This window comes from Salipiger bermudensis (assembly GCF_017309175.1).
Taxonomy (GTDB): Bacteria; Pseudomonadota; Alphaproteobacteria; order Rhodobacterales; family Rhodobacteraceae; genus Salipiger; species Salipiger bermudensis.
Window position 1 is genome coordinate 55,041 of record NZ_JAEKJV010000010.1, and the last position, 54,635, is coordinate 109,675.

Genomic DNA, 54,635 nt, shown 5'->3' on the forward strand with positions numbered 1-54,635 from the left:
ACGAGAAGCGCATCGAGAAAGTCACCACGCGCAGCCGGGAGGACGCATAATGCCCTGGGATCGTAATCAGATGGCCGCACGCGCGGCAGAGGAACTCGAAGACGGCATGTATGTGAACCTCGGGATCGGCATCCCGACCCTCGTGGCCAACTACGTGGGCGACAAGGAGATCACGCTGCAGTCCGAGAACGGCATGCTCGGCATGGGCCCCTTCCCCTATGAGGGCGAAGAGGATCCCGACCTGATCAACGCCGGCAAGCAGACCATCACCGAGCTGCCCAAGACCGCCTATTTCGACAGCGCCATGAGCTTCGGCATGATCCGCGGCGGCAAGATCGCCGCGGCGATCCTCGGCGCAATGGAAGTGGCCGAGAACGGCGATCTGGCGAACTGGATGATCCCGGGCAAGCTGGTCAAGGGCATGGGCGGCGCGATGGACCTCGTGGCCGGTGTCGGCCGCGTCATCGTCGTGATGGACCACACCAACAAGCATGGCGACAGCAAGCTGCTGAAGGCCTGCAGCCTGCCGCTCACCGGCACCGGCGTGGTCGATCGCATCATCACCAATTTCGGTGTGCTCGACGTGGTCGAGGGCGGCCTGAAGATCGTCGAACTGGCCGAGGGCGTGACCGAGGACGAGCTTCGCGCCGCCACCGAGGCGACCATCGTCAACTGAGCGCCGCTGCGCTCGTGACCGGATCTGCGCGGCCCTTCGGGGCCGCGCTTTTCGTTTGGGGGGCTTCAAAGGGCAGGGCAAAAAAAACGCGACCGGGTCGGTCGCGTTTTCAGGTCTAGCGATCCGGAGACGGATCAGCTCTTGGTCTCGTCCGAAGCCGGCGATGCCTTGGGCGCCTCGGATGCCGCGGGCTTGGCGGCCGGTGCGGCGGCCGGGGTCTCCTCGGCAGCCTTCTTCGCCGGAGCGGGCGTCGGGGCGGGCGCGGCGGCAGTGGTCGCGGCTTTCGTCGCGGTGGTTGCCGTCTTCTTGGCTGCCGTCGTCGTGCGCTTCGCGGCGGTCGTGCTGCGCTTCGCGGTGGTGGTGGCGGCGGAGGCGGTCTTGGTCGCGGCCTTCTCGGTGGCCTTGGCGGTGGTGGCCGTGGTGGCGGTCACGTCGTCCGCCACATCCTTGCCCACCGACATCATCAGGGCCAGTGCGTCGCTCTGAGCCGACTTGGCGACATCGCCGTAAGCGGTCATGTGCTGGTTGAGGCTTTGCATCTGTGCCGAAGCGAACTCGGACATCGCCTGGGCGTAATCGGCCGGAGCCGGCTTGGCCTTGGCGAGGTCACCGATGCGGGTGAGGGTCTCCATCGTCCAGCCGACCGAAATGTCGGTGGTCTTGCCGGCGGCGTCGAGCGCGATCGCCGAGGCCTTCTCACTGATCCCGGCAGAGTTCTTCCAGGCGTCTTCGAAGGCGGCCATATCCATCGGGAAGGCGCCCATCATGTCTTTCATTGCGGCAGTGAAATCTTGCGTCGCGGCCATTGTGTCTCTCCTCCTTGGCAGGGTGATCTGGCGGAGAATCCGCCTTGGCTTACGCTTAGACAACATCGTTGCTGCGCTGCAGCATTGCAAGGGTTCTGAGGCCGTTTAGGGAGAAAATTCGCGTCTTGGGCGAGGCCTTGCCGACCGCGAAATCAGTCAATTTCCTGAAGAAAAACGTAAAAAAGGGCGGGTTCCGAAAGGAACCCGCCCCACGTCATTGCGCCGGTTTGGGAGGAGAGGGGCGCAATTCCGGCCCGGCCCCCGAAAGGGCCGGATGTTCGATTACTTCGAGGTTGCCTTCTGGGCAGCCGCGGTCATGTCGTCGGTGGCCTTCTTCATGGCGGCGGTGGCGTCTTCAGAGAAGTCCTTGCCGGCGGCCATCATCAGTTCCACGGTGTCCATCTGGACCTTCTTCGCGATCTCGGCGTAGGCGGCCATGTTCTCGGCAGCAACCTCGGCCTGAGCGGACGCGAAATCGGTCATCGCCTTGGCGTAGTCCGCCGGCTCTTTCTTCACCTTGGACATGTCGGCCAGCTTGGTCAGCGTGTCCTTGGTCCACTTGGCGGAGATCTCGGTCGACTTCTCGGCGGCTTCCAGAGCCACGGCCGAGAGCTTCTCGTTCAGCGTCGCGGTGGTCTTGAACGCTTCGTCCATGGCTTTGGTGTCCACGGGGAAGGCGCCCATCATGTCTTTCATCATGGCGGTGTAGTCTTGCGTCTTGGCGGCCATTTCAAAAATTCCTGTCTGTCTGCCTCGGGGGCCCACCCCCCGCATTCATCGGCTGACTCCAATATGCATGCTGCGGTGCAGCATTTCAAGGGTAATTTCTGCAATGCAGCATAACCCAGCAGTTGTGCGCACTTACTGGTTGGCTTTGACCTGTACATATGCGCCGGGCGCGTCGCAGAGCGGCGGATGCTCCGAATCGCCGACCGCGCGCGCGGGGACCATCTTGCCCGAGCGCTTGCGCAGCCATGCGTCCCAGACCGGCCACCAGCTGCCCTCGTGATAATCGGCGCTCTCGCGCCATTCGGGGGCCGAGAGCTTGAGGTCGGGGTTCAGGTAGTGGCCGTATTTCTTCTTGCTGGGCGGGTTCACGATGCCGGCGATATGGCCCGACTCCGAGAGCACGAAGGTCTTCGAGCGCGAGCCCATCTTCTGCACGCCCCGGTAACAGTCCTTCCAGGCGGCGATATGATCGGTCTCTGCGGTGACCGACATCAACGGCACGTCGACGTCCCGAACGTCGAGCGTCTCGCCCATCAGCTCGAACCGGCCTTCGGCGAATTCGTTGCGCTGGCAAAGCCCGCGCAGGTACTGCATCGTCATCCGCCCCGGCAGGTTCGCGCCGTCGCCGTTCCAGTAGAGCAGGTCGAAGGCCGGTGGCGTCTCGCCCATCATGTAGGAACGGATCGCGGGCGTGTAGATCAGGTCGGTCGAGCGCAGGAACGAGAAGGTGCGCGACATGATGAAGCTCTTGAGGATGCCGCTGGCCTCGATCTCCTTCTCGATGCCGTCGACGAAATCGTTCTGCAGGAACGGCACGAACTCGCCCTGATCGCTGAAATCGGTGAGGGCAGTGAAGAAGGTGGCGGACTTGATCTGCTTGTCGCCGCGCTTCTTCAGCAGCGACAGCGTGAGCGCCAGAGTGGTGCCGGCGATGCAGTAGCCCACCACGTTGAGCCGGTCGACGCCGCAGATCTCGCGCACCACGCGCATCGCGGTGAGGTAGCCGTCCTCGATGTAATCCTCGAGCCCGACATCGCGGTAGCTTTCGTCGGCATTGACCCAGCTCACCACGAACAGCGTGTAGCCCTGGTCGACGATGTAGCGGATCAGGCTGTTCTGCGGCTTGAGGTCGAGGATGTAGAACTTGTTGATCCACGGCGGGAAGATCACCAGCGGGGTCTCACGCACCTGATCGGTGGTGGGGGAATACTGGATCAGCTCCATCATCCGGTTGCGCCAGACCACCTTGCCCTCGGCAGTGGCGATGTTGCCGCCGACCTCGAAGGCCTCCTCGTCGACCAGCCGCACCACCAGCTCGCCATTGTTGGCCTCGAGATCCGCGACCAGGTTCTCGAGCCCCTTGACGAGGCTGTCGCCCTCGGTTTCCACCGCCTTCTGGAGCGCGTCGGGGTTGGTGGCGAAGAAATTGGTCGGCGCCATCATGTCGGTGATCTGCTGGGCGAAATAGCGCAGCCGGCGCTTTTCCTGCGGATCCATCTCCTCGATCTCGTCGACCGCGTTGCGGATCGCGTCGGCGTTGATCAGGTACTGCTGCTTGATGAAGTTGAAATAGGGGTGGCTGTCCCAGAGCGGGTTCTTGAAGCGCTTGTCGGAGGGGCCGGTATCCTCGGGCGGGGCGAGGCGGCCCTCGCTCAGCGCCTTCTGGGCTTCGAGAAAGTGGCTCAGGGACTTGCCCCAGTAGCCGACCTGTTGTTCGAACACCTTGGCCGGGTTGTTCATCCAGTCCTGCCAGTAGGCCTGCATCGCCTGCGCGTAGAGCAGCGGCTCGGGGCCGTGCAGGGCCGGGTTGATCGGCTTGCGCTGTGCCAGCGCCTCGATCAGGCGCTGCGACAGTTCCTCGATCTTCACGAGATTGGTGTCGAGTTTCTCGCGTTCAGGGCTGATCACCGTGGCTTTTGTTGTCATGTGCTCGAATCCCCCCTATCTTCCTTATCCAGAACGATAACGGCGCTGCAGCCGATGGCAAAGCGGCGAATTCATTTGACGTCGAAGCGGTCCGGGCTGCAAAGGAGGGGGCAGCCGGGGCTCTGAACGCTTGGGCGTGTCACGAGACAGGAGACTTCGTTCATGCGATTCATGGCGACCTACGACCTGATGGAATCCCTTCGCAACACCAATCAATGGCTCGGTGCCACCGCCAAGGCGATGGCATCCTACCCGGCCTTCGCGGCGATGCCGAACCCGGCGCTGACCTGGATGGCGGCCTGGGGCGAAGTGGCCGAGCGCAGCTACGAGCGCATGGTGGTCAAGCCAAGCTGGGGTATCCGCACCATCACCTGCAACGACGGCAAGGATCACCTCGTGCAGAAGGAGACGGTGCTCGAGAAGCCCTTCGGCAACCTCATTCATTTCAACGTGCTGGGCCGCGAGGAGAAGGCGCGCAAGATCCTGCTGGTGGCGCCGATGTCGGGCCACTACGCGACGCTGCTGCGCTCGACAGTGATCTCGCTGATCCCGGACGCCGAAGTCTATGTCACCGACTGGAAGAACGCCCGCGATATCCCGGTGAGCTGCGGCAAATTCGATATCGAGGACTACACGCTCTACCTGATGGAGTTCATGCGCCACATGGGCCCCGAAACCAACGTCATCGCGGTCTGCCAGCCGGCCCCGCTGACGCTGGCCGCAACCGCCTACCTGGCCGAGCTCGATCCCAAGGCGCAGCCGCGCACGCTGACCCTGATCGGCGGCCCGATCGATCCCAACGCGACCCCCACCGAGGTGACCGATTTCGGCCACCGCGTGACCATGGGCCAGCTCGAGGAATCGATGATTCAGCGCGTGGGCTTCAAGTACAAGGGCGTGGGCCGTCTGGTCTATCCCGGCCTGCTTCAGCTGACCTCGTTCATGGCGATGAACGCCGAGCGTCACTCCAAGGCGTTCAACGACCAGATCCTGCGGGTGACCCGCGGCGAGGCGTCCGATCACGACGCCCACAACCGCTTCTACGACGAGTATCTCGCGGTGATGGACATGCCGGCGGAGTTCTACCTCTCGACGGTGGAGCGGATCTTCAAGAACGGAGAGATCGCCGAGAACCGGTTCATGGTCGACGGCAAGCAGGTCGATATCGGCAAGATCACCGACGTGGCGGTGAAGACCGTCGAGGGCGCCAATGACGACATCTCGGCCCCGGGCCAATGCGTCGCGGCGCTGGATCTCTGCACCGGGCTGTCGGATGCGAAGAAGGCGGCGCATCTCGAGCCGGGCGCGGGCCATTACGGCATCTTCGCCGGCAAGAGCTGGCGCAACAACATCCGCCCGCTGGTGCTCGAGTTCATCGACGCCAATGCCGGCAAGCCGCGCAGCGCCGCCAACGCAGCCTGATCTGGTGGTGCGCCTGCGGCGCACAGTGTATCTCGGCCCCCGCTGGTGCGGGGGCCTCGGTGCGTCTGGGGCCATGACGTCTCCGACGGACGCTGGTGCCTGTGGAGAGGGACAGGCCGGTGAGGGGCCAGCCCCTCACGCTCCCCGGAGTATTTTCGACGAAGAGAAGGGCAGGGCGCCGCGCCTGATCTTCTCTACGTCCCAAATACTCACAAATGCTGCGGCCTTGGCCAAGGCCCGGGCGCCCGGTGGTCAGAGCCCTTCGAAGGCACAGAGCGCGTGCACATCCATGCCCATGGCGTCGAGCCGGGCGCGGCCGCCGAGATCGGGCAGGTCGATGATGAAGGCGCAGCCGATGATCTCGCCGCCCAACCGCTCCACCAGCTTGATGCCGGCCTCGGCGGTGCCACCGGTGGCGAGCAGGTCGTCAACCAGCAGGATGCGCTCGCCGGGCAGGATGGCGTCGTCGTGGATCTCGACCACCGCCTCACCGTATTCCAGCGTATAGGCCTCGGAGATCACGGCCCCGGGCAGCTTGCCCTTCTTGCGGATCGGCACGAAGCCGGCGGAGAGCTGGTGGGCCACCGCGCCGCCGAGGATGAAGCCGCGGGCCTCGAGCCCGACCACCTTGTCGAAGCGCATGCCGGCATAGGGGTGCAGCAGCTGGTCGACCGCCATGCGAAAGCCCCGCGGGTCGGCGAAGAGCGTGGTCACGTCGCGGAAGATGATGCCTTCATGCGGGAAGTCGACGATGGCGCGGATGTAGTCCTGGACCTGTTTTTGCTGGATCATGTCTCTCTCAGGCGCTGCGGCGGAGGGTGGCGGTGAAAAGCCCCATGCCGATCAGCGCGGCGCCGCCGGCGCGGGTCAGCCAGGCGATGACGGAGGGGCGGGCGATGGCGGCGCGCAGCCGGTCGGCGGCAAACGCGTAGGCCAGCGCGTTGACTGCGGCGAGGCTGACGAAGGTGGTCACGAGGATCGCGAATTGCGGCAGCAGGGGCGCCGAGGGCGTCAGGAATTGCGGGACGAAGGCGATGAAGAAGGCGATGCTCTTGGGGTTGAGCGCCGTCACCGCGGCGGCGTGTGTGAACACGCCCCGCGCGGTGACCTCGGTGCCGGGCAGGGCAAGCCCGTCCTTCGGGGCAGAGCGCAGCAGCTTGATGCCGAGCCAGACGAGATAGGCGGCGCCGATCCATTTCAGCGCGGTGAAAAGCGTTGCCGAGGCCATCACCAGCGCGCCGAGCCCGGCAAGCGACAGCGACATGGCTGTCAGGTCTCCGAGGGCCACGCCGGTGGCCGAGGCCACGGCGACGGAGCGGCCCTTGGAGAGTGCGTAGGACAGAACCAGCAGTACTGTCGGGCCGGGGATCAGCAACAGCGCGGTCGAGGCGGCAACGAAGGTCAGCCAGAGATCGAGGGGCATCGCAATGGAAATCCTTGGTTGCGCGCAGAGTGTCGCCTTGCGCACGGCCTGACAACAGGGATGCTGGATGGCGCCTGCGACTGTCCCGCAGATGCCGCACAGCAGGTCGGGATCTGCCACCCGACGCGCGCTGACTGGCGCTTCGGAACGGCGAGATAACCCCTGAGTTGAGCGAATCTGCAAAACGCGCTATTTTATGGGGTATTCACAACGCCAATTGCATTTTTTGACCCGGAGTATTGACGATGACAGCCTTCATCCGTGCCGGCCTGGCTGCCGCCGCTTTCGTCGGCAGCACCAGCGCAGCCCTGCAGGCCCAGCCCACACCGACGATCCCTGCGCCGCCGCCTGCGCCGACCGTGTGCCCGGCGAGCCACTACGAATGCGGTCCGGGCGTGTGCTGCCCGAAGATCGGGGGCTGAGCCGATGGTCAAGCCGGTGATGACCGCCATTGGCCTCACAGCCTTTCTCGTGGTCTGTTTCGCCCTGCTGACCGGGGTGAGCAAGATGGATGTTTCGATCAAGAACGAGATGCAGCGCCATCTTGGCAACGAGCCTCTCGAGGCCGGCGACATCGTGGCGCTGTCGCCGGACGGGACGCGCATCGAGGCGTTGCTCTGCTCGGTGGAGCTCAGCCCGGATCAGTCGCCCAACAGCGAGATACGGTCGCGCTATTACAATGTGCTCGACGCTGCCGAGGAAAAGGTCTTTGCCTTCGCGCGCCGCTCGAAGGAGATCTTCGGGCTCGGCTCGGGCGAGGCGCCCGTGACCGCGGCCTCGCTCACCGGGCTGTCCTTCACCGGCGAGGTGAGCCGGATCGAAGGCAGCCCGCAGAGCCGGATCCGCTCTGATTGCTTCTGCGACGTGGTGACTGCGGTGGTCGAGCGTAAGAAAACCGCCTGCATCGTCATCAAGTCGCTGGTCGAAACCCGGCTGCGCGAGGATTCGAGCCTGAGCCGCAACACGGTCGGCGTGAGCTTCCAGTCCGATCCTCTTCTGTTCAGCGAGCCCGAGCGCTTCGCCGCTGCCTGCCCGGATCTGAACCGGGGCGCCATTGCGCCGACCGGGGGCAGCTGCGCAGGGGCGAGCGGCTTCACCCTCGACGTGGTGGCGCGGGCCAAGGTCGGCCTGATCCGAGAGGTGCCGCTGCCCTGAGGCGAAGACAGGGGCTCAGCCCAGCACCCGCCCGGCCACCGCGTCGAGCCGTTTCAGGAGCGCGGGGTCCCTGTGCCCGGGCGCGGTGAGCAGCGCGTGGTCGAGTGCCCGGTCGCAGCCATGCGGGCAGGGCGCGCGTGAGGGGCCGAGATGGGCAGGCAAGCGCCCGACAAGGCGCCGCGCCTTCTCGGCGTTGCCGGTGAGGACGCGCACGATGTCCGAGACCTCGACGGCGCCGTGCTCGGGGTGCCAGCTGTCGTAATCGGTGACCATGGCGACCGAGGCGTAGCAGAGCTCGGCCTCGCGGGCGAGCTTGGCCTCGGGCATGTTGGTCATGCCGATCACGTCGGCGCCCCAGCTGTCGCGATACATGCGCGATTCCGCCAGGGTGGAGAATTGCGGGCCTTCCATGGCGAGGTAGGTGCCGCCGTCATGCACGGTGATGCCGGCCTCGCGCGCGGCGCCCAGGCAGGCCGCGCCGAGCCGCGGGCAGGTCGGGTGGGCGAGCGAGACATGCGCGACGCAGCCCTGCCCGAAAAAGCTCTTCTCGCGTGCGAATGTCCGGTCGATGAATTGATCGACGACGACGAAATCTCCCGGCGCCATCTCCTCGCGGAACGAGCCGCAGGCGGAGACAGAGATCACGTCGGTGACGCCGAGCCGTTTCAGCGCGTCGATATTGGCGCGGTATGGCACCGAGGAGGGGCTATGGACATGGCCCCGGCCGTGACGCGGCAGGAAGGCCATGGGAACGCCGTCGAGCGTTCCGGTCAGGATCTCGTCCGAGGGCGCGCCCCAGGGCGTCTCGACCGCCTGCCAGCGCTTGTCCTCGAGCGTGTCGAGATCGTAGACCCCGGATCCGCCGATCACGCCGATCATGGTGTTGCTCATGGGGCCTCCGTGCCATTGCCGCGTCCTTTGCGACAGAGTGCACCCGGCTGGCGCAGATGGAAAGGGCGGGGCGGAGTGGCGGGGGCCTGCGTCTCGCAGGCAAGGCGCGCAGGCTCGCGTGATCGACTGCGCCGCTGCGAAATCGGCCGCAGACCGGTACAGACGCGGCTCTGCGGGTCGAAACGCTGGCAATTTTCGCCGCGCTGCAGTATCCGCGCAGACGCGCAGCAGCAAAGCAACAGGACAGACTCATGGCAAAGGCCCTCCTGGCACGGTACGCCAGACGCATCTCGATGCCCGATCTCAGCATCGCCCCCACCACCCGGCTGACGCCGGGCCAGATCAAGACCGACGTGCTGTCGGGGCTCACGGTGGCGCTTGCCCTGGTGCCCGAGGCGGTGGCCTTCGCCTTCGTCGCCGGCGTGCACCCGCTGGTCGGGCTCTACGCCGCCTTCATGGTCGGGCTGATCACCGCCGTGATCGGCGGCCGGCCGGGGATGATCTCGGGCGCGACGGGCGCGCTTGCGGTGGTCATGGTGGCGCTGGTGGCCGATCACGGGGTGGAATACCTCTTTGCCACCGTGGTGCTGATGGGCATCCTGCAGATCTTTGCCGGGGTCATGCACTGGGGCAAGTTCATCCGGCTGGTGCCGCACCCGGTGATGCTGGGCTTCGTCAACGGGCTGGCCATCGTGATCTTCATGGCCCAGCTCACGCAGTTCAAGGTGCCGGGCAGCGCCGAGGTCTCGGGGCATGGCACGTCGGGTGGCGAGTGGCTCAGCGGCATGCCGCTCTACCTGATGCTGGCGCTGGTGGCGCTGACCATGGCGGTGATCTGGCTGCTGCCGAAGCTCACAAAGATCATCCCCGCGCCGCTGGCGGGCATCGCCGTCACCGCGGTGCTGGTGATCGCGCTGGGGCTCGACACGCCGCGGGTCGGCGACCTGGCCTCGATCCAGGGGGGGCTGCCGGCCTTCCATATCCCGGCGGTGCCGCTGACCTGGGAAACGCTCGAGATCATTCTGCCTTACGCGGTGATCCTCGCCGCCATCGGCCTGATCGAGAGCCTGCTGACGCTCAACCTCGTGGGCGAGATGACCGGCCAGCGCGGTGGCGCGAGCCAGGAATGCATCGCCCAGGGCGCGGCCAACACCGTCACCGGGTTCTTCGGCGGCATGGGCGGCTGTGCGATGATCGGCCAGTCGATGATCAACGTGAATTCCGGCGGCCGCACCCGCATCGCCGGTATCGCCGCGGCGCTGTTCCTGCTGAGCTTCATCCTCTTCGCCTCGCCACTGATCGAGCTGATCCCACTGGCGGCGCTGGTCGGCGTGATGTTCATGGTGGTGATCGGCACCTTCGCGTGGAACTCGCTCCGGATCCTGTTCCGCGTGCCGCTGATCGACGCCTTCGTCATCGTGCTGGTGACCGTGGTGACGGTCTACGAGGACCTCGCCGTGGCGGTGGTCGTGGGGGTCATCGTCTCGGCGCTGGCCTATGCCTGGAACAACGCCCGCCGCATCCACGCGCGCAGCTACACCACGCCCGAGGGGGCCAAGGTCTACCAGGTGCAGGGGCCGCTGTTCTTCGGCTCCGCCGAGGGCTTTGCCGAGATCTTCAACGTGGCCGAGGATCCGCAGACGGTGATCGTCGATTTCGCCGACAGCCGGGTGGTCGACCAGTCGGCGCTGCAGGCGATCGAGGCGATGGCGGCGAAATACGAGGCCGCCGGCAAGCGTCTGCAGCTGCGCCACCTGTCGCGCGACTGTCATCGGCTGCTGAGCAAGGCCGGGCACCTGATGGTCGACAGCGACGACGACCCCGATTACGCGCTGGCGGTGGATTACCACGTGCGCACGGGGATCCTTGGCGGGCACTGAGCGCCGCTGCTGTTGCGAGGGATTGCGCCGCGGGCTACGCCCGCGTCGCCAGGGGGGCGCGCACCTTGCGGTGCGCGCCCCGTTTGGTTGCGGTCTATGGTCTGCCGGCAGTGGGGGCTTGTGGCGAGGGCCGTTTCGGGGGCGCTGCCCCCGTCCGCGCGAGGCGCGGACTCCCCCGGAGTATTTGTCGACGTAGAGAAGGGGCGGGGCCGGGCCTGTGGCGGGCGGGCGCGCGCTCAGGCCGGAGGTGTCATTCGCCGGGACGTTTGAGCTCGAAGACCTCGCGGATCACCGAGTAGTCGCGGTAGCCAAGCCGGGTCAGCGGCTGGAAGGTGGTCACGTCGAAGCGCCCGTCGACGAGGCAATCGTCGCGGAGATGCACGCCGGTGACCTCTCCGAAGGTGACGAAATTGGCCGCGCCCGGCAGCTTGACGATCTCCACGACCCTGCATTCCAGTGCCGCCGGTGCCGCGGCCACGCGCGGGCAGTCGATGGTCTCGCATTCGGCCTTCTCGAGCCCGGCCAGTTCGAACTCGTCCTTGCCCGCCTCCCAGGGACCGGAGGTCAGGTTCATCGCGTCGCGCATGGCGAACTCGACGATGTTGACGCAGAACGTGCCGGTCTCGCGCAGCTGGGCGACGCTGTCCTTGGTGTCGCCGCGATCGTCCTTGGTGGAGGTCGAGGAGAACATCACCTGCGGCGGCACATAGGCCACTGCATTGAAGAAGCTGTAGGGCGCGAGATTGTCGCCCATCGCGCCACGGGTCGAGATCCAGCCGATCGGGCGTGGCGTGACGATGGCGTTGAACGGGTTGTGGGGCAGGCCGTGGCCATCCTCTGGGCGGTAGAACATTGCTGTCCTCTCAACTGTTTGCAGCTATATGCTGAAACAGATAGGCCGGATCGCGGATGAATGCACGGGAGAAGCGGCGCTGTTCACGCTGTCACAGGAAAAGCCGGGGGACTGGTGGGAGGTCGAGGCGCTCTACGACCTGAGCTTTGCCCCCGGGCGGACGCTGCTCTCGTCCTACCGCCTGCGCGACGACGTGCCGCCGGTGGCCGAGCTGTGCCGGGTGGCGCGCGATGAGAGCGGCATCCTCGGCGGTGCGATCCGTTACTGGCCGGTGCGCATCGGGCACTGGCACGCGCTGCTGCTGGGGCCGGTGGCGGTGCACCCCACGGCGCAGGGCGAAGGGCTGGGCGCGGCGCTGATCCGTGACACCGTCGAACGCGCCCGGGCGCTGGAATGGTCGCGGGTGCTTCTGGTGGGCGACGAGCCCTATTACAGGCGCTTCGGGTTCGGGCATCTGAGCGGAGTCGAGATGCCGCCGCCCACCAATCCCGAGCGGATCCTCGGGCTCGAGCTGGTGCCCGGCGCCTTGCAGGGCGTGGCCGGTGAGGTCACCCGTTACGCTTGATTTCCGGCGCCGAGCACCGATCTTCTCTTGGAAGAGAAGGAAGGGCCGCCATGACCGGAACGGAGCTTGTCGCCGTGGACACCAGCAAGGAGATCGCCGCGCTCGCGCGCCGCTACCGCTCGGCGGGGGGCGTGGGGTTACAGGTGCTCAACATCATCGGCGGGCAGGCCGAGAACCTGCTCGAGCGGTTGCCCGACAAGGTCAAGGACCGGCTCGAGACCGCCACCGAACGGGCGCTCGAGACGGCGATGCGCGCCGCCGCCGGGTCGCGCGGGGTGGTGCCGGACCAGAAGAGCTGGCTCAACACCGCGCTGACCACCGCCATGGGCGCGGCTGGCGGGGCCGGGGGGCTGCCGACGGCGCTGGCCGAGCTGCCGGTGACCACGACGGTGCTGCTGCGCGCCATCCAGGGCATCGCCGCAGAGCACGGCTTTGATCCGAACGATCCCGAGATCCGGCGCGAGTGCCTGGTGGTGTTCGGCGCGGCGGGCCCGCTCGAGCATGACGATGGCGCCGACATGGGGTTCCTGTCGGCACGGGTCACGCTGACCGGCACCACGGTGCACGGGCTGATCCGGAGCGTCTCGCCGAAGCTGGCGGCGGTGATGGGCCAGAAGCTCGCGGCGCAGACCGTGCCGGTGCTCGGGGCGGCGGCAGGGGCGGCGACGAACTTCGCCTATACCAGCTACTACCAGCAGATGGCCTTCGTGCATTTCGGCCTGCTGAAGCTGGCGCGCGACAGCGGTCAGGAACGCGCCGCGCTGGTCGACGCGCTGCGCGCCGAGATGCGCCGGGGTTAACCACTTTTTCGGGTTTCGGCGCTAGTCAGGGCAGGCGGGGCGGCAAAGCCGGTCCGCTCGGCGCTCTGGCGAAGGTGCGGGCTGCGGGATGTTCAGCTGGTGCCGGCGGTCTTGTGGACCCTGCTCGCCTTGGGGCCGGTCCCGCGCAGAATGTGCGGGAAGTGTCTGTGGCCAGAACGGCGCACGGCGCGTCCATGATCGAGGGGGCGTCCGACCAGAGCGATCATCTGGTTGGGCGCTTTTCCAAAGCCCGGCGGCGACGGGGATGAACGGGGCACGGCCTGCGCACGGGGTGATGGGCCCGGGCAAACGGCGCGGGGAGGGCGCGACCGGGGCTGGCGGCCCGGCTCAGCCGTTCCAGCGCAGGTATTCGAGAACCGACTCGCGGACCGATTGCTCACCGCGCTCGCGCGCGTCACAGATCACGTCATAGAGCGCATCGAGATCGGTGCGCATGATCAGGCTCTTCACCGGCCCGATGGAGGCCGGGCGCATCGACAGGCGGTGCAGGCCGATGGCGGCGAGGCAGACCGCCTCGATGGGCCGGCCGGCATCTTCGCCGCAGAAGCTCAGCGGCGTACCGGTCTCGGAACAGCGCTGCACGATCTGCTCGAGGAAGGTCAGGAAGCTGACATTGAGCGTGTCGTAGCGCCGCCGCACACGCTCGTTCTCGCGGTCGGCGGCGAAGAAGAACTGCTTGAGGTCGTTGCCACCGATCGAGATGAACTCGACATCCTCGAAGAATTTCTTCGAGGCATAGGCGAGGCTCGGGGTCTCGAGCATGGTGCCGATGGTGACCTTCTCGGGGACCGCGTGGCCGAGCTTGCGTTCGATGGCGAGGGCCTTCTCGACCTCGGCACGCGCGGCTCGGAATTCCTCGTATTGCGCGACGAAGGGGAACATCACCGACAGCGGCCGCCCGCCGGAGGCGCGCAGCAGGGCCTGGATCTGCATCCGCATGACGCCGGGCTTGTCGAGCCCGACGCGGATCGCCCGCCAACCGAGCGCCGGGTTGGGCTCGTCGGTGGGCTTCATGTAGGGCAGCACCTTGTCCGAGCCGATGTCGAGCGTGCGGAACACCACCGGCTTGTCACCGGCGGAATCCATCACCCGCTTGTAGACCTCGACGAGCTCGGTGCGGCGCGGCATCTGGTTGCGGATCAGGAACTGCAGCTCGGTTCGGAACAGCCCCACGCCTTCTGCGCCGGAGGTCGGCAGCGAGGGCAGGTCGGCCAGCAGCCCGGCATTCATCAGCAGGTGCACACGCCTGCCGCAGAGCGAGATCGCCGGCTTCTTGCGGATCGAGGCGTAGCGTTCCTGCGCCTGCGCCTGCATCGCGATCTTGTCGCGGAACGCGGTGACCACGCTGTCATCGGGGCGCAGGTGGACCAGCCCCTGATCGCCATCGACCATGATGTGATCCCCGTTCAGCGCCTCGTTGGTGACGCGACCGGCATGGATCACCAGAGGGATCGCCAGTGCCCGCGCCACGATTGCCGCATGGCTGCCGACGGAGCCCTCCTCGAGCACCAGGCCCTTCAGGCTGCGACCGTAGTCCAGCAGCTCGCCGGGGCCGATGTTGCGGGCCACCAGGATCGGATCGGCGGGCATCTCGGCGCCGGTTTCGCGGCCCTGACCTGTGAGGATTCGCAGCAGCCGGTTCGACAAGTCGTCGAGATCGTGCAGCCGCTCGCGCAGGTAGGGATCGGCGACCTGGCTCATGCGGGCGCGGGCCACGGATTGCTCCTTCTCGACCGCCGCCTCGGCGGAGAGACCGCGATCGATGTCCTCCTCCATGCGGGCGCGCCAGCCCTTGGAGTTGGCGAACATGCGATACGCTTCGAGCACCTCGAGCTGCTCGCCGCTGGCGCCCTCGAGCATCTCGTCGACGCTGACGCGCAACTCCTCGACGGCGGCTTCGAGCCGGTCGCGCTCGCGCTGGGGATCGTCGGTGACGAGGTTGGTGACCACGACGCGCGGCTCGTGCAGCCAGACATGGCCCTCGGCGGTGCCTTCCTGTCCGGTGATGCCGCGGATCATCGCCGGCTGGGTGTGGCGCGCCTTGAGCGCCGCGCCCTCGCCGATGAAGGCACCAAGCTCGGCCATCTCGGCCAGCACCATCGCCACCACTTCCAGCGCATAGATCTCGTCGGAGGTGAACTCGCGCTTGTCCTTGGTCTGCACCACCAGCACGCCGAGCTTCTCTCCGAGCCGCTGGATCGGCAGGCCGAGGAAGCTCGAATAGATCTCCTCGCCGGTCTCGGGCATGTAACGGAAGCCACGCTCCGAGGGCGCGTCAGCGGTGTTGACCATCTGCCCGGTGCGCGCGACGCGGCCCACAAGGCCCTCGCCGAGCTTCATCCGGGTGTGGTGCACCGCTTCCTGCTTCAGGCCCTCGGTGGCGCAGAGCTCGAGCGTCTGCTCGTCACGGAACAGATAGATGGAGCACACTTCGGTGCCCATCGAATCCGCCGTCAGATGCGTGATCTTGTCCAGCCGCTCCTGCCCGGCCGCTTCTTCGGCCATGGTGTCGCGGAGCCGGCCAAGCAGCTTGCGGCTTTCGCTTTCCGTGCCGTCCGGCATGGTGATCAGACCTGTCCCCGTCGCAATATCAGGACGACCCGGGATACTCTCAGGCCGCCTTCTCCAGTTCGAAGGCATCATGCAGTGCCTGAACAGCGAGTTCCATGTATTTCCGGTCGATTAGGACAGAAATCTTGATCTCGGAAGTTGTAATGACGCGGATGTTGATGCCCTCGTCGGACAGCACCTTGAACATCTTCGCGGCCACGCCGGTATGCGAGCGCATCCCGATGCCAACCACCGAGATCTTGCAGACGTCGGTGTCGGCCACGAGGTCGTGGAAATTGATGTCGCCGGCGTCCTTGGACTTCTTCAGCGCCTCTTCCGCGCGCGCCACCTGGTTGGTGGGGCAGGAGAAGGTCATGTCGGTGCGGCCATCTTCCGAAATGTTCTGCACGATCATGTCGACATTCACGCCGGCCTCGGAGAGCGGGGTGAAGATGGCGGCGGCGATGCCCGGACGGTCGGCGACCGAGATCAGGGTCATCTTGGCTTCGTCGCGGGAATGGGCGACCCCGGAGACAACGTTCAGTTCCATGATTTCCTCCTCGTCGCAGACCAGCGTGCCGGCCTCGTCGGATTGTTCCTCGAAGCTCGAGAGCACCCGCAGCTTCACATTGTAGCGCATCGCCAGCTCGACCGAGCGGGTCTGCAGAACCTTGGCCCCGAGAGAGGCCAGCTCGAGCATCTCCTCGAACGCGATGCGGTCGAGCTTGCGGGCCTTGTCGCAGATTCGCGGATCGGTGGTGTAGACCCCGTCGACATCGGTGTAGATGTCGCAGCGCTCGGCCTCGAAGGCGGCGGCGAAGGCGACGGCGGTGGTGTCCGAGCCGCCACGGCCCAGCGTGGTGATGCGGCCCTCGGGCGAGATGCCCTGGAAACCCGCGACCACGGCCACCCGCATGCCCTCGCCGAACTTGCGGGTGATGTTGTCGGTGGGGATGTCGACGATGCGGGCCGCGCTGTGGGCGCTGGTGGTGTTGAGCGGCACCTGCCAGCCCTGCCAGCTGCGCGCGGGGACGTCCATTTCCTGAAGAGTCATGGCCATCAGGCCGGCGGTGACATTCTCGCCCGAGCTTACCACGGCGTCATATTCGCGCGCGTCGAACAGCGGCGATGTCTCTTCGACATAGCCCACGAGCTTGTTGGTCTCGCCGGACATGGCCGAGACGATCACGATCACGTCGTAGCCCTTGGCCACCTCGACGCCGACGCGTTTGGCAGCGCGGCGGATACGATCGAGCGTTGCCACGGACGTGCCGCCGAATTTCATCACGAGAACGGGCATGGGAGTTTCCCCGGATGGCCTTGAATCAGGCGCGGTTTACGCGCAGGCAGCGTTTCGCGCAAGAGGCTCAAGCGCTTGGGGCTGGGGTGCCGGGGCACCGCGCACGTCGCTCACCGGCGGCGATAGTCCACCGCCTGCAGCCTGCCGTCGTTGACATGGGTCTCCTTGCCCGGGACGACGTCGGTGTTCTGCGCCGTCACCGCACGCCAGCCCTCGGCCCCACGTTGCAGCACGAAGACGAGGATGGTCTGGCGCGGCCCGGCAGTGCCGCCATCGGGCCCGCGCTGGCCGCTGAGGGTGAAGCGGCAGCGCACCACCGCGTGGTCGGGGCCGAGCCGCCGAGTCTTGATGCGGCCCGGGCGCAGCTCTGTCTCGGCGAAGAAGCTCTTGAGCGCGTAATCGTGGGGCTTGGCAATGGCGTCGCGCCCGGTCCACCAGAGCCCGGTGACGTTGACGAAATCGGCATCCTCGGTGAACAGCGCAGCGATCTGTGCGCCCTCGCGGCTGGCCCAGGCGCGGGCGAACGCGGCGGGGAAGTGCTGCGGCTCAGTAGGGATGGGCGCGGCCATCCCAGGTCTCGAAGCAGCCGGTGGTCTCGAGGCTCAGCGCCTGCAGCCGGTCGGCGAGGCCGGTGGCGGCTTCCGCGGGGGTGATCTCGGCGGCGGTGCCGCCCATGTCGGTCTGCACCCAGCCGGGATGGTAGATGCCCACCGCGATGCCCTCGGGCTTGAGGTCGACGGCGAGGTTGCGGCCGAGATTCAGTGCCGCGGCCTTTGAGGCGCGGTAGATGTAGCTGCCGCCCGGCGCGCGGGTGTGCGAGGCCATCTGCGACGAGATGATCATGATGCGCGGCGTGGCGCCCCGGCGCAGATGCGGCAGCAGCGCCTGAACGGTCAGGAACACGCCGGTGACGTTGGCGGCGAAACTCTCGGCCCACATCGCGGCGGGGTAGCCGCCCTCGAGCGGCTGGCCCTTGTCGAGATAGACGCCCGCGTTGCAGACCAGCGCCTCGAGCGCGACACCGTCGAGGCGCTCGGCCAGGGCGGCGACCGAGGCCGGATCGGTCACGTCGAGGGTCTCGAGCCCATCGCCGCTGCGGGCAGTGCCGATGACATCGCAGCCCCGCGAGGCCAGCTCGAAGGAGAGCGCCGCGCCGATGCCGCGGTTGGCGCCGGTGATCAGGGCGCGCATCAGTTCGATTTCCGCGTCGGCAGGAAGGGCAGGGGGGCGACGGGGACGCCTTCTTCGATCAGCTTCTTGGCTTCGTCTCCACGGGTCTCGCCCCAGATCGAGCGCGCCGGGGCGTCGCCGGAATGCATGGCGCGGGCCTCGCGGGCAAAGTCGCGACCGACGTAGTCGGAGCTCTTCTCGATCTCCTTGCGCAGCTCCTTCAGGGCCTGCTCGGCCGGATTGGCCGGGGCAGAGAGCGGCGCCTCTGGCGCGGTCCTCGCCTTCTCGCTGCCCACGTTGACGCGCGGCGCCATGAGCTCCTTCTCGACCTCTGTGGAGCCGCAGACGGCACAGCTCACCATGCCGGCGGCGTGCAGCTTGTCGAAGGCGCTCGCGGACTGGAACCAGCTGTCGAAGCGATGGTCCTGCGCGCATCTGAGAGAATACTGGATCATCTTATTTTTCCGGGATTACACTGTAATACCTAGTCGTTCGGGCAGGAATATCAAGCCGAACTACCGTCCAAGCGCGGCGGGGTCGAAGCGCTCCAGAAGCTTTGCGAGCTCCTTTTCCTTGACCATCGAGGCGGCTTTTCTGCGGCTCACCCAGCGGCGCTTGCGCTCGCCGCGCTCGGGAAAGCGCTTTTCGAGCTTGCGCACCTTGACCGGAAAGACCAGCGCGAAATGCGGCTGCGGGTTCGAGCGTTTGCGATAGGCAAAGCCGCCGATGCAGTTGTCGGTGGCCTTGCCCTTGACGCCGGCCTCTTCCCAAGCCTCGCGGGCGGCGGTCTCCTCTGGCTTGCGGCCGCTCATCGGCCAGCCCTTTGGGATCGTCCAGCGATGCCCGCTATGGCTGGTGATCATCAGGATCTGCACCTTGCCGCCGTTCAGCCGGTAGCACAGCGCCGCATATTGCAGGCGGCGGATCTTCTTGATGCGGGGGGTCTTCAGGACCTTGCGGACCGAGGCGTTGGGCATGATGTCGCTTCTTCTGAGTCTCAGCGACCATGCATCCGCTACTCGGGCGGGTCCAGCCGTTGCGTGATCGCAGCGACGAGTTGCGCCATGTCGGTGGCCGGCTGGAGGGTTTCCTGAGCAGCCCGCCCAAGTGCGTCCTGCCGCTCGGACGCGGCGAGCCGGGTGAGGGCATCGGCCAGCGCCGTCGCATCGGTCACCTCGATGGCGGCGTGGGCGGCGGCGAGCCGGGCAAACGGCGCGGCGTGGTTGGCCACGTCGGGCCCGTGCAGCAGGGCGGTGGCATAGGCTGCGGGTTCGAACGGCGTGTGCCCGCCGCGATCCGTCAGCGTGCCGCCGATGAACAACCGTCCCGCAAGCGGGTAGAGCAGCCCCATCTCGCCCAGCGTGTCGGCAAGGTAGACCTCGCAACCCTCCGGCGCCTCTCCCTTGCTGCGGCGCGCGCAGCTCAGCCCGGCCTCGCGGATCAGCCGCTCGACCGCATCGCCGCGCTTGGGGTGACGCGGCGCGAGGATCAACCGCAGCTCGGGTTCACGCGCCTGCGCCAGCTTGTGCGCCGCCAGCACGATCTCTTCCTCGCCCTCGTGGGTCGAGGCGGCAAGCCACGTGTGTGTCCGATCGAAACCGGCGGTCAGCGCGGCATCTCGGCGTGGATCAGGGGCATAGAACTCCTTGAGGTTCAGCACCGGCCCGGCGGCCGCCAGCGGCAGTCCGGCAGCGAGGTAACGCTCCAGCGAGCCGGCATCCTGCGCCGAGACATAGCTCAGCCGGCCCAGCACCCCCGGCAGCAGCCTTCCGAACAGGCGCCAGCCCTTGGCGGTGCCCTCGCTCAGTCGGCCGCCGATCACGAAGACCGGGCCGGGGCAGGTGTGGATGCGATTGGGCCAGAGCTCGGATTCCAGCGTGACATGCGCCCGCACGTCCCAGTCGCGATGCATCCGCCGGGCCACCCATCCAAGATCCAGCGGCGCCAGCCGCGCGGGCAGGCCCCAGCTTTCGGCCAGCGCCACGCCGCCCTCGGAATTGCAGGTCACGAGCAGCGGCAGGTCGGGCCGGGCCTCCTGCAGCGCGGCGATCAGCGGCTTGGCCGAAGCCAGCTCACCGTTCGAGGCGGCGTGCAGCCAGAGATGCGGTCCGGGCCGGGCGGGGCTTCGGGCCAGCCGCTGGCGCAGGGCGGTCCAGTCGCGGCGCAGCACGAGACGCGCCAGCACGAACGTGGCAAAGATCGAGACGATCAGGCGATAGAGCAGCATGGCACCCCTTTCCGACGCCCGGCGGCGCCCGCGCGGGGCTTAGGACGGGCCGCGCCGCGAGGCAAGCGGCAGAGGTTTGCGGGGCGCTCAGGCCTCGAGCTCGGCGTCCCAGTAGAGAAAGTCGATCCAGCTGTCATGCAGGTGATTGGGCGGGAACTTGCGGCCGACATTCATCAGCTCGGAGGCGCCGGGCTGGCGCGGGATCTTGCGCAGCGACATGTTGGCCTTGCGCAGCGATTTCGAGCCCTTGCGGAGGTTGCAGGGCGCGCAGGCGGCGACCACGTTCTCCCAGCTGGTGACGCCCCCGGCGGCGCGTGGCACCACGTGGTCGAAGGTCAGTTCGCCCTTCGAGCCGCAATACTGGCAGCAGAATTCGTCCCTCAGAAAAAGATTAAAGCGCGTGAAGGCCACGCGCTTTCTCGGTTTTACGTAATCTTTCAGCACCACGACGCTCGGGATCCTGAGCGTCATCGAGGGGCTTCGGACCTCCTCGTCGTATTCGGCGATGATGTCGACCCTGTCGAGGAAGGCCGCCTTCACCGCTTCCTGCCAGGGCCAGAGCGATAGCGGGTAATAGGAAAGAGGCCTGTAATCCGCGTTGAGCACCAGCGCCGGATGCTGCTTCAGCGCCGATGGTTCCCTGACGAAATGCGTTCTGAAATTGCCGTCCATGGAGTGACTCGTTCCCTGCCCTGACTGCCCGTTCGAAGCACCAGAGCGGGACAGCCCGCCCCAGTCTTCAACCACTATATCTCGCGTTTGCCCTCTGGCAAGCCTCGCAATATGCGGTGTCGGGCTCTTGGCTACCCTGTTTTCGTAAAGCTCATATGACAGGCAGTTGCGGGCGGTAAGCGCCGCCGGTGCGGGGGCATCCTTGGACTGGAGCAGAGGGCTGGCTCGCGCGCATGGACCTTGGGGGCCGTCTCTCGGGGCTGCGGCGTCATCCGAAGCTGCCGTTTGGGCTGCGCGCGGTGATCGGCTGTCTCGAGCCCTCTACGGACACCGGGTGGACAGGCCGATCACGGCGCATCATCGACTGCACCGCTTGTCCGTCAGGTCGCGCCGCGTTCCGATGAGGATCAGCCCTCGCCGCCCAATGACTTGCGAAACGCTGCAATGGTCATCTCGATCAGCTGTCGATGGATTGCCGCCCGAGAGGCGCCCTCGCCATCGGTGCAGATCGGATCCTCGATGCCTTCCTCCAGCGCAATCTCGGCAGCGTTCGGTTTGCATTCCGCAAACATCGACGCATGGCTGGCGTCTTCGACCACTTGGTAGTCCGCGCGAGGCATTGCCTTCGCGATACCCGATGCCCGAAGGGTCTCCGGGATCTCGGAAGGGGGGCCGAGGTTCACGATGGACACAGGGACCGAGATGTCGGCAAGCGATGACGGGGCGAAGATATCAGCCGGCGCGGGGTCGATGGCCATGGCGAAACGCACCCGGGGGTCGCTGTTGTCGCGTCCGACGAGCGACTTGTCCATCGCGTGGAGATCGACCCCGCTCTGCTGCACCCAGCTGCACAGGGAGGGATTGCTTTCGCCGGTGTCGCAATAGCCGGCAAAAAGCTCGGGATCGAGCCTAGCCCCGACCGTGGACAGGGCGCTGTTGCCACCCATCGACAGGCCCAGAACCCCGATCCGATCGCTTGCAACATGCGGATGGAAGGTTGGGTCCTTCCCGATCGCGTCGAGCGCTTGCGAAAGGTCGGATGGCCGGAGCCAGAGCTTCATGGTCTCTTCTGCCGACCGATCCCTGCCGGTGTTTCCGGGATGCGTCGGGGCGACGACGATAAAGCCGTCCTCGGCCAGTGGCGCCGCGATCCAGCTCATCGCCTCGGCCCGGCCCGCTAGGCCCGCTCCGTGGGACAACAGGACGATAGGGAATGTGCCGTCGCGTATCGGCGCCCCCTGTCGGGCCTCGGTTCCCTCGAAGAAAATGTTCTCACCCAGCGTCACGGTCTCGCCGCCCTCGGCGGCAGGATACCAGATCGTCACATCCAGATCGGGCTCGCGTTCATCAGACACGACCGAACGTTTCTCCATGCCAGCGAGGCCGTCGGCCGCGAGCAACTGGCCGCACGATGCGATGACAATCATAGCGCCGAGGCCAATCAATCGTGTCATCGAGGTCATGCTGAGGCTCCAAGGGACTGGCGAGTAATCTGTTCTTGGACAACCGGTAGTGTATGTGACGGCATCCGCCAAGTCCGACAGCGGCGTTCTCTGCAAAACAGCCACTCGCGCGAGCCCCGATGGATGGCTGCGTCGCGTTGGCCAGCCCGATCACGGACACCGCCCCTGATACGCAGGGCAGGGCGATGTGGGGGGCTCCACATGCGGGTTTGGTGGCGCCTGGAGGGCCGGCCCTGACACCATCGGCGCGAACGACGCACGCTCGCGGTTGAGCCTGGGCCCCTAGCTCCCCGGTGGAGCGCCGAGGTCAGCCCGGTGGGGTGGCCTCTTCGGGATAGGTGGCCTGACATTGTGCCACGTCGGTTTCGGCGGCCTTGCGCAGGGCGGGGATGGCTTTGGCAAGTTCGGCATCGCGCGCCTGCAGCGCCTCGGCATCGACCGGGATGCGGCGTGTCACCGGCTGTGTGTCGGTGGTCCAGCAGGGATAGATCCCGCCGCCGCTGCGGCACCATCTCTGTCGTTCGACCTGCCGAAACTCGGTCTTGTAGGTGTAGCCGCGGGCAAGATCCTGCGCGATCCTGCTGCGTTCGGACACGGCAGAGCGCCACGGCGCGGCGGCGTCGCGGATGCAGGCTTCGCGCGGGGTGGCGCAGGCGGAGAGGGCAAGCAGCCCGATCAGGGGAATGGCAGCAGTGAGTCTCATGGCACCACCATATACCGGAAGGCGAGCGCGTCGATTGTCTCATATCAAACAGGTGACTATCAAACTGGCCACGATCGCCGTCCGCCACGCCGAAAGCTGTCGCGCGCCGGCATCGGGTCATTGGCCCCCGCCATGCCGCGTCATGGCATGCGCGCCATTGGGCAGGGCCGCGACGGAAGCGCCAACTGTCTGCGTTTCATCCTCGACGCGGCGACGCGCGCCGGGATAGTCATGAGCCGAGGGCCGAACCGCTCGTTCATCGGTCAGAGCGGGCCCGGCGGTCCGAGATCAACCGGAGCCCGTGCGCCAGGCCGCGTACTCGGCAGCCCGGAGGCAGGATGCTCAATAGGGGGCGCGGCCCTCGCAGAAGGAGAAATGACGATGAAATACATCGCCCTCATGGCGCTGGCAGCGCTGCCGCTTTCGGCCTGCATGGCAGAAGAGACCCCGGCCACAGGCGATCCTGCGGACACCTGCGGCATGTCCGGGTACAGCAGCCTGGTCGGCACGAACGTGGCCGCCGTGACCCTGCCCGCGGACAAGGTCGTGAGGGTGCTCAAGGAGGGCCAGCCGGCGACGATGGATTTCCTCGAGGATCGCCTCAACATCGAGACCGACGACGACGGCATCATCCTGCGCCTCTACTGCGGCTGAGCGGCTTCATGTCGCGCGCGTGACCCGGCGCCAATCCGCCGGTTCGTGCCGCCAGGCGGCGGAACCAAACGCTGTCACGGTGGGTTGTCTGGTCAATAACGGGGACGTGAGCGCCCCGCGGAACAGAGACCAGACAGAAGGATATCCGATATGAAAACCGGACCCGTTATCGCCGTTGCCGCCGTTGCCGTCGCCGTGATCGCCATCGGCTCCTACATGATCGATTTCGACGTGACCGACGAGGGCGCGCTGCCCGATGTGGACGTCTCGGTCGAGGGCGGTGAGTTGCCCGAGGTCGACGCCGAGGTCGGCTCGATCGAGACCGGCACCACCACCGAGACCGTGGAAGTTCCGGATGTCGACGTCGATGTCGACACCGAGGAAGCCCAGATCGAACTGCCGACCGTCGAGGTGAACCCGCCGTCGGACGACAGCTGATCCCGCGTCCCCCGGACGTAAGGCACATCAAAGCCCCCTTCGCCCACAGGTGGAGGGGGCTTTTTTCTGTCCGTCCCGGCCCGGTATGGGGCGCGCTTTAATGGCCCGTTTACCAATCCCGGTCCATTCTGCGGTCAGGAGGGCGAGACGATGCACCCGGTCGACGAATTACACCACCTGCGCCGCGAGATGTCGAAGCTGAAGACACGGGCCGACGCATTGCGGCATGACCTGCTCGAACGCGGTGCGCCGCGCCGGAGCAACGCCTTCGAGGTCAGGATCACGACGACCCGGCGACGGACGTTCCTGAAAGACCGGCTCCCGCCGGAGATCCTCGAAGATCCGCGCTACTGGTCTGTGAACTCCACGCAAACCCTGCAGGTGGTCGCCCTTGCGGACGAACCCGACCTTTTCGAGAAAGATGCCGACGACTTCGAAGTCATCGAGAGATGGAGTGCCGCCCCCTAGCGCTTGCGTCGCTTCACGTTGCCGCCGCGCTGGCCCGGGCGGCCCGCGGTCGAGCGGCCGGCCGCCTTGGTTGCCTCTTCCGAGGCGCGGTCCACCGCCTGCTGGCGCGCCAGCGGATCGTCTGCCACCGCGAGGTCGACCGCCTCGAGCCGCTTGATCTCGTCCCGCAGACGGGCCGCCTCCTCGAACTCAAGGTTCTCGGCCGCCTTGCGCATGTCGGTCCGCAGCCCGTTGAGCACGGTCTCGAGATTGGCGCCCTGACGCTTGGGATCGACGGTCGCGGTGACGCGGTTCATGTCGACATCGCCCTGGTAGAGCCCGGCGAGAATGTCGTCGACATTCTTCTTCACGGTCTCGGGCGTGATGCCGTGCTCCTCGTTATAGGCGATCTGCTTCTGGCGGCGTCGGTCGGTCTCGGCCAGCGCCCGCTCCATCGAGCCGGTGATGCGGTCGGCATACATGATCACCCGGCCCTCGGCATTCCGCGCCGCGCGGCCGATGGTCTGGATCAGCGAGGTCTCGGAGCGCAGGAAGCCCTCCTTGTCGGCATCGAGGATGGCCACCAGTCCGCATTCGGGGATGTCGAGCCCCTCGCGCAGCAGGTTGATGCCGATCAGCACGTCGAACGCCCCGAGGCGCAGGTCGCGCAGGATCTCGATGCGCTCGATCGTGTCGATGTCCGAGTGCATGTAGCGCACCTTGATGCCCTGCTCGTGCAGGTACTCGGTCAGATCCTCGGCCATGCGCTTGGTCAGCACGGTACAGAGCGTGCGGTAGCCGTCCTGTGTCACCTTGCGGATCTCGTCGAGCAGATCGTCGACCTGCATCTCCACCGGGCGGATCTCGACCTGTGGGTCGAGCAGGCCGGTGGGGCGGATCACCTGTTCGGTGAAGACGCCGCCGGATTCCTCAAGCTCCCACGCCGCGGGGGTTGCCGAGACGAAGATCGACTGCGGGCGCATGGCGTCCCATTCCTCGAACTTGAGGGGGCGGTTGTCCATGCAGGACGGCAGGCGGAAGCCATGCTCGGCGAGGGTGAACTTGCGCCGGTAGTCGCCGCGATACATGCCGCCGATCTGCGGCACCGAGACGTGGCTCTCGTCGGCGAAGACGATGGCGTTGTCGGGGATGAACTCGAACAGGGTGGGGGGCGGCTCGCCCGGCGCACGGCCGGTGAGATAGCGCGAGTAGTTCTCGATGCCGTTGCACACGCCGGTGGCCTCGAGCATCTCGATATCAAAATTGGTCCGCTGCTCAAGGCGCTGGGCCTCCAGCAGCTTGCCCTCCGAGACCAGCTGGTCGAGTCGCTGCCGCAGCTCCTTCTTGATCTGGATGACGGCCTGATTCATCGTGGGCTTCGGCGTCACGTAGTGCGAGTTGGCGTAGACGCGAATGCGCTCGAAGCTGCCGGTCTTCTGCCCGGTGAGCGGGTCGAACTCGGTGATCGCCTCGAGCTCCTCGCCGAAGAACGACAGCCGCCACGCCCGGTCCTCGAGGTGGGCGGGCCAGATCTCGAGACTGTCGCCGCGGACCCGGAACGAGCCGCGCTGGAAGGCCTGATCGTTGCGGCGGTACTGCTGCGTGACCAGATCCGCCATCACCTTGCGCATTTCGTATTCGCTGCCGGCGTGCAGATCCTGCGTCATGGCGCCGTAGGTCTCGACCGAGCCGATGCCGTAGATGCAAGACACCGAGGCCACGATGATCACGTCGTCACGCTCGAGCAGGGAGCGGGTGGCCGAGTGGCGCATCCGGTCGATCTGCTCGTTGATCTGGCTTTCCTTCTCGATATAGGTGTCCGAGCGCGCCACGTAGGCCTCGGGCTGGTAGTAATCGTAATACGACACGAAATACTCGACCGAGTTGTCTGGGAAGAAGCCCTTGAACTCTCCGTAAAGTTGTGCGGCCAGCGTCTTGTTGGGGGCGAGGATGATCGCCGGGCGCTGCGTCTCTTCGATCACCTTGGCCATTGTGAAGGTCTTGCCGGTGCCGGTGGCACCGAGCAGCACCTGGTTGCGCTCGCCCTCGTCGATCCCCGAGGACAGCTCGGCGATCGCGGTCGGCTGGTCGCCGGCGGCGTTGAACTCCGTATGCATGACGAAGCGCTTGCCGCCTTCGAGCTTTTCGCGCTCGCGCACGTCCGGGGCAGGGGCGTGCAGGACGGGCTGGGACTTGTCGGAATGGGCATAGGGCATCGGGCGCGGCTCCTCGGGCGGACGGAGAGGAGAATTGATGCCGCGGGGGCGAGATTCAAGGGGGTGGGGCAAGGTGCCGTCAAAACGGGCAGACAGCCGGGGTCGGACGGCGCGTGCCCTAACGGGTTGAGCCGTCGGGATTTTGCTTCCATGCGCGCCGAAAAGCCCGCATTTGCGCGCGGCGCGACACACTTTTTCGTTGTATAATCCGGGTTTCAAAATCTACCTTTTGAAGGCAAGCAGCCGGCCTGGGCCGCCAGAGGTCACGATACCCACCCCTCGCTCCCCCTGTGCCCTTCCGGTCGGACCGGCCGCTGTTTGCACCAGATTCGCCGCCATATGCCGATGATTTGACGACAAGGCGCCGCTGATCCCTTGCCCTGATCGGCCAAATTCCGGATAACGCTGGTGATCTTCAGGAGGGATTCCATGCGTGCACGGATCTACCAGCCGGCCCGGACCGCGATGTCGTCGGGTCAGGGCAAGACGAAACACTGGGTGCTCGAATTCGCCGCCAGCGCGCCGCGCGAGGTCGATCCGCTGATGGGCTGGACGTCGTCCTCTGACACCCAGAGCCAGGTGCGGCTGCGCTTCGACAGCAAGGAAGCGGCGCTCGACTATGCCAAGGAGAACGGCATCGAGGCCACAGTCTCGGAGCCGAACAAGCGCAAGCCCAACGTGCGCGCCCGCGGCTACGCCGAGAACTTCGCGGTGGATCGCCGGGGCGCCTGGACGCACTGAGCGCCCGGAACGGTGCGATCGGGCCCGCGCTTGTGCAGGCAGACAAGGGCGCCCACCGGGCGCCTTTTCCATATCCGGGAGGGGGCATGGAGTTTCTTTTCGACGGCGATCCGGCCGCACGCGCGACCATCCTTCTGGCGCATGGCGCCGGGGCGGCGATGGACACGCCGTGGATGGCTGCGGTGGCGGGAAAGCTTGCGGAGCGTGGTCTCCGGGTCGCAAGGTTCGAGTTCGCCTACATGGCCGGGCGCCGCAGCGGCGGCTCGAAGCGCCCGCCGCCAAAGATCACGCTGCTGGCCGAGGAATACCGCGCCGCGATTGCGGCGCTGCCGGGAGATGGCCGGCTGATCATCGGCGGCAAGAGCATGGGCGGCCGCGTCGCCAGTCTGATCGCCGATGAGCTGTTCGCGGAGGGTCGGATCGCGGGGCTGCTCTGCCTCGGCTACCCGTTCCATCCCACCGGCAAGCCCGAGACGCTGCGGACCGAGCATCTCGCTGCGCTGCGCCCGCCCACGCTGATCTGCCAGGGCACGCGCGACCCGTTTGGAACACGGGAGGAGGTGGCGGGCTACGACCTTTCGCGGGCCATTGTCCTGCACTGGCTGGACGACGGCGATCACGATCTCAAACCGCGCAAGCGCGAGACCGGGCTGACGCTCGACGATCACCTTTCCAGCACAGCCGATGCCATCGCGCGCTGGACCCTGGACCTGGCCTGAGCTCAGGGCGCGGAACACGCGCGCCCGGACATCCCGGATACGCAGAATCTTTTACGGGACCGCGGCGAGAGGCCGCCGGACCGAGGGCGCAGAGCTTGCTCTTCGCACCTGAACGGGGTCAGTGTGCCGCAGGGGACGAGGCTGAGCCTCGGGACGGAGGAAATCCTTTGAGCACAGAAAGAGATATGAGCGTGCCGCGCCAGATCGGCACCGAAACCCGTGGCGCGCTGGGGGTCATCTACCTTCGCAATGCGCCGGTGAACGCACTGGGGCATGCGCTGCGCACGGCGATCAGCGATGCGCATACGGCCTTTTGCGCCGATCCGGACATCAAGGCCATCGCCTTGGTGGGGCTGCCGAAATTCTTCTCGGCCGGGGCCGATATCCGCGAGTTCGCGACCGGTCGCAAACCGCCTCTGCTGACCGAGGTGATCGCGCAGATCGAGGCGGCGCCGAAGCCGACGCTGGCGTTGATCGGCGGGGTCTGCTTCGGCGGCGGCTTCGAGCTGGCGCTGGCTTGCGACATCCGGCTCGCGGCGCCGAACGCGCGCTTCAGCTTCCCCGAGATCCGGCTCGGCAACATTCCAGGCGCTGGCGGCACGCAAAAGCTGCCGCGTCTGGTGGGCGGGCCAGCTGCGCTCGACATCATCGTGACGGCCCGCGAGGTGCGCGCCGAGGAGGCCGCGGCGCTCGGGCTCTGCGCCGAGGTGCTCCCGGATCTCGAGGCCGCCCTGCTGCGGGCCGAGGCGATGGCCGCTGCGGGGATCGAACGCCAGCCCATCGGGGCGCGCGCGGTGCCGGGCGATATTTCCGAGATGGACGCCGCCGCAGAGACTGCCCTGGGGGCGGCGCGTGGCGCACTGGCGGTGACGCGGGCGGTCGAAGGCGTGCGCATGGCCTATGACACGCCGCTGGAGCAGGGGCAGGCGTGGGAGCGCGAGACCTTCATCGAGCTCAATGCCTCGGACCAGTCGCGGGCGCAGCGGCACGTCTTCTTTGCCGAGCGCGAGGCGCGCAAGGTGCCGGATCTGCCACGCGACACCGCGCCGCGCGAGATCACCCGCGCGGCGGTCGTGGGCGCGGACAGCGCGGGCGCCGGCATCGCCATGTGCTTCGCAAGGGCCGGGCTGCCGGTGGTGCTGATCGACACGGACGCGGCTCAGATCGAGCGGGCGCGGGCGCGCATCGCGGAGCTCTGGGATCAGGCGCGTGATGGCGGCGGGATCGACGGTCCCACGCTTGCGGCGCAGCGGGCGCGGCTGGAGCTGTCGACCGAACTGCACGCCGCGGCCTCGGCCGATGTGGTCGTGGCGGCTGGCTCGGAGGACATGACGCAGACGCAAGAGATCTTCTCGGCGCTCGACCGCATCTGCAAGCCGGGGGCGATCCTCGTCAACAATGGCGCGACCCTCGATCTGGACAGCATCGCGCAGGCGACCACTCGGCCCGGCGATGTCATCGGGATGCATTTCTTGCACTCCGATGACGCGGTGCCCCTGCTCGAGGTCGTGCGCGCGGCAAGGACCGCGCCAGAGGTCGTCGCCACGGTGATGGCGCTGGCGCCACGGCTGGACAAACAACCGGTGCTCGTCGGGGTCTGCGACGGGCTTGTGGGCAACCGCATGGTCCGCGCGTTCGGTCGCGAGGTGCAGATGCTCGTCGAGGAGGGCGCCACGCCCGATCAGGTCGATGCGGCGCTCGCCGGTTTCGGCGTCGACATCGGCCAGCAGCTCCGCGACGCTTGTGCCGGGGCGCAGGGCCAGCCGCCGCGCGCGCCGCTGACGGAGGACGAGATCCGCCGCCGCTGCCTGTGGCAGCTGGTCAACACGGGCTGCCGGCTCCTTGAGGAGGGCATCGCCCTGCGCGCCAGCGACATCGACGTGATCTTCGTGCACGGCTACGGCTTCCCGCGCTTCAGGGGCGGGCCGATGCACCATGCCGAAGCCGTCGGGCTTTCGAAGGTGCTGGCAGACATCCGTCACTATCAGGAGATGCTTGGACCGCGTTGGGCTCCCGCGCCACTGCTCGAACGGGCGGTCCGCGAAGGCCTGTCGCTCGATGCCGCGATGACGTCGGAGGCGGTGGCCTGAGCGGACATCCGGCCCGTGCCGGGCTCAGAGTGCCGGGGTCTCCTCCTGCGGCGGGCGGTTCTAGCTCCCTGCCGCGAGCGCCTGACGCATGTCGAAGACGGTGGCGCGCATCGGCATTTCGTCGACGCGCACCAGGCCCTCTTTCGCGCGTTGGGTGTCGACGATGGTGAACATCACGATGAACAGGAAGCCCGAGAACACGAACATCCGCCATGTCAGCCGGCGTCCCAGCAGCCCGGCGCGGTTGCCGAGCAGGAACAGCCCCATCATCGCCGAGGCCAGCAGCACGAGGTGGGTGACCTCTGACATCGGACTGGTCGTCATCTGCAACCGGTAGAGATGCGCGTCGATGGCTTCGTTCACGGCACCGGCGACGAAGGCCTGTATCGGGGGCGGCACCGGGTCTGCGGTCGCTTCGAGAGTCAAAGGCCAGAGCCGGGCCTGCGCGGCGAGCGAGCGGTCTAGGAAGGCCTGTGCCTCCTCCTGCGAGGCCAGCGCGCCATTGCCCGGCAGAAGCCGGGTCTCGGTATAGTCGAGCAAGGCCTGCTGCAGCGGCAGGCGTCCGGTTTCGGGCAGGTAATCGGCGCGGAGGAAGGCGGTGCCGAGCGCAGCCGCCTCGTTCACAGTGGCGGCCTTTCGCGCCTGCGCAAGGCTCAGCGCGTCGCCGAAGCTGAAGGCCAGCAGCAGGCCGAGCAGGGCAAGGATCGCGGCAAGGGTCGTCTCGCCAACGACCAGGTCGATCTCCTCACCGGCCCGAAGCAACATCCTGCGGCGCGCGCGCCCGCCCCAGAAGCCGATCACGGCCATCGCTGGCAGGCAGATCAGCAGGATGACGGCGGTGCTGGTGAGTGACAGGAGCGGCAGCTCTATCTGCGTGTAGAGCGACGCGGCGGTGGTGGCGTCCATGGTTCCATCCGGCTGAACAAGAAGTCCCGGAGAACGATGCTACACCGAACCTCCCGGAAAGCCACAAGCTTTGCGACATCGGCACCAGTATTCGGTCGCGGCTGCGCCGCGCCCGCGCGCGTGCGCTACTGCGCCGGTTGCAGGCGCCAGAGGTTCGGGCCGTCCTGCACGAGGTTCCGCCTCTCGGCGGCGTGCAGGCCATCCTTGAAAAGCTGCGCGAGATCGTCGCCCACCTCGGGGTTGTAGATATGGTAGAGATGCCCCGACGAGCTGCGCACCTGCAGGTCGCTGAGATCGATGACCTCGACGCCGTCCAGCGCCTCGACCGGGTTGCCGGCCTCGCCGAGGCGGGGATAGCCGTGCAGCTGCGCCGAGAGCGCCAGCGGCCAGTCGCGCTCGGTGACGTAGACCGTGATGCTGGTCGCCAGTGGCCGGATCCGCGGCAGCAGGCGCTCGAAGATGCCGAAATCCATGTCCGGGGCCAGCAGCACGACCTCTCCAAGCTGCTCGCCGCTGTTCCGGCTCGCCAGTTCCGCCAGCGCCAGCGCCAGCGCCACGCCCCGCGCGCCGAGGCTGTGGCCCGCCACGTTGACCCGGCCCGGCCCGAAGCGGCCCTCGAGGTCGCTGATCGTGTCCGCGAGGTTGGGCACGCTCCAGTAGAGATCTGCCTCGTCATGGGTGTAGTTCAGCGCGTCGCCGTTCGAGGGCCAGCTGAACCACAGGAACTGGCCCATGAGTCCGGCATTCTCCTGCAGCGCGGTGGCGCGGCGGCAGCCCTTTTCGAAATCGATGTAGAAGCCATGGGTGAAGAGCACTGGCGCGGCATCCTCAACGCCGGTCTCGAAGGCGTCGAGCAGGGCCGCGGGTGCGCTTTCGCGGATGCCGTCGACGCGCAGGATCTCTTCGGGGATGAAGAAGGGCGCGGCCTCTGCCACCGATGACAGCATCGGCAGACGGCGTTCGCCGATGTCGCACCACCCCGCCTTCAGGTCGCTGCGCTCGTCGCCGTAGAACTTGCGCGGATCGCCGAGCCCGGTGCGGTTGCGGATCGTGAGGTAGGGCACGCCGCGCGGGGCCGCTGCCTCTGCCGCTGCCTCTGCCGCGACCGTCTCGGCCCGAACCGCGGGCGATGGCCAGAGAGCTGCGGATAGCGCGGCGGCAAGCACGAGGAACCGCAGGCCGCTGGGACAGGTCGTCATCGCGGATCTCCCTTCTCCGTGTGGGCTCGGCCGTGGATGCTGCACGGGGCAGGGCGCCCGTGCAGCCGCGTCGGTCCGGGCCGGGTCAGAGCATCCATTCCACGGGCAACCAGCTGATGAAGCGCACCACCAGCATTTTGAACCAGCCGGTCTCGGGCTCTTGGGTCAGCACCGTGCGGTCACCGTCCTCGGCGGTTTCGATCCAGACCAGATCGCCGCTCTCGCCGCGCTCCACGTGGTAATATCGCGCCGGGTCGTCCAGCGCCTCGGCCAGTCCGGCGGCCATCTCCGGGCTCGGGATCAGCAGGCCCATCTCGGTGTTGAGGCGGGCCGAGCGCGGATCGAAGTTGAACGAGCCCACGAAGATCCGTTCGCCGTCGACGGTGAAGGTCTTGGCGTGCAGGCTCGAGGCCGAACCCGCGATCATCTGCGACAGGTGGATCTCCCGCTTGCGCTCGGCGGCGGGGCGCAATTCGAGAATGGTGACGCCACCGTCGAGCAGCTCATCGCGATAGGTCATGTAGGCGCTGTGCACCGGCGCCACGTCGGTGGCGGCAAGCGCGTTGGTCAGCACCCGGGTCTCGACCCCGGCCTCGGCAAAGCCGGTGAGCACCTCGGTGCCGCTGTCGCCGGGGATGAAATAGGCCGAGACAAGGTCGAAGGAGCTTTGCGGGTCGGCGATCTCGAGGATGCGGGTCAGCAGCAACTGATCCTCGGTCGCCTCGCCGAGCCCTTTTGCCGGATCGTCGCTGAAGAAGTCGACCTCGCCCCATTCCAGAGCGAGCGTGCCGGCCTCGATTTCCTGCACCAGTGGCGTGTCGGTGATGGCGTCGTCGTATTGCGCGGCTTCGGCGCCACTGCGGGCGCTCTCGGCGTGGGCCATGAGGCTGTCGAGCCCATCGGGCGCATCGGGCAGGATCAACTCGGCGGGATAGGCCGACCTGCTGGCCCAGTAGGCATCGAAATTCTCCGAGACCTCTCCGACGACCGGGCCGGCGGCCAGCACGTCGGCGTCGAAGTAGTGCACGCCGGTGCCGTAGTCGAAATAGATGTCGCCGATGTTGCGGCCGCCGAGCACCGTGGCGGCCCCGTCGACGATCATCGCCTTGTTGTGCATCCGCCGGTTCAGACGCGGAAAGTCGAACACATAGGACAACAGCTTCGGGTCGCGCAGGGTGAACGGGTTGAACAGCCGCACCTCGACATTGGGCATCGCGTTGAGCGCCGCGAGCTCGGCATCGAGCCCGGGAACGCCGTTGTCATCGAGCAGCAGCCGCACCCGGACGCCGCGTTCCGCCGCCTTGCGCATCTCGTCGAGCAGGATCCAGCCCGTCGTGTCGGTCTGCCAGATGTAATACTGCATATCGATGCTCTGCTCGGCGTTGCGGGCAAGCAGGATGCGGGCGGCATAGGCCTCGCGCCCGTCCGCCAGCGGCCAGATGCCGCTCTTCCCGGGCTGCGCTTCGGTCGCGGTCATCAACGCGCTGCCGAGCGTGGTCTCGGCGGAGACGGGAATATGAGTGCTGTTGCTGCGGCCTTCGAGATCGGGCAGCGGGTTGAGCAGCCGGAGCACGACGATGGCGATCGCGAGGACGATCACGAGGACAAGAAGAAACCTCAGGAAACGCATGATACACCCCGGCAATTGACCTGTTTTCAATAGGCTAGAACCGGGAACGGAAAGGGTCAACGTTTTCGGGGTGTCGTCGCCGCGGCACTTTTGCCTTTTTAAGGAACATTCCGAATATCCCTTTTATCGGCGGCCATGAAGGCACTCGCTGCGCCGCTCCGATCTTTCGCGGCGCAATTCCGGGCGATGGCCTTTCGTATTTCCTCGGTCGCAAACCTGTCATTGCGCGTCGCTACCAATCCGGCCGGGCGCAGGCACACTGTGACGATGGCGCCCCGCAAGGCAGCTATTCGATCGCCGAGTCGCTTTTCGATAGGAAGCGCACGGATTTCATTGAATAGTCAGGGTATTGAAGATGGGGCAATGCCCCAGTCAGGAGGAAATACGATGAAGAATTCAGTCCTTTGGATCATATTTGGTGTGTTGCTCATCATTGGCGGCTTTTTCGCGCTGATGAACCCGTTCGTGGCGACCGTCGCAGCCGAACAGATGGCGGCGTGGATCTTCATCTTCGGCGGGGTGCTGCAGTTCTTCGCAGCGTTCAAGGCCGGCGGCTGGGGCGCGCGCCTCTTCGGGCTCTTGCTCGGCGTGGCCTATGTCGTGCTGGGCTTCAGCCTGCTGTACCACCCGCTCGCGGGCATCGTCACGCTGACCGTGATGGCGGCGATCATGTTCCTCGTGAACGGCGTGCTGAAGATCGTCTTCGCCTTCAGCCTGCGCGGCTCCGGCTTCTTCTGGCTGTCGCTGCTGTCGGGCGTGATCTCGGTGGTGCTGGCGGTGATGGTGTTCGGCAACTTCCTTGCCGCATCGGTCTCGCTTCTGGGCATCCTGCTCGCCATCGAGCTGATCTCGAGCGGCATGACGATGCTGTCCTACGGGTTCTACGTGCGCAAGCACCCCGAAGCGGACGCCGCCTGATCCAGTCACCGGACGTCCCGCACAGGCTGCGGGGCGTCTTCTCACTTTCCCGGCGGGCCGGTTCCGGCATACGCTCGTGCGGGCGCACCGTCGCGCCGGGATGCTTCAGAGGAGTTCGGGGCAAGTGAAGAGAGTGTTGCTAGCGGTGCTGCTGGCGGTTCCCGGCTTTGCCAGCGCCGGGGTCGAGACGCTTCAGGTCGTCGATCAGGCCGAAGAGTGGGCGATGACCAAGGCGACCTGCGCCGAGGCACGGGGGCTGTTCCTCGTCGATCCGGCCAAGGCCGCCGACATGACGGAACATGACGTCATCGCGATGCAGTTCATCTTCGCGTACATGCGCGGCTACGCGGCCGCCAAGGGCGTGAGCTACGGCGCCGTCCTCGCGGAGTTCGGCGCCTTTTGCGAATCCCACCCCGACAGCTTCTGGCTCGCGGACCACTAGGGCAGGGCACGGCCGGCACCATCGCCCGCCGCGCCCGGTCTCATCACTCGGGCCGTTCGTTCAGCCGCAGCACCGTCACGCCGGCCTCATTCGTCAGGCTCAGAAGGCTTCCGTTGCGCACGTATCCGGTGGCGGCGCCGACGGCGTCGACCATGTCCTGCTCGAGCTTCATGCGCGGCTCGGGGCACATGCGGCGGGTGCCAGCGAATGCCTCGGGGAAAGAAATCGTGCCCGCGCCGATCTCGGCGGTGCCGGTGAAGCGATTGCAGCCGCCATACATGGCAAAATTGCCCTCTGCATCGAAGGCGAGGGTCGGCGCATCCTCGACCACCAGAAGGCGGCCGCCGATCTCGGAGACCTGCCACGGAATGCCCGCGATGCCCGGCATGTCAGCCTCCATTGCGATAGGAGCGATCTGCTCCAGGACGATCTCGGGGCGCTCAGGGGCGTTGCGGGTCAGTGCAGGGAACGAGGTGGTGGTGCGCAGCACCGTCGTGCCGTCCATCGCGACGGTCGCCGCGACCGCGTAGCTCATGCGCGCATCCACATCGTCGGTCTCGTAGGGCAGGCGGATCTCGGCGGGCAGGCTGTCGATCCGGTAGCTGCGCGCGGCCAGCGTCGTCGATGCGGCATCGGCGCGCGAAACGTCGAGCAGTTCGACCTGCATCATCGCTTCGGGCGGCAGGGTCGCGCCATCGGCAAGCCGCACCACGACGTTGAGGTCGGCCGGCTCGGCAAGTGCCGGCGCGGCGGCGCAGGCCGCGATGAAGGTGGCCGCGAGGCCGCGGCGCAGGGTTTGGGTTGGTGACATCTGAACTCTCTCTCCCACTCTTCCGGTCGTTACAGAGATGGGGACGCGCATCGCCGTTTTCTCGGGTCGCGGCCCCGTGACCTTGCGTGACGGGCAGGTCTGCGACGCAGTCGCCGGGTCGACCCGCTTGCACTGTTTGAGGCGAGCGATGTCCGTCACTTTCTTGCCAAAACTGTATCCGCGCGCCTTGCACCTGTCCACGGCGATTGCCTGCGGCCGCGGTCAGCCGGGCTTTCTTCCCACCGCGAAGGCGCTGAGCGCGGCAACATCCCGCACCGCGATCTCGGCATAGCCGGGCTCCACCATTCCCCTCTCGGCCAGCTCTCCAAGCGTGCGGTTCACCACTTTTCGCGAGGCGTTGGCGCTGCGCCCGAGCGCGGTCTGCGACATCGTGATGCGTGGTGCATCGCTCTCGGCAAGGCAGCGCAGGAGGGTGGCGGCGATCCGCCGCTTGGGATCCGCGATCAGCAGCGTGTCGATGGCCTGCAGGCAGAGGTCGATGTTGTGCAGCGCGATGCAGCCGAAGCGTCGCATGTTCTCGGGATCGGCTGCGGCGAGCCGCTCCATCGCGTCGAGCGGCAGGTGAAGGACGGTGCTGTCGACGGTGGCCTCGAGCGTCAGGCGTCGGGGGCCGCCGGTAAAGAAGCCGCCTTCGCCGAACCAGCATCCCGGCGACGCGAGATGAGCGAAATGCGGGCCCGTGTCGCCCGGCGCGATGAACACCGCCAGCGCGCCGTCTGCCAGCCCGAAGAGGCCGCCCGGAGGATCTCCGATCGACACGATCGTGGCGCCGCGCGCGTGCCGCCGCAGGCGACCGTGACGCCGGACCTCGTTTTGGAAGGAGACCGGCTGGGAGGACAGCCAGCCGGTTTTCCGAAGGGCTTCGAATGACATCTGAAATATTCCCAACTTTGTCCCGAAGGGTACAATCCAGACTGTTGCGCGGTGCTAGGCTTTTTGCAACCGCAGTGTGTTTCGCGCGGCCAATTTCGCGCCAATGAATTCAATACGATAAAGGAGTGTTTCACATGGTTTCGAAAAGGATGCTGCTGTCTTTGCCGGTCGCATTGTCGCTGTCCTGTTCCGCGGTTTTCGCGCAGGAGACTCAGCCGAATATTCTGGTGATCTGGGGGGACGATATCGGTTGGACGAACCTGTCTTCCTACGGCATGGGCACGATGGGCTACACCACCCCCAATATCGACCGGATTGCCAATGAGGGCATCCGCTTCACCGACCACTATGCCCAGCCAAGCTGCACCGCCGGCCGGGCCGCATTCATCACCGGGCAGTACCCGATCCGCTCGGGCATGACGACGGTGGGCCAGCCCGGCTCGGCGCTCGGGCTGCAGGACGGATCGCCGACCCTGGCCGAAGAACTCAAGCAGGTCGGCTACCGGACCGGCCAGTTCGGCAAGAACCACCTCGGCGACCGCAACGAGCACCTGCCCACGGTGCACGGCTTCGACGAGTTCTTCGGCAACCTCTACCACCTGAACACGCAGGAAGAGGCCGAGCAGCGCGATTATCAGAACTTCGGCGAGAAGTTCTCGGGGTCTCTGGAGGCCTATGAGGAGCGGTTCGGCACCCGGGGCGTGCTGCATACCTTCGCCACAGAGACCGAGGACACCACCGAGATGCCGCGCTTCGGCGTGGTCGGCAAGCAGACCATCGAGGACACCGGGCCGCTCACGCAGGAGCGCATGAGGAATTTCGACATGGCCGAGGTGATCCCCAAGGCGATCGACTTCATGTCGTCGGCCAACGAGGCGGGCGAGCCTTTCTTCGTCTGGCTCAACACCAGCCGGATGCACCTTTATACGCGCCTCGACGAGGAATGGCGCTATGCGGCGGAGCAATACACCTCCGAGGCCGATCTCTACGGCTCGGGCATGCTGCAGCACGACCACGATATCGGCTACGTGCTCGACTGGCTCGACGAGCAGGGGCTGAGTGACAACACCATCGTCTGGTACTCGACCGACAACGGCCCGGAGCATAATTCGTGGCCGCATGGGGGCACCTCGCCGTTCCGGGGCGAGAAGATGACCACCTACGAGGGGGGCGTCCGGGTTCCCTCGATGATCCGCTGGCCCGGTCAGTTCGAGCCGAGATCGGTGATGAACGGCATCCAGGGCCACCAGGACATGTTCACGTCGCTGGCCGCCGCCGCCGGGATCGAGGACGTGGCCGCCGAGGTCATGGAGGAGAAGCAGCAGTATATCGATGGTGTGAACAACCTGCCGTACTGGACCGGCGAGGAAGACGCGTCCCGCCGCGATCACATCTTCCACTACTACGAGAGCAAGCTCACCGCCGTGCGCATGGGCCCGTGGAAGTTCCACTTCGCCACCAAGGAAGATTATTACGACAGCCTCTATGCGCGCACCGCGCCGCTGGTCTTCAACATCCGCATGGACCCGTTCGAGAGCTACTCGAGCACCGATGCCTATGGTCACCTGATGCAGAAGGTGTCGTGGCTGATGCAGCCGATGAACGTGCTGATGCAGCAGCACCTGCAGACGCTGGCGGACTACCCTCCGGTGCAGGGCGGGGCCTCCTTCGACATGTCCAACGTGGTCGAGGACTTCATCAGCAAGTCGATGCAGTAAGGCCTGCGGGTGCGTCGTGCGGCCGGTCGGCAGCATCCTTGCCCGTCAGACTTCACGACACCAGGAGCCGCGCCACGGGCGCGGCTCCTTGCTGTGTGCCATGCGGTGCGGACCCGTGACCCGCTCGGGACAGCCTGACGACACGTATCCTGGTTCTGGGACATCTTCGGGACCTGCGGGCGATGAAGGTCGGCTGGGCGGATGGAGCTGTCGTGCTTTGCAGGTCCTTCAGGGCCGACGAGCCTTGTCAGCGACCGACCGACTTCGTCATCTGCGTGGCGGAGGAAAAACCGAAGATCGGGTTCAACGGACCAAGCGACAGGACAGACCGCGGAACAAACCCCTCACGCTCATAGAGCGCGCGGGCACGCGAATTGGTATCTATGACGTCCAGCCTGACACTCTTCAGTCCCATGGAGGCCGCGTGCCTTTCCACGGCATGGAGAAGCGCTGTTCCGACGCCGCGGCCTCTGGCCTCCGGCTCGACGAATATTCCGTCCATCAGCAGTGACCCGTCGCTGCAGTCTCGCTCCAGCATGTGCAGCAAGAGACCGCGCCACGCGGCACCGATCCATCCGTAGCTGCGCGCAAGATCGCCAAGACCGCCACCGACGAGCGCCCCATTCGGCGTCTTGAAGCCGGCCATCCCGAGAAACTGCCCTTCGGTCGATAAGGCAGAAATGGCGTGGGTCGGGTCCAGTGTGCCTTCGATGAAGGACACGGCCTTGCCTTTCGGTCCAAGCGGATACCGGAGCTTGCGCGAAAAGGCGCGCCAGTATCCACGGGCAGCCTGCAGTCGATGTTCTGCCCGGAAGCCGCCTTCGATGAAAAATGTCTCGCTTGAGTAGATTGTTTTCACGTCAATATCTCTCCATAATTGAGTGGAGGTGGGTACGAAGACGTTTGATTTCAAATGAATTTACGGGTTGTTCTGTTCGCTGGGAGTGTTCTGGCGTTGACGGCGGGTGCCTTGTTTTGGCGCATGACTGATCATGATGTGGATCGCAGAGTGCGCGAGCCGTTCGATGTCACGGTCTCTGGCATCGAGATTTCGGGCACGATCTGGCTTCCGGACGAAGCGGTGATCGCAGCCGTTGCGATGGTTCACGGGGACGGCGCGCAAGATCGAACGATGGCGGGCGGCTATGCCCCGATGATCAACGCTCTTCTGGATCACGGGATCGCTGTTGCCTCCTGGGACAAGCCCGGCGTCGGATTGTCGGAAGGGAACTGGTTGCGTCAGACGATGATGGATCGGACCGTCGAAGCGCGCCGCGTTCTTCAGCTCCTGGACGAGCGTTTCGTGGAAAAGAAAATCGGCGTGCTTGGGTTTTCGCAGGCCGGCTGGGTTCTGCCGTCACTGACACGTGCCGATGCCGACTTTCTGATCCTGATCGGCGCTGCGGTGTCCTGGCAGGATCAGGGAGATTACTTCACCAGGGTCCGGTTGCGCCGCGCGGGCCTTGACGCGCAGGAGATCGAGACCGCCCTTGCCGAGCAGGCCAGCGACGACGACAGAGTGTTTGGCAAAGATGCAACGGTCGCTGATGCACCGCCGGGCATGTCGCCTGATCGTTGGCGGTTCATCCGCCAGAACCGGGGCGCCGATGCGCGGCAGGCCTTGTCTGTGCTGGATCTTCCTGTCCTTGCGCTCTGGGGATCAGAGGACCTCAACGTCGACCCGCAACGAAACGCGGCCGCGTTCCAGGACATGCTCGGCTCGCGAGATGCACCGACCCGCATCCGGATCGTGCCGGATGCGACGCATGGGCTTCTGAAGGCGCGTGCTTACAACTGGCAGCTTTCTGAAGACTGGTCGCCCTACGCGATCGGGAGGTTCCTTGTGGAGGGGCGCCATGCCTTCGCGCCTGGCGCACTGGATCAGATTTCAGACTGGATCGGGGAAATGGCGGGGATGCAGTAGCAGAGGTTCGTTCAGCGCGCCGCGCCCGCTTCACGCAGCCAACCGGGCGCCGATCCGATGCCGGGACGACCGGTCGGAACCTCTCCGTTCGCAGCGTGTCAGGGGCGCGCGCTTGGCGATGACAGCCCCGGGTCGGTGAAATCTCCGCATGTCATGGAACGATCATCTCGCAATGCCGGAAAATTCTTGACCCAAGGGGCGTTGCGGCGAAAGATCAACCTGCAATTGTCGCAGTCCGGCAGGCCCAGAGGCGCGTGCGACCTCGGCCCCGGTCCCATCGGGAGATTTTCATCTTGGTCAAGCTCGCTCTTTCCGCCGCCGCCTATCTCATCGCCAATGCCGTCGGGCTACTGCTCGCCGCCGTGCTGCTTGCGGGATTCGAGATCGACCCGCTCTCCTTCGTCATCGTCGTCGTGGCCTTCTCGATCATTCAGGCGGTGCTCGGGCCGATGATCACCAAGATCTCGCTCAAGCAGCTGCCGCAGTTGATGGGCGGTGTGGCGCTTGTGACGGTCTCCATCGGGCTGCTGATCACCGACCTGCTGCTTGCCGGCATGTCGATCGGTGGCGTGGCCAACTGGCTGGCGGCGACGCTGCTGGTCTGGCTCGGAAGCCTGATCGCGACCATCCTGATCCCGGTCTACGTGTTCAAGCAGCTGGCCGAAGAGGCCAAGAGCAAGAAGAAGACGGCCTGAGACAGGGCCCGGCAAGGGAGCGGGAGCGATGGCGGAGCGCAGCCTCGGGCGGACCCTCTGGACCCTCGTCCTCGCGCTTCTGAACGCCACGCTGATTCTGCTGGCGCTATGCCTGTGGCTGGGCTGGAGCCTGTTCTCGACCGTCGAGCACATCACCGATGACGTGGCCGAGATCACCGGAACCATCCGCCCGTTGCGGGCCGAAATTCGCGAGCTGACCAGCCAGATCGGCGAGACCCGCAGCAACCTTGCAGCCCTGCGTGACGGCGGCGCGGATCTGCAGCTGTGCTCGGCGCTCGAGACGCAACTGGCCAGCGCGGAGGCCCGAGTCGCCGAGTTGACCGATACGCTGAAAGGCATCGAGGACGACCTCTATCCGGCCATCGAGCAGGCGGCGGGCACCGCCTTCGGCAATCTCGGCAGCGCCTTCGCGACGACCCTGCTCAAGGCGGTCGGGCTCGGCCCCGACAGCGCGCTGGTGACCGAGTAGCGCGGGCGTGATTAACTCGCGCGGGACGCCCTCGGTCTGCGCCCCTTCGAATGCCGTCTCAGCGTGGGGCGATCGGCTTCGTGCAGAGTCGCAATGGCCCTTGATGCTCGCAGGCGTAGAAACTGGGCGCGTCGGCCAGACTCCTTCAGCAGACCAGTCTCGCGCGCCGTGCCCACAGCGGGCGAGTGTGGTGCCCGCGAGGGCGGCAAGGGCGCGCAGCTTTGCGCTGCGGGCGTTGGTGGTGGCGCCTGTCCGGGTGTTCCGCGCGGCGAGGTCACGAAACCGGGAACTCGCGTTTTCCTTGACCTAGATCACCCCGCACTCGCCTCGATAGGTCTATCCTCGACGCAGATTTCGGAAGAGAGCCAATGTCTTTGGATTCACAGGAAATAGCCGTCGCAGGGACGGTGGTCGCGGTTCGGGGCGCCGTTGTCGACGTCACCTTCCCCGGCGAGGCGATCCCGGCGATCAACGATGCGCTCGAGACCGAGGCAGCGGACGACCGCCGCATCCTGCTCGAGGTCGCGGCGCAGCGGGATCGCACCACCGTGCGCACCATCGCGCTGCACAACACCAACGGGCTCGCGCGCGGCCAGCGCGTCACGACGCTGGGCGGTCCGCTCACCGTGCCGGTGGGCGGGGCGGTGCTGGGCCGTCTGCTCGATGTCACCGGCCGGACCGGCGACCGCAAGGGGCCGCTCCCGGAGGAGGCTCCGCGCCGCGCGATCCACGCCGCGCCGCCGCCGCTGCGGGCGCGCGGCGGGGCGTCGGAGCCGTTTCGCACCGGCATCAAGGTGGTCGATCTGCTGACCCCGCTGGCGCAGGGCGGCAAGGCGGCGATGTTCGGCGGCGCGGGCGTCGGCAAGACGGTACTGGTGATGGAACTGATCCACTCGATGGTGGCAGGCTATGACGGCATCTCGGTGTTCTCGGGCATCGGCGAGCGCTCGCGCGAGGGCCACGAAATGTTGCTCGACATGACCGAGGCCGGGGTGCTCGACCGAACGGTGCTGGTCTATGGCCAGATGAACGAGCCTCCGGGCGCTCGCTGGCGGGTGCCGATGACGGCGCTGACCATCGCCGAGCACTTCCGCGATGCCGAGCAGAAGAACGTGCTGCTTCTCATGGACAACGTGTTCCGCTTCGTGCAGGCGGGCTCGGAGGTCTCGGGCCTGCTCGGGCGACTGCCGAGCCGCGTGGGCTATCAGCCGACGTTGGCCACCGAGGTGGCGGACCTTCAGGAGCGCATCGCTTCGGTGGGCGAGGCCTCGGTCACCGCGATCGAGGCGGTCTACGTGCCGGCGGACGATTTCACCGATCCCGCGGTGGTCGCCATCGCCGGCCACGTGGACTCGATGGTGGTGCTGTCGCGCGCCATGGCCGCGGACGGCATGTACCCGTCTGTCGATCCCATCGCCTCGTCCTCGATCCTGCTCGATCCGCTTCTCGTGGGCGAAGAGCACGTGCGCATCGCCAACGAGGTGCGTCGCTCGATCGAGCATTACCGCGAGCTACAGGATGTCATCGCGCTCCTCGGCATGGAGGAGCTGAGCCGCGATGACCGCAAGGTGGTCGAGCGGGCCCGCCGGTTGCAGCGCTTCCTCACGCAGCCCTTCACCGTGACCGAGGCCTTCACCGGCATGGCCGGCGTCTCGGTCGATCTCGAGGACACCATCGCCGGCTGCCGCGCCATCCTCGAGGGCGCCTGCGACGACTGGGACGAGAGCTCGCTCTTCATGGTGGGCACGCTCGAGGATGCGCGCGCCAAGGAAGACACGGCGCGGGAGGCGGCATCATGAGCGCGCCGCTGCATCTGGTCATCACCACCACGATGGACGTGGTGGTCGACGATGCCGAGGTCACCTCGCTGCGGGCGCAGGACGAGAGCGGCGGCTTCGGCATCCTGCCGGGGCACACCGATTTCCTTACCGTCCTGCCGGCCTCCATCATCCGCTGGCGCAGCGCGGGCAGGCCCGAGCAGTTCGCCGGCGTCCGTGCCGGGCTGCTCTCGGTCACCGGCGGGCACGAGATCGCCATCGCCTGCCGAGACGCCATCCTCGGCGAGGACATCCACGCGCTCGAGGACCGGATCGCTGCTTTCCGCCGGGATCAGGACGATGCCGGGCGGCGCGAGCGTGTCGAGCAGATGCGCCTGCATGCCAATGCCGTGCGCGAGATGATCCGTCTGCTTCGCCCGGGGCAGGGGGACGTGCTGCCGCATCCCTCGGGCGTCGGCGCCGAACAGGGAGAACCGAGATGACCCGGCAGGAGAAAGACGCCGTCGAACACGCCGCGCGCAAGGCCGCAAATCTGGAGCGGATGAAGCAGAGCGATCCCGAGCCCTCGCTCGGCGCGCGGCTCGGCCAGATCGGCATACTCGGCTGGGCGGTGCTGGTGCCGATGCTGCTGGGCGTGGTGCTGGGCCGGTTCCTCGACCGGGTCGCCGACACCGGGATCATGTTCACCGCCGCCGGGATCTTCCTCGGCGCCGCCATCGGCATGCACGCGGTCTGGAGATGGATGCACAGGCAATGACACCGGATCTCGCATATGCCGCCCTTGGCCTCGTCTCGGGCTTCCTCGTCGGGCTGGCGCATTTCGCCAGCCTGCGCCGGCTAACAGCGCTCTATCTCGAGGGGCGCGCGCCGAAGAAAGCCGTGGCGCTGCAGCTCCTGCGCCTTGCGCTCGTGGCGCTGGTGCTCTTCGGGCTGGTGCAACTCGGCGCGTTGCCGCTGCTTGCAGGCGCGCTGGGGCTGGTGCTGGGCCGCGAGGTGGTGGTCCGCCGCGCCCGGAGGGAGAGCTGATGCAAAGCCCGCTCGAACATGTTGTCCTGTTCCATGTTGGGCCGGTGCCGATCTCCGAGCCGGTGGTCGTCACCTGGCTGATCATGGCGGGGCTGGGCCTTTTCGCCTTCCTGTCCACCCGCAAGCTCGCCATCCTGCCGAGCAAGACCCAGACCGTGCTCGAGCTCTTCGTCAACGTGCTCGACGACCAGATCCGCGAGACGATGCGCCGCGATCCAGCGCCGTTCCGGCCGCTGATCGGCACGCTGCTGCTCTTTGTACTGTTCGCCAACTGGATGTCGCTGATCCCCGGCATCGAGCCGCCCACCGCCCATATCGAGACCGACGCGGCGCTGGCGCTCTGGGTTTTCGTGGCGACCATCGCCTTCGGCATCTCCGGGCGCGGGCTCAGGGGCTATCTCGACACCTTCGTGGAGCCCAGCTGGGTGATGATGCCGCTTAACCTCATCGAGCAGATCACGCGTACCTTCTCGCTCATCATCCGCCTGTTCGGGAACGTCATGTCGGGCGTCTTCGTCGTCGGCATCGTGCTGTCTCTGGCCGGGCTCTTCGTGCCCATCCCGCTGATGGCGCTCGAGCTGCTGACCGGCGCCGTGCAGGCCTACATCTTCGCGATCCTCGCAACCGTCTTCATCGGCGCCGCCGCTGGAGAGAGCGAGGAGATCCCTCTCACCGCCAAGGAGTCTGAGTGACCATGGAAGGCAATCTTGTTGAAATCGTCTCGGTGCTGTCCGCCGCCATCGCGGTGAGCTTCGGCGCCATCGGCCCGGCGCTGGGCGAGGGCCGCGCCGTTGCCGCCGCGATGGACGCCATCGCGCGCCAGCCCGAAGCCGCCGGCACCCTCAGCCGCACCCTGTTCGTGGGCCTCGCCATGATCGAGACCATGGCCATCTACACCCTCGTCATCGCGCTGCTGGTGCTTTTCGCCAACCCCTTCGTCTGATCGGCATATCGCCATGACCATCGACTGGTGGACACTCGGTCTCCAGACCGTCAACGCGGCCATCCTGATCTGGCTGCTCGCCCGGTTCCTGTTCCGCCCGGTGTCCGAAATCATCGCCAAGCGGCAGGCGCTCGCCCATGCGGATCTCGACGCGGCGGAGGCCGCGAAGCAGGCCGCCGAGGCCGAGCACGAGGCGGCGGTCGCCGCGCGGGCGGAGATCTCGGCCCGCCGCGCTGTCCTGCTCGACGCCGCGCAGGCGGATGCCGAGCGCGAGAAGGCGCGCCTCAAGGAGCAGGCGCAGGCCGAGATCGCCGAGGACCGCCGCCGCGCCGAGGCGGCGCTCGCGCGGGCCGAGGCCGACCGCCGCAAGGAGCTTGACGAACAGGCCGGCTACCTCGCCGCCGACATCGCCGAGCGTCTGCTGCGCCGGCTGCCCGATGCCGCGCGAACCGTGGGCTTCATCGACGGTCTGGTGGTGGCTGTGTCCGAGCTGCCTGCCGCGGTGCGCGATCGTCTGGGCAGCGACGGCCCGGTGCCGGTGCGCGCCGCGCGCATGCTCCTGCCCGAGGAGCGCGCCACGCTCGAGGCCCGCCTCGCCGAGGCGCTGGGCCGCACGCTTACGCTCGAGATCCGCGAGGATCCCGATCTCATCGCAGGGCTCGAGCTCGACGCCACCAACGCCATCGTGCGCAACCATTTCCGGGCCGACCTGTCCCGGATCACAGCGGAGCTGACACGTCATGACTGATCGCAGCACCGGCACCGACTGGCTCGCCCGCAGCCGCGCGCAGCTCGACCGGACCGATCTCGGGGCCGAGGCCAAGGCGGTGGGCCGCGTGGTCCAGCTGGCCGATGGCATCGCCCATGTCTCGGGCCTGCCCTCGGTGAGCCTCGGCGCGCTGCTGAGCGTCGAGAGCGGCGCCTTCGCCTTCGCCCACAGCCTCGGCGCCGAGGAGATCAACGCGGTGCTGCTCGACGAGACCGCCAGCGTCGCGGTGGGCGATCAGGTCAGCGACACCGGTGAGGTGCTGCGGGTGCCGGTGGGCGCCGGCTTTCTCGGCCGCATCGTCGACCCACTTGGCCGTCCTCTCGACGGCGGTCCCGCGCCGACCCCCGACGACTGGCTGCCGGTCGAGCGCCCGGCGCCCGAGATCATCGAGCGCGGCCTCGTCTCCGAGCCGCTCGAGACCGGCGTGCTGGTGGTCGACAGTCTTTTCGCACTGGGCCGCGGCCAGCGCGAGTTGATCGTTGGCGACCGCGCCACCGGAAAGACCGCACTGGCGGTGGACGCGATCATCAACCAGAAGCACAGCGACGTGGTCTGCGTCTATGTCGCCGTCGGCCAGCGTGCCACGGCGATCGAGCGCGTGGTCGCGGCAGTGCGCGAGCACGGCGCCATCGAGCGCTGCATCTTCGTCGTCGGCAGCGCCTCGGCGGCGCCCGGCCTGCAATGGATCGCACCCTTCGCCGGCATGTCGATGGCCGAGCATTTCCGCGACAAGGGGCAGGACGCGCTGATCGTCATCGACGACCTGACCCAGCACGCTGCCACCCACCGCGAGCTGGCGCTGCTGACCCGCGAGCCGCCGGGGCGCGAGGCCTATCCCGGCGACGTGTTCTACCTTCACGCCCGCCTGCTCGAACGCGCGGCCAAGCTCTCGCCCGAGCTCGGTGGCGGCTCGCTCACCGCGCTGCCGCTGGCCGAGACCGATGCCGGCAACCTCTCGGCCTATATTCCGACCAACCTGATCTCGATCACTGACGGTCAGATTGTGCTCAACACGCATCTGTTCTCCACCAACCTGCGCCCGGCGGTCGACGTGGGCCTGTCGGTGAGCCGGGTCGGCGGCAAGGCGCAGGCTCCGGCACTGCGCAAGGTCTCGGGCCGCGTGCGGCTCGATTACGCGCAGTTCCAGGAGCTCGAGATGTTCACCCGTTTCGGCGGCATCCAGAATGCCCGGGTCAAGGGACAGATCGCCCGCGGCGAGCGCATCCGCGGGCTGCTCACCCAGCCGCGCTTCTCCGGCCTGCGGCTGGTCGACCAGGTGGCGCTGCTGGCGGCGCTGGCAGACGGCGTGTTCGACACGGTCCCGGTCGGGCGCATGGCTGAACTGCGCCGCAGGCTGCCCGCCAGGCTCGACTCCGACGCCGCCGACGCGGTGGCCGCGCTTGCCAAGAGCCGTGCGCTCACCGATGAGGCCCGCGCCGCGTTGGTCGCGGTGGTGTCGCGACTGGCGGAGGAGGGGCGCGAGAGGGAGGCCGTGGCGACATGAGCAGCCGGCTCTCGGAGGTCGAGAAGCGCATCGTCACGGTGCACAAGCTCGACGCGGTGATCTCCGCCATGCGCGGCCTCGCGGCAGCGCGGGTGCAGGAGGCCAATCGCCATCTCGAGAGCATCCGTGCCTATGCCACCACCATCGGCGATGCCATCGGCGAGGCGCTGGCCTACGCCACGGGTCTCGGCCTCGACGCGCCGTTGCATGGCGGCGAGGGCAGCCGTCTGGTGGTGCTCTTCGCCGCCGAGCAGGGCTTTGCCGGCACCTATTCCGACAAGGTGTTCCAGGCCATCGAACCGCTCTGGGACGAAACCTGCGAGCTGGTGGTGATCGGCGACCGGGGACATGGCGTCGCCGAGGAGCGCAGACTCGCCATCGCGTGGTCCGCCCCGATGATCGCGCATCCCTCGCAGGCCCCGGAGCTGGCCACCCGGATGACCGACGCGCTGTTCCGGCGCATCACGCTGGAGCCGGTGACCCGCGTCACGCTGGTCCATGCCGATCCCGGCGCAGGCGGGGCGATGGCGATCCGCATCAAGGAGCTGGTGCCCTTCGACTACGCCCGGTTTCGACCGTCTGAACGCCGCCTGCCGCCGCTGGTGACCCTGCCGCCCGAGCGGCTGCTGGCGCAGCTTGTCGAGGAGCACATCTTTGCCGAGCTGATCGAGGCTGTGATGCTGTCCTTCGCCGCCGAGAACGAGGCAAGGATGCGCGCCATGGTGGCCGCCAAGGACAACGTCTCGGAAAGCCTTCAAGCGATGATCGGCGAGGCCCGCCGCCTGCGGCAGGAGGACATCACGCAGGAAATCACCGAGCTGGCGACCAGCAGCCTGGTCTGAGGGCTCATCGCAGGCCCCATTGCAGCCCGTGCGCGGGTTTCCTAGGGTCGCGCCGAACCTGTGCCGAGGCGGATGACCATGACAGAGACCACCTATCGCGGCGGCCCGATCTTCGACGGGCAGCGCCTGCTGCACGGCCATGCGCTGCGGATCGAGGCCGGCCGCGTGACGGCGCTGGCGCCCGAGGCGGAGCTTGCGGCGGCGGGCGAGGTCGTTGATCTCGGGGGCGATCTGCTGGTTCCGGGCTATGTCGATCTGCAGGTCAATGGCGGCGGCGGGGTGATGGTCAATGACGGCCCCACGGTGTCCGGCCTGGCGACCATCGCCGAAGCTCATCGCAGGCTCGGCAGCACCACGATCCTGCCCACCCTGATCACCGACACGCCCGAGCGCAGCCGCGCCGCGATCGAGGCCGTGGCGCAGGCCATCGCCGAGGGTGTGCCCGGCATCGGCGGGCTGCATCTGGAGGGGCCGCATCTGGCGCTCTCCCGCAAGGGGGCCCATGACGGCGCGCTGATCCGCCCGATGACGGAGGCCGACCTCTCGATGCTCCGCGACGCCGCCCGCCGCCTGCCGGTGCTCAAGGTCACGATCGCCCCCGAGAACACCACTCAAGCGCAGGTGGCCGCACTGGCCGAGGCCGGCGCGCTGGTCTCGCTCGGCCATACCGATGCAAGCTACGACACCTGCCTTGCCTATGCGCGGGCTGGCGCAAGCTGCGTGACGCATCTCTTCAACGCCATGCGCGGCCTCGACAAGCGCGAGCCCGGCGTCGTCGGCGCCGCCCTTGCCAGCCAAGCGCTCGCAGCGGGCCTGATCGCCGACGGCGTGCATGTGCACCCGGCCGCGATGCGCATCGCGCTGGCCGCCCGGCCGGAGGGCATCTTCCTCGTCACCGACGCCATGGCCGTGGCCGGCACCGAGGCGAAGAGCTTCCGCCTCAACGGGCGCGAGATCACCCGCGCCGATGGCCGGCTGGTCCTGCAGGACGGCACGCTGGCCGGGGCCGATCTCGATCTCACCCGTGCCATCAACCTTCTGGTCTCGGATCTGGGCCTGCCGCTCGAACGGGCCCTCGCCATGGCGACCTCAATCCCGGCGCGCCTCGCGAAGCTGGGGCAGGGTATCGGAACCCTCGCCGCCGGCGCCCCGGCCCGCGCCATCCGCCTCCGGCACCGCGCTCAGGGGCTCGCCCTCATCGCCCCGCTCTGATCACCCCAAAGAGAAAGGGCGCCGAGCGCACCGCGCGCTCAACGCCCCTGTCTTCTTCTGGCCGAAAATATCCCGGGGGTCCGGGGGCAGCGCCCCCGCTCCGGTGTTCTCAGCCTGCAGCCATCTCAGGCAACTCAGACCATGCCTTCCGATTTTGCCCAGTCGAGCGCCCGGTCGAGCGCCCGGCCAAAGCGGGCGAGGATCTCGGTCAGGTCGTCTTCGGTGACGATCAGCGGCGGACAGAACGCCACGGTCTCGTAGACGTTGCGCACGATCAGGCCTTCCTCGGCGCAGAGCGCCACGACCTTGGCCGCCATCGAGCCCGCCGGCTCGAAGGCCTCGCGGGTGTCGCGGTTCTTGGCCAGCTCGACGCCCGCGATCAGGCCCACGCCGCGCACTTCGCCGACCAGCGGGTGATCGGCGAACTTGCGCAGACCGTCCTGGAACATCGGCTCGAGGCGCTCGGCATTGCCCATCAGATCCTTCTCTTCGATGATCTTCAGGTTCTCGAGGCCCACGGCGCAGGCGACCGGGTGGCCCGAACCGGTGAAGCCGTGGCCGAAGGTGCCGAGCTTGGCGGTGTTGTCGGCAATGGCGTCATAGACCTTGTCGTTCACCACGATCGCGGCGAGCGGCATGTAGGACGAGGTCAGCTGCTTCGAGGTCACGAGGATGTCCGGGGTGAAGCCGAAGCGCTCGCAGCCGAAGGGTTTGCCGGTGCGGCCGAAGCCGTTGATGACCTCGTCGGCCACCAGCAGGATGTCGTATTTCTTGCAGATCTCGGCAACGCCGGGCCAGTAGCCCTCGGGCGGCACCATGACGCCGCCGGCACCCATCACCGGCTCGCCGATGAAGGCGCCGATGGTCTCGGGGCCCTCGGCAAGGATCGTGTCCTCGAGCTCCTTGAGCAGGCGCGCGGTGAACTGCTCCTCGGTCTCGCCCTCTTCGGCGAACTTCCAGTAATGCGGCGTGGTCAGGTGGGTGACCGGAATCGCCGGAAGGTCGAAATCCTTCTGGTTCGCCGGCAGCCCGGTAAGCGAGCCCGAGGCGATGGTGATGCCGTGATAGGCCTTGTTGCGCGACAGGAACTTCTTCTTCTCCGGGCGGCCAAGGCCGTTGTTGAGGAACCAGACCATCTTGACGACGGTGTCGTTGGCCTCGGAGCCGGAGTTGGTGAAGAACACCTTATTGAGCCCTTCCGGGGTCATCTCGACCAGCTTCTCGGCGAGGCGGATCGACGGCTCGTGCGACTTGTGCGCGAAGGTGTGGTAGTAGGGCAGCTTCTTGAGCTGCTCGTAGGCCACGTCGGCGAGGCGGTTTTCGGAGAAGCCCACGGCGACCGACCACAGGCCTGCCAGCGCCTCGTAATATTCCTTGCCCTCGGTGTCATAGACCTTGGCACCGTCGCCATGGCTCATGATCATCGGACCCTTTTCCTCGTGCAGGCGCATGTTGGTGTAGGGGTGCATCGTGTAGGCGATGTCGGCGGCGTGAAGCGAGTTCGGACGCTGGTTCATGTTGGTCTCCGTATTGGCAGTGGCCCCCGCAGGGCCTGAGGTTTCGGTTGGGGAGAAGGCCGCGGGAGACTCAGGTCCCCGTTGGCGCACAGTTAAGATGACTTTGGGTCAAAGGTCACGGGGAGAATTTGATCAAATCTTTTCCAGTCCGCACCATTCCGCGATGAACAGCGCGATCGTGCCGGTCACGCGCTTCACCGACGACAGTTTGACGCGCTCGTCGAAGCCGTGGATGGCTTCGGAATAGGGCCCGTAGACGAGGCAGGGGGTCTCGCCGTAGATCACGAAGACCCGCCCGTCGAGATAGCCCGGCGTCACGAAGCTCTCGAGCGGCTTGGCGTAGCTCGACATGTGGGCGCGGGCGAGGGTTTCCTCGGCCTCGGTGCCTTCCTCGAGCACGTAGCCCTCCGCGAAGAAGCCGTTGAAGATCACCTCGGGCGGGTTGTTGGCGAGGAACGGGATGCGGTCCGAGACCCGGCGCAGGTGGTCCTCGATCTCGCGCGCGGCGTCCGCGGCCTTGATGCCGGGATAGAGCGCGATGCGGCAGTCGAATTCGCACCAGGCCGGCACCGAGGAGGCCCAGTCGCCGCCGGCGATCTTGCCGACGTTGAAGTTGATCGGGTGCTCGAGCTCTTCGAAATACCGGTGCTCGCCCTTTTGGGCGTTCCACGCCTCCTCGAGCTCGCGCAGCCCCTTGATCAGGTCGTAGGCCGCCTCGATGGCGTTGGCGCCGGAGCCGGCCTCGCGCACGTGCACCGGTGCGCCCTGCACCCGGACGCGGAACCACAGCACGCCGGTATTGGCGCGCACCAGCATGTCGTCCTCGGGCTCGGGGATGATCGCGGCATCGGCATTGTAGCCGCGCAGAAGCGCCGCGAGCGCGCCGTTGCCGGTGCATTCCTCTTCGACCACCGATTGCTGGTAGAGCGTGGCGGCGGGTCGGTAGCCGAGGCGCTTGAGCGCATCCACGGCAAAGATATTGGCGGCGATCCCGGCCTTCATGTCTGCGATGCCGCGACCATAGAGCCAGTCGCCGTCGCGCTTCGGCTCGAAGGGCGGGTGGCTCCACATATCAAGCGGCCCCGTGGGGACAACGTCGACATGGCCGTTGAGCACCAGCGACTTCCCCGTCTCCTCGCGCGGACGCATGGTGCCCACCACGTTGATCGCGTTGGAGTAATCGACCTCGACCGGCGAGAATCCGGGGTGGTGCCTGATGTCGTCCACCTCGATGGTCCAGCGGTCCATCGCGTAGCCGCGGGCCTTCAGCGCGTCATGCAGGAAATCCTGTGCGGTCGCCTCCTGTCCCCGCAGGGACGGGAACCGGCCAAGCGCCTCGGTGAAGGCGATCTGGTCCTCGAAGCCCTCTTCGACGGCGGCGAGGATCTTTTCGGTCAGCTCGGCAGAGAGGGTCATGTCCCGCGCCCCATGAAGCCTTCCATGAAGGAGACCAGCGAAGTGGTGAGGTCCTCGGAGAGGTAGCCGCCTTCCTGCACGATCACCGTGGGGTAGCCGGCGGCGGCGATCATCTCGCCGGCGCGTCGGAAGCCGTCCCAGCTGATCTGCATGCCGAGCAGCGGGTCGTTCTCGTGCGCATCGAGCCCAAGGCTCAGCATCAGCGCGCCCGGCTGGTAGGCGGCGATCTTCTCCAGCGCGTCCGCGATGGTCTTCAGCCAGGCCTCGTCGGTGGTGGTGCGGGGCAGGGGGTAGTTGGTGTTGAAGCCCGTGCCTGCGCCGGCGCCGGTCTCGTGGGCGTAGCCGACGAAGAACGGGTAGTAGGTCTCGGGATCGGCGTGGATCGAGATCGTCATCACGTCGTCGCGCTCGTAGAAGATCGCTTGCGTGCCGTTGCCATGATGCACGTCGATATCCAGCGTCGCGACCTTGTCGTGCTGGCTGCGCAGCCGCGCGGCGGCGACGGCGGAGTTGTTCATCATGCAGTGCCCGGCGGCCATGTCGGCCGAGCTGTGATGCCCGGCGGGGCGGCAGAGCGCATAGGCGGCGCGATCTCCGGCCAGCACCGCGTCTGCGGCAGCGACGGCGCAGTCGGCGGCCCGGCGCGATGCGGTCCAGGTGTGCTCGCCGATCGGGGCCGACGTGTCGCCCATGTGCCAGCCGGCGCGCCCGACGATGCTGGCCGGGTAGGTCGCGAAGCCGCGCTGCGCAAAGACGTTCGGCACCACCTCGGGGCCGGCATTCGGCAGCGCCTGCCATTCCTCCCAAGCGGTCTCGAGGAAGGTGAGGAAGTCTTCCGTGTGGACCTCCGCGAGCGCATCGCGCGAGGCTTCCGCCGGTTCGATGGCCTCGAGGCCAAGCTGATCGAGCCCCGCCTTCAGCAGCTTTGCGCGCTCGGCCTGCTCGGCGTTGCGCAGGATCTTGCCGTGGGTCAGGCGAAAGACCGGATCGTGGAGGTCGGTCTCGGGGGCATAGAAACACTTCATCAGTCTGGCTTCTCTTCCATGTTGCGGAATTGCTCGACAACGAGGTCGCGGGCGACCTCGATATGGTAGCGCAGCGCCTCGACGGCCTCGGGCTCGTCGTGGCGCAGCATCGCGTCGAGGATGGGTTGGTGGGTGTCGGCCAGCTTCTGGGCGTCATCGTAGAGCCGGCCGATCATCATGATCGTCAGTTCCGACTCCATCGCGATCTGGTCGAATGTGGCGAGGAACTTCGGGTTGCCCGAGCCCGCGCAGATCAGCCGGTGGAATTCCATGTCCGCCTCGACCTGCGTCAGCATGTCGAAGCCGGGGCCGGCGACGCGGCGCATCTCTTCGATCTGTTGAACAAGGCGGGGGCCGCTCTTGCCCATCCCGTCGCGGATCAGACGGCGTACCGCCGCGGTCTCGATCACCAGCCGGAATTCGTAGAGATCGGCCAGTT

General features: G+C 66.9%; 58 protein-coding genes (2 of these 58 cut by a window edge). 30 read left to right on the forward strand and 28 right to left on the reverse strand.

From position 1 onward, the window contains the following. Window positions 1-50: the 3' end of a CoA transferase subunit A gene (locus tag JF542_RS14605; protein WP_007797421.1), read on the forward strand. Its footprint begins 655 nt before the window's first position; only the last 50 of its 705 coding nucleotides appear in the window; its start codon lies off the left edge, out of view; it ends in the stop codon at window positions 48-50. Further along, a complete protein-coding gene (locus tag JF542_RS14610) occupies window positions 50-676 on the forward strand; it encodes a 3-oxoacid CoA-transferase subunit B (protein ID WP_207076366.1) in 627 nt (208 codons plus the stop codon). The genes JF542_RS14605 and JF542_RS14610 overlap by 1 nt, the downstream gene beginning before the upstream one ends. 134 nt (window positions 677-810) lie before the next feature. Here the strand turns inward: JF542_RS14610 and JF542_RS14615 are convergent, their stop codons facing one another. From JF542_RS14615 to JF542_RS14625, 3 genes are all read right to left on the reverse strand, one after another. Beyond that, window positions 811-1,482 (reverse strand): phasin, encoded by a 672-nt coding sequence (locus JF542_RS14615; protein WP_207076367.1) that lies wholly within the window; start codon window positions 1,480-1,482, stop codon window positions 811-813. 282 nt (window positions 1,483-1,764) lie between these two features. Beyond that, on the reverse strand, window positions 1,765-2,211 hold the full coding sequence (locus JF542_RS14620; protein WP_007797431.1) for a phasin, PhaP: 447 nt from the start codon (window positions 2,209-2,211) through the stop codon (window positions 1,765-1,767). A gap of 132 nt (window positions 2,212-2,343) precedes the next feature. Next, a complete protein-coding gene (locus tag JF542_RS14625; protein WP_207076368.1) occupies window positions 2,344-4,137 on the reverse strand; it encodes a PHA/PHB synthase family protein in 1,794 nt (597 codons plus the stop codon). A gap of 162 nt (window positions 4,138-4,299) precedes the next feature. Between JF542_RS14625 and phaZ the strand changes: the two genes are divergently transcribed. Continuing rightward, entirely contained in the window at window positions 4,300-5,559 is a 1,260-nt protein-coding gene (gene phaZ, locus JF542_RS14630; RefSeq protein ID WP_007797437.1) for a polyhydroxyalkanoate depolymerase, read from the forward strand. Window positions 5,560-5,811: 252 nt separating this feature from the next. On the opposite strand, the gene JF542_RS14635 is transcribed toward phaZ, so the two are convergent. After that, window positions 5,812-6,351, reverse strand: coding sequence for an adenine phosphoribosyltransferase (locus JF542_RS14635; RefSeq protein ID WP_242533766.1), 540 nt, complete (start codon window positions 6,349-6,351; stop codon window positions 5,812-5,814). A gap of 7 nt (window positions 6,352-6,358) precedes the next feature. Further along, complete coding sequence (locus JF542_RS14640) at window positions 6,359-6,982, reverse strand: LysE family translocator (RefSeq protein WP_207076369.1); 624 nt, start codon at window positions 6,980-6,982, stop codon at window positions 6,359-6,361. A gap of 245 nt (window positions 6,983-7,227) precedes the next feature. On the opposite strand from JF542_RS14640, the gene JF542_RS14645 reads away from it, so the two are divergent. After that, window positions 7,228-7,404 (forward strand): hypothetical protein, encoded by a 177-nt coding sequence (locus JF542_RS14645; protein ID WP_207076370.1) that lies wholly within the window; start codon window positions 7,228-7,230, stop codon window positions 7,402-7,404. A 4-nt stretch (window positions 7,405-7,408) separates the two neighbouring features. Then, window positions 7,409-8,137: a hypothetical protein gene (locus tag JF542_RS14650; RefSeq protein WP_207076371.1), complete on the forward strand. Its 729-nt coding sequence runs from the start codon at window positions 7,409-7,411 to the stop codon at window positions 8,135-8,137. A 15-nt stretch (window positions 8,138-8,152) separates the two neighbouring features. On the opposite strand, the gene JF542_RS14655 is transcribed toward JF542_RS14650, so the two are convergent. After that, window positions 8,153-9,028, reverse strand: a complete 876-nt coding sequence (locus JF542_RS14655) for an S-methyl-5'-thioadenosine phosphorylase (protein WP_207076372.1) — start codon at window positions 9,026-9,028, stop codon at window positions 8,153-8,155. A 251-nt stretch (window positions 9,029-9,279) separates the two neighbouring features. Here JF542_RS14655 and JF542_RS14660 point away from each other — a divergent pair, with 251 nt between their 5' ends. Beyond that, on the forward strand, window positions 9,280-10,908 hold the full coding sequence (locus JF542_RS14660; RefSeq protein WP_007797448.1) for a SulP family inorganic anion transporter: 1,629 nt from the start codon (window positions 9,280-9,282) through the stop codon (window positions 10,906-10,908). Between the two features lie 250 nt (window positions 10,909-11,158). On the opposite strand, the gene JF542_RS14665 is transcribed toward JF542_RS14660, so the two are convergent. Continuing rightward, window positions 11,159-11,761 (reverse strand): flavin reductase family protein, encoded by a 603-nt coding sequence (locus tag JF542_RS14665; RefSeq protein WP_207076373.1) that lies wholly within the window; start codon window positions 11,759-11,761, stop codon window positions 11,159-11,161. 28 nt (window positions 11,762-11,789) lie between these two features. On the opposite strand from JF542_RS14665, the gene JF542_RS14670 reads away from it, so the two are divergent. Both JF542_RS14670 and JF542_RS14675 read left to right on the forward strand, forming a co-directional pair. Next, complete coding sequence (locus JF542_RS14670) at window positions 11,790-12,326, forward strand: GNAT family N-acetyltransferase (protein ID WP_207076374.1); 537 nt, start codon at window positions 11,790-11,792, stop codon at window positions 12,324-12,326. Window positions 12,327-12,376: 50 nt separating this feature from the next. Beyond that, window positions 12,377-13,126 (forward strand): EcsC family protein, encoded by a 750-nt coding sequence (locus tag JF542_RS14675; protein WP_007797458.1) that lies wholly within the window; start codon window positions 12,377-12,379, stop codon window positions 13,124-13,126. 348 nt (window positions 13,127-13,474) lie between these two features. Here the strand turns inward: JF542_RS14675 and ptsP are convergent, their stop codons facing one another. The 10 genes from ptsP to JF542_RS14725 form a co-directional block, all read right to left on the reverse strand. Next, complete coding sequence (gene ptsP / locus JF542_RS14680; RefSeq protein WP_007797462.1) at window positions 13,475-15,709, reverse strand: phosphoenolpyruvate--protein phosphotransferase; 2,235 nt, start codon at window positions 15,707-15,709, stop codon at window positions 13,475-13,477. Between the two features lie 49 nt (window positions 15,710-15,758). Next, a complete protein-coding gene (locus tag JF542_RS14685; protein WP_007797465.1) occupies window positions 15,759-16,997 on the reverse strand; it encodes an aspartate kinase in 1,239 nt (412 codons plus the stop codon). Window positions 16,998-17,107: 110 nt separating this feature from the next. Then, window positions 17,108-17,566, reverse strand: coding sequence for an SgcJ/EcaC family oxidoreductase (locus JF542_RS14690; protein WP_207076375.1), 459 nt, complete (start codon window positions 17,564-17,566; stop codon window positions 17,108-17,110). Further along, window positions 17,544-18,188 carry an SDR family oxidoreductase gene (locus tag JF542_RS14695; RefSeq protein ID WP_007797471.1) on the reverse strand — a complete coding sequence of 215 codons (645 nt, stop codon included), beginning with the start codon at window positions 18,186-18,188 and terminating at the stop codon, window positions 17,544-17,546. Before JF542_RS14695 ends, JF542_RS14690 begins: the two co-directional genes overlap by 23 nt. Continuing rightward, window positions 18,188-18,622 (reverse strand): DUF1178 family protein, encoded by a 435-nt coding sequence (locus tag JF542_RS14700; protein ID WP_007797474.1) that lies wholly within the window; start codon window positions 18,620-18,622, stop codon window positions 18,188-18,190. The genes JF542_RS14695 and JF542_RS14700 overlap by 1 nt, the downstream gene beginning before the upstream one ends. A 60-nt stretch (window positions 18,623-18,682) precedes the next feature. Then, the gene (locus JF542_RS14705; protein WP_007797479.1) at window positions 18,683-19,144 is read right to left on the reverse strand and encodes an NUDIX hydrolase; all 462 of its coding nucleotides are present in this window, start codon (window positions 19,142-19,144) and stop codon (window positions 18,683-18,685) included. Between the two features lie 38 nt (window positions 19,145-19,182). Next, entirely contained in the window at window positions 19,183-20,394 is a 1,212-nt protein-coding gene (locus tag JF542_RS14710; RefSeq protein WP_207076376.1) for a 3-deoxy-D-manno-octulosonic acid transferase, read from the reverse strand. 87 nt (window positions 20,395-20,481) lie between these two features. Then, a complete protein-coding gene (locus JF542_RS14715; protein WP_007797485.1) occupies window positions 20,482-21,066 on the reverse strand; it encodes an HNH endonuclease in 585 nt (194 codons plus the stop codon). A gap of 407 nt (window positions 21,067-21,473) precedes the next feature. Next, window positions 21,474-22,529: an alpha/beta hydrolase family protein gene (locus JF542_RS14720; RefSeq protein WP_207076377.1), complete on the reverse strand. Its 1,056-nt coding sequence runs from the start codon at window positions 22,527-22,529 to the stop codon at window positions 21,474-21,476. Window positions 22,530-22,836: 307 nt separating this feature from the next. After that, complete coding sequence (locus JF542_RS14725) at window positions 22,837-23,232, reverse strand: hypothetical protein (protein ID WP_007797492.1); 396 nt, start codon at window positions 23,230-23,232, stop codon at window positions 22,837-22,839. A gap of 381 nt (window positions 23,233-23,613) precedes the next feature. Here JF542_RS14725 and JF542_RS14730 point away from each other — a divergent pair, with 381 nt between their 5' ends. The 3 genes from JF542_RS14730 to JF542_RS14740 all read left to right on the forward strand — a co-directional run bounded on the left by JF542_RS14730 (window position 23,614) and on the right by JF542_RS14740 (window position 24,792). Further along, window positions 23,614-23,886, forward strand: coding sequence for an I78 family peptidase inhibitor (locus JF542_RS14730; RefSeq protein ID WP_242533767.1), 273 nt, complete (start codon window positions 23,614-23,616; stop codon window positions 23,884-23,886). A gap of 150 nt (window positions 23,887-24,036) precedes the next feature. After that, window positions 24,037-24,324: a hypothetical protein gene (locus tag JF542_RS14735; protein WP_007797498.1), complete on the forward strand. Its 288-nt coding sequence runs from the start codon at window positions 24,037-24,039 to the stop codon at window positions 24,322-24,324. 150 nt (window positions 24,325-24,474) lie between these two features. After that, entirely contained in the window at window positions 24,475-24,792 is a 318-nt protein-coding gene (locus JF542_RS14740) for a hypothetical protein (RefSeq protein ID WP_207076379.1), read from the forward strand. Here JF542_RS14740 and uvrB read toward each other — a convergent pair. Further along, window positions 24,789-26,987, reverse strand: a complete 2,199-nt coding sequence (gene uvrB / locus JF542_RS14745; protein WP_007797503.1) for an excinuclease ABC subunit UvrB — start codon at window positions 26,985-26,987, stop codon at window positions 24,789-24,791. The two genes, JF542_RS14740 and uvrB, sit on opposite strands and share 4 nt — an antisense overlap. Before the next feature lie 429 nt (window positions 26,988-27,416). Between uvrB and JF542_RS14750 the strand changes: the two genes are divergently transcribed. The 3 genes from JF542_RS14750 to JF542_RS14760 all read left to right on the forward strand — a co-directional run bounded on the left by JF542_RS14750 (window position 27,417) and on the right by JF542_RS14760 (window position 30,537). Next, window positions 27,417-27,728: an ETC complex I subunit gene (locus tag JF542_RS14750; RefSeq protein WP_007797505.1), complete on the forward strand. Its 312-nt coding sequence runs from the start codon at window positions 27,417-27,419 to the stop codon at window positions 27,726-27,728. An 86-nt stretch (window positions 27,729-27,814) separates the two neighbouring features. Then, window positions 27,815-28,447, forward strand: coding sequence for an alpha/beta family hydrolase (locus JF542_RS14755; protein WP_207076380.1), 633 nt, complete (start codon window positions 27,815-27,817; stop codon window positions 28,445-28,447). A 185-nt stretch (window positions 28,448-28,632) separates the two neighbouring features. Continuing rightward, the gene (locus tag JF542_RS14760; RefSeq protein ID WP_207076381.1) at window positions 28,633-30,537 is read left to right on the forward strand and encodes a 3-hydroxyacyl-CoA dehydrogenase NAD-binding domain-containing protein; all 1,905 of its coding nucleotides are present in this window, start codon (window positions 28,633-28,635) and stop codon (window positions 30,535-30,537) included. A gap of 60 nt (window positions 30,538-30,597) precedes the next feature. Here the strand turns inward: JF542_RS14760 and JF542_RS14765 are convergent, their stop codons facing one another. The 3 genes from JF542_RS14765 to JF542_RS14775 all read right to left on the reverse strand — a co-directional run bounded on the left by JF542_RS14765 (window position 30,598) and on the right by JF542_RS14775 (window position 34,272). Then, window positions 30,598-31,443: a bestrophin-like domain gene (locus JF542_RS14765; RefSeq protein ID WP_007797514.1), complete on the reverse strand. Its 846-nt coding sequence runs from the start codon at window positions 31,441-31,443 to the stop codon at window positions 30,598-30,600. Between the two features lie 125 nt (window positions 31,444-31,568). Further along, window positions 31,569-32,642: an alpha/beta hydrolase gene (locus JF542_RS14770; RefSeq protein WP_207076382.1), complete on the reverse strand. Its 1,074-nt coding sequence runs from the start codon at window positions 32,640-32,642 to the stop codon at window positions 31,569-31,571. Window positions 32,643-32,727: 85 nt separating this feature from the next. Beyond that, window positions 32,728-34,272, reverse strand: a complete 1,545-nt coding sequence (locus JF542_RS14775) for a phospholipase D family protein (RefSeq protein WP_207076383.1) — start codon at window positions 34,270-34,272, stop codon at window positions 32,728-32,730. A gap of 387 nt (window positions 34,273-34,659) precedes the next feature. Here JF542_RS14775 and JF542_RS14780 point away from each other — a divergent pair, with 387 nt between their 5' ends. Together JF542_RS14780 and JF542_RS14785 are read left to right on the forward strand one after the other, a co-directional pair. Continuing rightward, window positions 34,660-35,190, forward strand: a complete 531-nt coding sequence (locus JF542_RS14780) for an HdeD family acid-resistance protein (RefSeq protein WP_040544575.1) — start codon at window positions 34,660-34,662, stop codon at window positions 35,188-35,190. A gap of 124 nt (window positions 35,191-35,314) precedes the next feature. Further along, the gene (locus tag JF542_RS14785) at window positions 35,315-35,632 is read left to right on the forward strand and encodes a hypothetical protein (RefSeq protein WP_340689158.1); all 318 of its coding nucleotides are present in this window, start codon (window positions 35,315-35,317) and stop codon (window positions 35,630-35,632) included. Between the two features lie 43 nt (window positions 35,633-35,675). On the opposite strand, the gene JF542_RS14790 is transcribed toward JF542_RS14785, so the two are convergent. Beyond that, complete coding sequence (locus tag JF542_RS14790; RefSeq protein ID WP_207076384.1) at window positions 35,676-36,443, reverse strand: META domain-containing protein; 768 nt, start codon at window positions 36,441-36,443, stop codon at window positions 35,676-35,678. A gap of 222 nt (window positions 36,444-36,665) precedes the next feature. After that, window positions 36,666-37,337 (reverse strand): Crp/Fnr family transcriptional regulator, encoded by a 672-nt coding sequence (locus JF542_RS14795; RefSeq protein ID WP_207076385.1) that lies wholly within the window; start codon window positions 37,335-37,337, stop codon window positions 36,666-36,668. Window positions 37,338-37,471: 134 nt separating this feature from the next. On the opposite strand from JF542_RS14795, the gene JF542_RS14800 reads away from it, so the two are divergent. After that, entirely contained in the window at window positions 37,472-39,055 is a 1,584-nt protein-coding gene (locus JF542_RS14800; RefSeq protein WP_242533768.1) for an arylsulfatase, read from the forward strand. A 247-nt stretch (window positions 39,056-39,302) separates the two neighbouring features. On the opposite strand, the gene JF542_RS14805 is transcribed toward JF542_RS14800, so the two are convergent. Further along, a complete protein-coding gene (locus JF542_RS14805; protein ID WP_207076386.1) occupies window positions 39,303-39,914 on the reverse strand; it encodes a GNAT family N-acetyltransferase in 612 nt (203 codons plus the stop codon). 123 nt (window positions 39,915-40,037) lie between these two features. Here JF542_RS14805 and JF542_RS14810 point away from each other — a divergent pair, with 123 nt between their 5' ends. The 13 genes from JF542_RS14810 (at window position 40,038) to nagA (ending at window position 50,238) form a co-directional block, all read left to right on the forward strand. Next, window positions 40,038-40,979 carry an alpha/beta hydrolase gene (locus JF542_RS14810; protein WP_242533769.1) on the forward strand — a complete coding sequence of 314 codons (942 nt, stop codon included), beginning with the start codon at window positions 40,038-40,040 and terminating at the stop codon, window positions 40,977-40,979. Between the two features lie 293 nt (window positions 40,980-41,272). After that, the gene (locus JF542_RS14815; protein ID WP_007797540.1) at window positions 41,273-41,674 is read left to right on the forward strand and encodes a phage holin family protein; all 402 of its coding nucleotides are present in this window, start codon (window positions 41,273-41,275) and stop codon (window positions 41,672-41,674) included. 28 nt (window positions 41,675-41,702) lie between these two features. After that, window positions 41,703-42,164, forward strand: a complete 462-nt coding sequence (locus JF542_RS14820) for a hypothetical protein (RefSeq protein WP_207076387.1) — start codon at window positions 41,703-41,705, stop codon at window positions 42,162-42,164. Between the two features lie 368 nt (window positions 42,165-42,532). Next, window positions 42,533-43,963 carry a F0F1 ATP synthase subunit beta gene (atpD, locus tag JF542_RS14825; protein WP_207076388.1) on the forward strand — a complete coding sequence of 477 codons (1,431 nt, stop codon included), beginning with the start codon at window positions 42,533-42,535 and terminating at the stop codon, window positions 43,961-43,963. Then, window positions 43,960-44,424, forward strand: a complete 465-nt coding sequence (locus JF542_RS14830) for a F0F1 ATP synthase subunit epsilon (protein ID WP_207076389.1) — start codon at window positions 43,960-43,962, stop codon at window positions 44,422-44,424. The genes atpD and JF542_RS14830 overlap by 4 nt, the downstream gene beginning before the upstream one ends. Beyond that, window positions 44,421-44,699, forward strand: coding sequence for an AtpZ/AtpI family protein (locus JF542_RS14835; protein ID WP_207076390.1), 279 nt, complete (start codon window positions 44,421-44,423; stop codon window positions 44,697-44,699). The genes JF542_RS14830 and JF542_RS14835 overlap by 4 nt, the downstream gene beginning before the upstream one ends. After that, window positions 44,696-44,968, forward strand: coding sequence for an N-ATPase subunit AtpR (locus JF542_RS14840; protein ID WP_207076391.1), 273 nt, complete (start codon window positions 44,696-44,698; stop codon window positions 44,966-44,968). Before JF542_RS14835 ends, JF542_RS14840 begins: the two co-directional genes overlap by 4 nt. Continuing rightward, entirely contained in the window at window positions 44,965-45,660 is a 696-nt protein-coding gene (locus tag JF542_RS14845; protein WP_207076443.1) for a F0F1 ATP synthase subunit A, read from the forward strand. Before JF542_RS14840 ends, JF542_RS14845 begins: the two co-directional genes overlap by 4 nt. 2 nt (window positions 45,661-45,662) lie before the next feature. Further along, window positions 45,663-45,911: a F0F1 ATP synthase subunit C gene (locus JF542_RS14850; RefSeq protein WP_007797564.1), complete on the forward strand. Its 249-nt coding sequence runs from the start codon at window positions 45,663-45,665 to the stop codon at window positions 45,909-45,911. 13 nt (window positions 45,912-45,924) lie between these two features. Then, window positions 45,925-46,659: a F0F1 ATP synthase subunit delta gene (locus JF542_RS14855; protein WP_207076392.1), complete on the forward strand. Its 735-nt coding sequence runs from the start codon at window positions 45,925-45,927 to the stop codon at window positions 46,657-46,659. Continuing rightward, on the forward strand, window positions 46,652-48,184 hold the full coding sequence (locus JF542_RS14860; RefSeq protein WP_207076393.1) for a F0F1 ATP synthase subunit alpha: 1,533 nt from the start codon (window positions 46,652-46,654) through the stop codon (window positions 48,182-48,184). Before JF542_RS14855 ends, JF542_RS14860 begins: the two co-directional genes overlap by 8 nt. After that, on the forward strand, window positions 48,181-49,026 hold the full coding sequence (locus JF542_RS14865; RefSeq protein ID WP_207076394.1) for a F0F1 ATP synthase subunit gamma: 846 nt from the start codon (window positions 48,181-48,183) through the stop codon (window positions 49,024-49,026). Before JF542_RS14860 ends, JF542_RS14865 begins: the two co-directional genes overlap by 4 nt. A gap of 72 nt (window positions 49,027-49,098) precedes the next feature. Then, window positions 49,099-50,238 (forward strand): N-acetylglucosamine-6-phosphate deacetylase, encoded by a 1,140-nt coding sequence (gene nagA, locus JF542_RS14870; protein ID WP_207076395.1) that lies wholly within the window; start codon window positions 49,099-49,101, stop codon window positions 50,236-50,238. 134 nt (window positions 50,239-50,372) lie between these two features. Here the strand turns inward: nagA and JF542_RS14875 are convergent, their stop codons facing one another. From JF542_RS14875 to JF542_RS14890, 4 genes are all read right to left on the reverse strand, one after another. Beyond that, the gene (locus tag JF542_RS14875; RefSeq protein ID WP_007797577.1) at window positions 50,373-51,755 is read right to left on the reverse strand and encodes an aspartate aminotransferase family protein; all 1,383 of its coding nucleotides are present in this window, start codon (window positions 51,753-51,755) and stop codon (window positions 50,373-50,375) included. Window positions 51,756-51,887: 132 nt separating this feature from the next. Beyond that, window positions 51,888-53,171 (reverse strand): ArgE/DapE family deacylase, encoded by a 1,284-nt coding sequence (locus tag JF542_RS14880; RefSeq protein WP_207076396.1) that lies wholly within the window; start codon window positions 53,169-53,171, stop codon window positions 51,888-51,890. Next, entirely contained in the window at window positions 53,168-54,196 is a 1,029-nt protein-coding gene (locus JF542_RS14885) for a histone deacetylase family protein (protein WP_207076397.1), read from the reverse strand. Before JF542_RS14885 ends, JF542_RS14880 begins: the two co-directional genes overlap by 4 nt. Beyond that, window positions 54,196-54,635, reverse strand: partial view of a GntR family transcriptional regulator gene (locus JF542_RS14890; RefSeq protein ID WP_207076398.1) — the 3' portion only. 259 nt of this gene lie beyond the right edge of the window; only the last 440 of its 699 coding nucleotides appear in the window; the start codon falls outside the window, past its right edge — the gene reads right to left on this strand; its stop codon occupies window positions 54,196-54,198. The genes JF542_RS14885 and JF542_RS14890 overlap by 1 nt, the downstream gene beginning before the upstream one ends.

Coding starts and splice junctions, on each gene's coding strand:
- JF542_RS14610 (WP_207076366.1), top strand. CDS start 50: ATGCCCTGGGATCGTAATCAGATGGCCGCACGCGCGGCAGAGGAACTC.
- JF542_RS14615 (WP_207076367.1), bottom strand. CDS start 1,482: ATGGCCGCGACGCAAGATTTCACTGCCGCAATGAAAGACATGATGGGC.
- JF542_RS14620 (WP_007797431.1), bottom strand. CDS start 2,211: ATGGCCGCCAAGACGCAAGACTACACCGCCATGATGAAAGACATGATG.
- JF542_RS14625 (WP_207076368.1), bottom strand. CDS start 4,137: ATGACAACAAAAGCCACGGTGATCAGCCCTGAACGCGAGAAACTCGAC.
- phaZ (WP_007797437.1), top strand. CDS start 4,300: ATGCGATTCATGGCGACCTACGACCTGATGGAATCCCTTCGCAACACC.
- JF542_RS14635 (WP_242533766.1), bottom strand. CDS start 6,351: ATGATCCAGCAAAAACAGGTCCAGGACTACATCCGCGCCATCGTCGAC.
- JF542_RS14640 (WP_207076369.1), bottom strand. CDS start 6,982: ATGCCCCTCGATCTCTGGCTGACCTTCGTTGCCGCCTCGACCGCGCTG.
- JF542_RS14645 (WP_207076370.1), top strand. CDS start 7,228: ATGACAGCCTTCATCCGTGCCGGCCTGGCTGCCGCCGCTTTCGTCGGC.
- JF542_RS14650 (WP_207076371.1), top strand. CDS start 7,409: ATGGTCAAGCCGGTGATGACCGCCATTGGCCTCACAGCCTTTCTCGTG.
- JF542_RS14655 (WP_207076372.1), bottom strand. CDS start 9,028: ATGAGCAACACCATGATCGGCGTGATCGGCGGATCCGGGGTCTACGAT.
- JF542_RS14660 (WP_007797448.1), top strand. CDS start 9,280: ATGGCAAAGGCCCTCCTGGCACGGTACGCCAGACGCATCTCGATGCCC.
- JF542_RS14665 (WP_207076373.1), bottom strand. CDS start 11,761: ATGTTCTACCGCCCAGAGGATGGCCACGGCCTGCCCCACAACCCGTTC.
- JF542_RS14670 (WP_207076374.1), top strand. CDS start 11,790: ATGCTGAAACAGATAGGCCGGATCGCGGATGAATGCACGGGAGAAGCG.
- JF542_RS14675 (WP_007797458.1), top strand. CDS start 12,377: ATGACCGGAACGGAGCTTGTCGCCGTGGACACCAGCAAGGAGATCGCC.
- ptsP (WP_007797462.1), bottom strand. CDS start 15,709: ATGCCGGACGGCACGGAAAGCGAAAGCCGCAAGCTGCTTGGCCGGCTC.
- JF542_RS14685 (WP_007797465.1), bottom strand. CDS start 16,997: ATGCCCGTTCTCGTGATGAAATTCGGCGGCACGTCCGTGGCAACGCTC.
- JF542_RS14690 (WP_207076375.1), bottom strand. CDS start 17,566: ATGGCCGCGCCCATCCCTACTGAGCCGCAGCACTTCCCCGCCGCGTTC.
- JF542_RS14695 (WP_007797471.1), bottom strand. CDS start 18,188: ATGCGCGCCCTGATCACCGGCGCCAACCGCGGCATCGGCGCGGCGCTC.
- JF542_RS14700 (WP_007797474.1), bottom strand. CDS start 18,622: ATGATCCAGTATTCTCTCAGATGCGCGCAGGACCATCGCTTCGACAGC.
- JF542_RS14705 (WP_007797479.1), bottom strand. CDS start 19,144: ATGCCCAACGCCTCGGTCCGCAAGGTCCTGAAGACCCCCCGCATCAAG.
- JF542_RS14710 (WP_207076376.1), bottom strand. CDS start 20,394: ATGCTGCTCTATCGCCTGATCGTCTCGATCTTTGCCACGTTCGTGCTG.
- JF542_RS14715 (WP_007797485.1), bottom strand. CDS start 21,066: ATGGACGGCAATTTCAGAACGCATTTCGTCAGGGAACCATCGGCGCTG.
- JF542_RS14720 (WP_207076377.1), bottom strand. CDS start 22,529: ATGACCTCGATGACACGATTGATTGGCCTCGGCGCTATGATTGTCATC.
- JF542_RS14725 (WP_007797492.1), bottom strand. CDS start 23,232: ATGAGACTCACTGCTGCCATTCCCCTGATCGGGCTGCTTGCCCTCTCC.
- JF542_RS14730 (WP_242533767.1), top strand. CDS start 23,614: ATGAAATACATCGCCCTCATGGCGCTGGCAGCGCTGCCGCTTTCGGCC.
- JF542_RS14735 (WP_007797498.1), top strand. CDS start 24,037: ATGAAAACCGGACCCGTTATCGCCGTTGCCGCCGTTGCCGTCGCCGTG.
- JF542_RS14740 (WP_207076379.1), top strand. CDS start 24,475: ATGCACCCGGTCGACGAATTACACCACCTGCGCCGCGAGATGTCGAAG.
- uvrB (WP_007797503.1), bottom strand. CDS start 26,987: ATGCCCTATGCCCATTCCGACAAGTCCCAGCCCGTCCTGCACGCCCCT.
- JF542_RS14750 (WP_007797505.1), top strand. CDS start 27,417: ATGCGTGCACGGATCTACCAGCCGGCCCGGACCGCGATGTCGTCGGGT.
- JF542_RS14755 (WP_207076380.1), top strand. CDS start 27,815: ATGGAGTTTCTTTTCGACGGCGATCCGGCCGCACGCGCGACCATCCTT.
- JF542_RS14760 (WP_207076381.1), top strand. CDS start 28,633: ATGAGCGTGCCGCGCCAGATCGGCACCGAAACCCGTGGCGCGCTGGGG.
- JF542_RS14765 (WP_007797514.1), bottom strand. CDS start 31,443: ATGGACGCCACCACCGCCGCGTCGCTCTACACGCAGATAGAGCTGCCG.
- JF542_RS14770 (WP_207076382.1), bottom strand. CDS start 32,642: ATGACGACCTGTCCCAGCGGCCTGCGGTTCCTCGTGCTTGCCGCCGCG.
- JF542_RS14775 (WP_207076383.1), bottom strand. CDS start 34,272: ATGCGTTTCCTGAGGTTTCTTCTTGTCCTCGTGATCGTCCTCGCGATC.
- JF542_RS14780 (WP_040544575.1), top strand. CDS start 34,660: ATGAAGAATTCAGTCCTTTGGATCATATTTGGTGTGTTGCTCATCATT.
- JF542_RS14790 (WP_207076384.1), bottom strand. CDS start 36,443: ATGTCACCAACCCAAACCCTGCGCCGCGGCCTCGCGGCCACCTTCATC.
- JF542_RS14795 (WP_207076385.1), bottom strand. CDS start 37,337: ATGTCATTCGAAGCCCTTCGGAAAACCGGCTGGCTGTCCTCCCAGCCG.
- JF542_RS14800 (WP_242533768.1), top strand. CDS start 37,472: ATGGTTTCGAAAAGGATGCTGCTGTCTTTGCCGGTCGCATTGTCGCTG.
- JF542_RS14810 (WP_242533769.1), top strand. CDS start 40,038: ATGACTGATCATGATGTGGATCGCAGAGTGCGCGAGCCGTTCGATGTC.
- JF542_RS14820 (WP_207076387.1), top strand. CDS start 41,703: ATGGCGGAGCGCAGCCTCGGGCGGACCCTCTGGACCCTCGTCCTCGCG.
- atpD (WP_207076388.1), top strand. CDS start 42,533: ATGTCTTTGGATTCACAGGAAATAGCCGTCGCAGGGACGGTGGTCGCG.
- JF542_RS14830 (WP_207076389.1), top strand. CDS start 43,960: ATGAGCGCGCCGCTGCATCTGGTCATCACCACCACGATGGACGTGGTG.
- JF542_RS14835 (WP_207076390.1), top strand. CDS start 44,421: ATGACCCGGCAGGAGAAAGACGCCGTCGAACACGCCGCGCGCAAGGCC.
- JF542_RS14840 (WP_207076391.1), top strand. CDS start 44,696: ATGACACCGGATCTCGCATATGCCGCCCTTGGCCTCGTCTCGGGCTTC.
- JF542_RS14850 (WP_007797564.1), top strand. CDS start 45,663: ATGGAAGGCAATCTTGTTGAAATCGTCTCGGTGCTGTCCGCCGCCATC.
- JF542_RS14855 (WP_207076392.1), top strand. CDS start 45,925: ATGACCATCGACTGGTGGACACTCGGTCTCCAGACCGTCAACGCGGCC.
- JF542_RS14860 (WP_207076393.1), top strand. CDS start 46,652: ATGACTGATCGCAGCACCGGCACCGACTGGCTCGCCCGCAGCCGCGCG.
- JF542_RS14865 (WP_207076394.1), top strand. CDS start 48,181: ATGAGCAGCCGGCTCTCGGAGGTCGAGAAGCGCATCGTCACGGTGCAC.
- nagA (WP_207076395.1), top strand. CDS start 49,099: ATGACCATGACAGAGACCACCTATCGCGGCGGCCCGATCTTCGACGGG.
- JF542_RS14875 (WP_007797577.1), bottom strand. CDS start 51,755: ATGAACCAGCGTCCGAACTCGCTTCACGCCGCCGACATCGCCTACACG.
- JF542_RS14880 (WP_207076396.1), bottom strand. CDS start 53,171: ATGACCCTCTCTGCCGAGCTGACCGAAAAGATCCTCGCCGCCGTCGAA.
- JF542_RS14885 (WP_207076397.1), bottom strand. CDS start 54,196: ATGAAGTGTTTCTATGCCCCCGAGACCGACCTCCACGATCCGGTCTTT.